The organism is Collinsella aerofaciens (assembly GCF_039752775.1).
Taxonomy (GTDB): Bacteria; Actinomycetota; Coriobacteriia; order Coriobacteriales; family Coriobacteriaceae; genus Collinsella; species Collinsella aerofaciens_R.
Genome location: NZ_JBDMGT010000008.1, coordinates 13250 through 69733 on the forward strand (window position 1 = coordinate 13250; position 56484 = coordinate 69733).

The following is a 56484-nucleotide window of genomic DNA, read 5'->3' on the forward strand; positions in this document are numbered from 1 at the left end:
ATTCCTCGGTAGCTCAATGGTAGAGCACGCGGCTGTTAACCGCGCTGTTGTAGGTTCGAGTCCTACCCGGGGAGCCAGAATTTTCCAGCCCTTTCTGTTGGGCTTTAAATTCCTCGGTAGCTCAATGGTAGAGCACGCGGCTGTTAACCGCGCTGTTGTAGGTTCGAGTCCTACCCGGGGAGCCAGGTTGTAAAACCCGTCGCAATGCGGCGGGTTTTTTCATGCCGCGACCACTTGACTCGAACGTTGCCATATCAACATTTCGTGTCGAGGATGTAATCCCGCGACCCACCACCTCAACATGGCGCGGTCGTTGTAGAATATTGCAATGATTGCTCCCACGACATGGTGCCGCGAGCACCAGATAAGGAGATTCTTGTGTCTGAGACCATTAACGGCAGCCTGAGCGTCTCGAACGACGTTATTGCCGATATTGCCGGTTATGCCGCGATGACGTGCTATGGCGTCGTCGGTATGGCTGAGCAGCTCCAAGGCGCCGAGAGCGTGCGCCTGCTTGCCGGTCAGCGCCTCCGCAAGGGCGTGCTTGTCTCCGCCGACGAGAACGGCCTTACGGTCGATCTTCACGTCGTGCTCGAGAACGGCGTCAACATGAAGTCCGTCTGCCACAATCTTTCGAGCTCCGTTGCCTTCACCCTGCAGGAGATCGCCCAGATCGATCCCGCCAGCCTTAAGATCGGCATCCATATCGACGCGCTCAAGAGCCGTCTGAACTAGCATCCGAAAACGGAGATTCAAATACCCATGATTGCAAAGACCATTCGCACCTGTTTTCCGATCGCTGCGGCTGCCGTTTCCGACAAGGCCGAGGAGATCAACAAGCTCAACGTCTTCCCCGTACCCGATGGCGATACCGGCACCAACATGTCGCTCACGCTCGCCTCGGTGACCAAGGAGCTCTCTGCCCTTCCCGCCGATGCCGATATGGAGGCCATCGCCGGTGCCATCACCCACGGCTCTCTCATGGGCGCTCGCGGTAACTCCGGCGTTATTACCTCGCAGATTCTTCGCGGCGTGGCCGAGGGTCTTGTCTCTGCCGACGAGCCTATTACGTCCGCCAACATTGCCTTCGCCTTCCGTCGCGCCGTCAAGGTTGCCTTCCAGGCTGTCCGCAAGCCCATCGAGGGCACGATCCTCACGGTCCTGCGCGATGTCTCGACCAAGGCCGATGAGTGCGAGAAGAAGAAGTTCTCGGCCGAGGATGCGCTCGATGCTATCGTCGTCGAGGCGTACCAGTCCGTTGCTCGCACGCCCGACCTGCTGCCCGTTCTGAAGGAGAACGGCGTGGTCGACTCCGGCGCCTTTGGCTTTGCCATCTTCCTGGAGAACTTTGTTGCCGCCGCGCTTGGCCGCAGCACCGTTGTCGAGGATTTCTCCGCCACGTTTGATTCCGCTGGCTCTGCCCGCGATGCGGCCCTTGGTCGCGTTGAGATCGAGGCTAACGACGACTGGGAGGGCTCGGAGTTCCGCTACTGCAACGAGTTCCTCTTTAAGGCCGACGCCCCGTTTGACGAGGACGAGTGCCTTAAGTTCCTAGGCTCCATGGGCGACTGTGAGCTGCTCGTGGGCGCCTATCCCGACTACAAGATCCATGTGCACTCCAACACCCCCAACCTGGTGCTCGAGCACATGCTGCAGCTCGGTCAGATCTATGAGGTCTTTATCCACAACATGGAGATGGAGGCCCACGACCGTACCGCCAAGATCCACGAGGATCAGGAAAAGGCCGCCGAGCCCGCCAAGGCGCTGGGCTTTGTCGCCGTTGCCGCCGGTTCCGGCGAGGCCGACATCCTCAAGTCCCTTGGCGTCGACGTGGTCGTCTCCGGTGGCCAGACCATGAACCCCTCGACCGCCGACCTGCTGGGCGCGGTGGACCAGGTCAACGCGACCTCAGTCATCATCCTGCCCAATAACGGTAACATCCGCATGGCTGCCGAGGCCGCAGCTTCTGCCTGCACCGACAAGAAGGTCGCCGTCGTTCCCACCAAGACCGTTCCGCAGGCCTTCTCCGCGCTGTTTGCGGTCCTGCCCGATTCCGAGCTCGAGGATGCCGTCGCCGCTATGGTCGACGCCATCAGCGAGGTCCGCGATGGCGAGGTCACCCGTGCCGTGCGCGATTCCAGCGCCTCCGACGGCTCGCCTATTCACTCCGGTGACGTCATGGGTATCATTGCCGGCTCCATCGACGTGGTCGGCTCCGACGTGAAGCAGGTCACGCTCGACTGCATCAACCGCATGCAGGAGGAAGAAGAGGGTGACGCGCTGACGATTCTGGCCGGCGAGGAGCTGTCCGATGAGGCCTTCCAGGAGATCGTCGACGCCATCGAGGAGGCTCAGCCCGATCTGGAGATTGACGCCCATCGTGGCGAGCAGCCGCTCTATCCCGTGATCTTCTCGATCGAGTAGGCAACTGCCCATGTCCGAGCTGTGCTCCGTGCCGCGCGTCTCGGAGCGCTTTGCCCAGAGCAATGCGCTCGACGAGGATATCGCGCGACTCAAATATGTTTCGGGTAAACGTGAGGAGGCCCTTCGCCGTCTGGGAATTCGGACGGTGGGGGACCTCCTTCTCCATATCCCTCATCGATACCTCGACTTTACCCGTTCTTGGTCTATCGAGATGGCGCCCATCGGTACCGTGTGCACGATTGTTGCCACGGTCGATCGTATCGTCCAAAAACAGCCCCGCCCGCGTATGCAGGTGACCGAGGTCTCGCTGGTGGATGAGACGGGTGTGCTGCAGGTCGCCTTTTTCCGCCAGCCCTGGATTGCCCAGCAGCTTAAGCAGGGCGACCGCCTGGCCGTGATGGGCAAGGTCGAGTTTGCCTACGGTTTTAAGCAGATGGCCTCGCCGCACTTTGAAAAGCTCGAGGAAGGGCGTGCCGCGGGCACTATCCTGCCGGTCCATTACGTGAGTGATGGCGTGAGCCAGGCGTGGATGCGCCGCATCGTAAGCGGCGCGCTCGAGGTCGTCGGCAATCCCTTTGATCCCATTCCGGCACCGCTGCGCGTTAAGCGTCGCCTGATGAGCAATGCCCGCGCGCTGCGCTCAATCCATTTTCCATCGAGTATGGCCGAGCGCGATATCGCGCGCGCACGGCTTGCCTACGAGGAGTGCCTCTACCTGCAGCTAGCGCTGCGCCTGCGCAACGACGGCGGCCTGGTCGATGTGGTGCCCTATGCCCACACCGCGGGCGAGCACCTGGCCGTGCTCAAGCAAGCCCTGCCGTTTTCGCTGAGCGACGAGCAGGAGGCCGCGTTCCAAGATATCCTGCACGATATGTGCGATGGCGGGCGCGTGATGAACCGTCTGCTGCTGGGCGATGTCGGTACCGGTAAGACCGCCGTTGCCGCCTGCGCGCTGGCTGTGGCTGCCGATAGCGGCACGCAGGCCTGCGTTATGGCGCCCACGGGCGTGCTGGCGCGCCAATATGCCGATAAGACCGGCCCTCTGCTCTCGCAGACCGGCATGTCCTGGGCGCTTCTGACGGGTGCCACTCCGGCGGCCGAGCGCGAGCGGATCCATGAGCAGCTGCAGTCCGGCGAGCTCGATGTCCTCTTTGGCACCCATGCTGTTCTTTCCGAAGACGTGAACTTTAAGCACTTGTCGCTTGTTGTCATCGACGAACAGCACCGCTTTGGCGTAGGCCAACGCAACGCACTACGCGCGAAGGGCCCCGGTGCCGATCTGCTCGTTATGACGGCAACGCCCATCCCGCGTACGCTGGCGCTTTCGGTCTACGGCGATCTGGACACGAGTATCATCCGCCATCGGCCAGTCCCTGGCGCTGGCGTGACGACACGCGTGCTCACCGAGTCGAGTCGAGACCTCGCCTATGGCGCCATTCGCGAGGCTCACGAGAAGGGGCAGCAGGCCTACGTGATTTGCCCGCTCGTGGAGCCGAGTGACTCGGCCGATGAGCTGGAGGACGTGCCCGGTATCGCCCGCGACGACGAGGGCCGCGTGACGGTCCCCGTGCCGCTGCACGATACGGCGACCGAGCTCGATCGCCTGCGTCTGGCGCTGCCGGGTCTCACTATCGAGCGCCTTCACGGCCGCATGCCGGCGGGGGAGAAGGATCGGGTCATCGATGCCTTCAAGCGTGGCGAGATTGACGTGCTCGTCTCGACTACGGTGGTCGAGGTGGGCGTCGACGTGCCCAATGCCACCGTCATGGTTATCGAGAATGGCGAGCGCTTTGGTTTGGCTGCCTTGCACCAGCTGCGCGGCCGCGTGGGCCGCGGCAGCGTGTCGGGCACCTGCCTGGTTATGACGCACTCCAAGGGCAACGGCGGCGCATCGGCGGCACAAGACCGTCTCCAGTCGCTCGAAAAGACCTCGGACGGCTTTACGCTCGCCCAGATGGACCTGCGTCTGCGCCACGAGGGTGAAATCCTGGGTTACCGCCAGCATGGCGGCGTGACCTTGCGCTTTGTTGACCTCGATGCCGACGAGGAATTGATCGAATGGGCCCATTTGGACGCGGTCGAGCTCTTGCGGTATGCTTGCAACCTTGACTCCGTGGCGACGCGTCCTCTGCGCGATGCGGTCGCCATGCGGTATCGACACATCTTTAAGGAGGTCAGCGGAGGATGAGAATCATCGGCGGCGAATGGCGCGGTCGTAAGATCGAGGAGCCCCGTGGTCGCGATGTCACCCGCCCCACGACCGATCGCGTGCGCGAGGCGTGCGCATCTATGGTCATGTCGGCATTCGACTTCGATCTGGACGAGGTCCGCGTGCTGGATGCCTTTGGCGGCTCCGGCGCCTTGGGCATCGAGATGCTCTCGCGTGGTGCCCGCTCGCTCACCACGTTCGAGATCGATCGCAACGCTGCTCGTCTGATTACCAAGAATATCGAGTCGCTCTGCCGCGACCGTGCACGCTGGCGCGTGGTGACGGGCGACGTGCTGGCAAGCGCTTCGCGCGGCCGCGTGCCGGGCGGTCCCTTTGACCTGGTTCTGCTCGACCCGCCCTATGCTTTTGGTGCTGAGCCGGTCGAGGAGCTGCTACAGAACCTAGCTCAGCAAGGCTTGCTGGCGCAGGGTGCCTACGCGCTCTTTGAGCACGCCGCGGCCGATACGGGCGCTCACCCGGCCGGCTTTGAGACCATGCGGGAGAAGCGCTATGGCATAACCTCGGTCGACCTGCTTCGTTGGGTTGGCAACGGCGAGGATGATGGCAACGATAGCGACGCACCCACGGAGGATGCCCATGAGTGACACCATTAACCGCGTAATCGTCCCGGGCACCTTCGATCCCATCACGTTTGGCCATATCGACGTCATTCGTCGCGCCCGCCGCATTTTTCCCAGCGTGATCGTGGCCGTTGCCGAGTCGCAGGGCAAAAACGGCGTCGGCACCACGTTTAGGCTCGACGAGCGCGTGGCGCTGGCCCGTGAGGCGCTCGGTGATATTGACGGCGTCGAGGTGCTGCCCTTCACCGGCCTCTTGGTCGATTTTGCCCGCGAACAGGGAGCAGGAGCCGTGGTCAAGGGCCTGCGTGCCATGACCGACTTTGAGTATGAGCTGCAGCAGGCCGACCTCAACTACCGCCTGGATAACGAGCTGGAGTCCATCTTTGTCATGAGTGCGCCGCAGTACGGCTATATTTCGAGCTCGGTGGTTCGCCAGATTGCCTCGCTCGGTAGCGACGTCTCTAATTTTGTTCCGTCCAATGTGGTCAAGGCGCTCAAACATCGCTTTTCGTGACGTTTTTTAATGCCTGGTGGCATGTGGTAAACTAACACGATGATATGTTACCTATGAAAGGAGACCGGATGCCGGGCGAGAATTTTCCTGGCGACAGGATCGTGAGTCTTGTCGACGAGCTCGAGGGGCTCATCGAAGAGGCTAAGACGCCGTTCGGCAAGAACGCCCAGATGAAGGTTATCGACGCCGACGTCTTCTTTAACATCCTCGACGAGATTCGCATGAGCTATCCCGAGGAATGGCAGAAGTCCCGCCGTATCCTCAAGGAGCGCGAGGAGCTTATGGCTTCCGCCGCCGCTCAGGCCGATTCCATCATCGCCGATGCTCAGCAGCAGGCCCTCACCATTGCCGGTGAGCAGGAGATCGTCCGCTTAGCGCAGCAGCAGGCCGACGATATCCGCGACCGCGCCCAGCAGTATGAGCGTGAGACGCGCTATGCTGCCGAGGATTACGCCGAGCAGGTCTTTACGCACCTCGAGGAGAACCTCAAGAGCCTGACCGGCACCGTCACCCGTTGTCGCCAGCAGCTTAACGAGGGTGCCGCCCAGCAGAATGGTCAGTGGTAATGGCTGAGTTCCCGAGCGTTACCGTCGATCTTTCCGAGCAGCTCGAGTTTCCTGGAGATTCGTATCCGCTGACCGGTAAGGTCGATGTCGCCACCTACACGGTGGGCGAGAAGGAGTACCAGCTTCAGGACGGCATCGACTACGACGTTGTCTTTACCAATGCCGGTACCGGTGTCTTGCTCACCGGTATGGTCCGCGCGCACGCCACTGGCGAGTGCGACCGTTGCCTGGAGCCCGCTTCGTTTGATATTGCCGGTGAGATTGAGGAGTTCTACCTCTTTGATGAGCCCGAGGATCCCGAGGCCTACGAGGACGGCTACGAGCTCCTGGGTGAGGACCGTATCGTCGATCTGGGTGAGCCCATCAATGACGCGGTCGTTATGGACACGCCGTTTGTGGTGCTCTGCAAGCCCGATTGCCGTGGTCTGTGCCCCACATGCGGTTGCAATCTCAACGTCGAGCAATGCGATTGCGCCGCCCAGGCAGAGGCAGAATGGGCCGCTGCCACGGAAAATCCATTTGCAGCATTGAAGAATCTCAAGCTTGATGAGTAAAACTGTGGTAGTATCGCTACTTGCGCGTAATCGCCACACTGGATAGTTCATAAGGAAGGTCACTATGCCCGTACCTAAACAAAAGCAGGGTCGTATCCGCACTCACACCCGTCGTTCCGCCAACATGAAGATCTCGGCTGCGGCTCAGTCCACGTGCCCCCGTTGCGGCGCTGTCAAGCTTCCGCACCACGTGTGCCCCAGCTGCGGTTTCTACAAGGACCGCGAGGTTATCGTTACCGAGTAACGGTATACTCTGGATGCGATGCCGTTCCAAATGGAACCACAATGGCCGGCTCAATGAGTCGGCCATTTTTGTATAAGGAGCATGTATATGAGTAACGTTCGCGTTTGTGTAGACGTTGTGGGCGGAGACGAGAAACCTCAGGTTGTTCTCGATGGTATCGAGGCTGCTCTTGCCGCCGATCCCGATATCGAGGTCTTGGCGACTGGCCCGGCCGAAATCGTCAATCCCTTTGCAGCTTCCCATGCACGTGTTGAGGCCCTTGAGGCACCTGACGTTATCGCCATGGATGACGATCCCATTCGCGCCGTGATGACCAAGCGTAAGTCGTCGATCGTGCTTTCTTGCCGCGCCATTAAGAAGGGCAACGCGGATGCGTTCTTCTCCGCCGGCTCGACCGGTGCCATGACCGCCGCTGCCACCGCCTACGTGACGCCGTTTAGGTATCAGGCCGAAGGCAAGAAGCAGCCGGTGCGCCCCTGTCTGACCAATGCGCTGCCCAATCGCGCCGGCGGTCTGACGGTGCTGTGCGACATGGGTGCCAACCCCGATGTCGAGGTTGACGATATGGTGCGTTTTGCCCAGATGGGCAGCGCCTATGCCCGCGTCGTCCTGGGCATCGAGCATCCCCGCGTCGGTCTGCTTGCCAACGGCGCCGAGGACGAGAAGGGTTCTAACTTTACCAAGGCCTGTTTCCCTGCTATGAAGGCCGCCGTTCCCGGCTTTGTTGGTAACTGCGAGGGCACCGACCTCACCTCAGGCAACTTCGATGTCGTCGTTGCCGATGGTATGTCGGGCAATATTGCGCTCAAGGCCACCGAGGGCGCTGCCAAGTTTTTGCTGCAGGAGCTCAAGGGTGTCTTTATGTCTTCGCTCGGCACCAAGATTGCCGCGCTGCTCATCAAAAAGCAGATGCGCGAGATTAAAGCCAAACTTTCGGGCGACGCCAAGGGCGGCGCGATTCTTTTGGGCCTGCGCGGCGTGGTCCTGATCGGCCATGGTGCCACCTCGGTCGAGGCTGTCAAAAACGGTGCGCTCGCGGCGGCCGAAGCCGTGCGCGCCGGGCTGGTCGAGAATGTCGCCAACTCTATGGACGGTATCGTTTTATAAGAGCGAGTTAGAGCGCTGTTATGTGCTTCGCGGTGCACGTCGTGGGGTAGAATCAGAACCGTGTCTTGGTACCGCCCGGGCGGTACCATTCTTTTGGTATTCATGCACTATGAGAGGAAGCGCTATGGACCGCTCCGAAATCTTCGACAAGATCGCCGAGGTCGCTGCTGACGTTCTGGGCGTCGATGTTGCCGAAATTAGCGAGGAGACCACCTTTGACGACCTCGATGCCAACTCGCTCGAGCGCCTGCAGCTGGTTACGGCTATCGAGGACGAGTTCAACCTCGAGATCGATGACGAGACCCTACTCTCGCTCAACTCTGTCGCCGACGCCGTCGACGCGATCGAAAACGCCAGGGAGGCCTAGGTCTTGGCTTTATCCGAACGACTTACGCGTGCCCAGGAAATCCTGGGGCACGAGTTCAATAATAAGGTGCTGCTGCGCGCGGCCCTTACGCATCCCTCGGCAGTCGAGGGCCAGCCGGTTTCTGCCAGCTATGAGCGCCTTGAGTTCTTGGGCGATTCCATTTTGGGTGCTGTGGTCGCACGCTCCCTGTTTGAGTCCTATCCTGAGTTTGACGAGGGCAAGCTCACGCGCCTGAAGGTGTCGCTTGTCTCGGGCGCTACGCTGTCCGAGGTTTCTCACGAGCTGGGCATCGACGACATCATCATCTTTGGTGCCTCCGAGACCGGTACCGGTGCGCGCGGCCTGCATTCGGCGCTCGAGAACGTCTACGAGTCGCTCGTGGGCGCACTGTACCTGGATGCCGGCTGGGACGTTGCGGCGGAGTTTATCCATCGTACGCTTAAGCCGCATTTGGCTTCCGAGCGCGCCGAGCATCCCGCGAACCCCAAGTCGTTTTTGCAGGAGTGCGTGCAAGCCGACGGTCACGAACCCCCGGCGTACAAGCTCGTTGGCTCCGAGGGCCCGGCGCATGCGCCCACCTTTACCGCCGTGGTGTTGATCGATGGTATTCGTCAGGGTCGCGGCTCCGGCTCCTCAAAGAAGGAAGCCGAGGGAGCCGCCGCGCTCGAAGCGCTCGACCGCATGGGTTACACCACCAACGGCGTGATTCTGAACAAGAAGCACGTGTAAGCGAGGAACCGTGTATCTCAAGTCCCTCACGCTCAAAGGGTTCAAGTCGTTTGCCGACCGCGCCCATATGACGTTTGAGCCGGGCCTGACCGTCATCGTCGGTCCCAACGGCTCGGGAAAATCGAACATCTCTGACTCGATTCTGTGGGTCCTGGGCGAGCAGAGCGCCAAGCAGCTGCGCGGCCAGGCCATGGAGGATGTCATCTTCTCGGGCTCGTCAGCGCGCAAGCCGGTGGGTGTCGCCGAGGTCACGCTTGTGCTCGATAACTCGGACCATATGCTGCCCGTCGATTTTGACGAGGTCGCCATCACCCGTCGTATGTATCGCTCGGGCGAAAGCGAGTACCTCATCAACTCGAGCCCGTGCCGCCTGATGGACATTCAGGACATCTTGCACGATTCGGGCCTGGGCAAGGATACACATTCCATCATCAGCCAGGGCAAGCTCGATGCCATCTTGCAGAGCCGCCCTGAGGAGCGCCGTGCCCTCATCGAGGAGGCCGCCGGCATCTCCAAGCACAAGCGCCGCAAGGAGCGTGCGCTCAAAAAGATTAAGTCGATGGACGAGCACCTGACGCGTGCCCGCGACATCAATAAGGAAATCGCCCGTCAGCTGCGACCGTTGGAGCGTCAGGTCGATCGCGCGCGCAAGTACAAAGAGCTGTCCTCGCGTGCGAACGAGCTTACGCAGATGCTAGCCGTCGACGAGCTGCGTTCGCTGCAGTCGCAGTGGAACGACCTGGAGAGCCGTTCCAAGGAAGGCGCCGCCGAGCTGGAGCTTGCGCAGTACCGCTTGGGCGAAAAGGAGCGCGAGCTCGAGAAGCTTCAGGTCATGCTCGAGGAAAAGGGCCTGTTTGTGGGCGACCTGGGCGAGCAGCGCCGTCATATGCAAGATGTGGTCGGCCGCATTAACTCCGACATGCGCCTGCTCGAGGAAAAGGGCCACAACATGGTGTCGCGCCTGTCTGACATGCGCGGGCAGATTTCGAGCTCCGAGCATCAGCGACGTCGCGTGTTCGAGGAGCTCGAGGACGCGCGTGCGCAGCTTGAGGAAGTGACCGGTGCGCACATGCAGGCCCAGGAGGACGTCGACGCCGCTGGTCCTGCCGCCGCTGAGCTCCACGAGCGGCGCGTGGCGCTCGACAATCAGATTTCGCAGCTTACGCGTGAGCAACGCGATGTGCAGCGCGTGGCCGATAACGCCGCGCTCGAGCTTGCCAAGGTGAAGGACTCGCTGAGCAATGCCGAGGTCGAGGACAACATGTATGCCTCGCGCCTGGAGCAGATTGACGAGCAGCTCGAGGAGGTCATGGCCTCGCTCGAGAGCCGTCGCGACCGCGCCGAGGAGCTTGAGGGCGCTCTTGAGGAAGCGCGCCAGGCTCAGGTTGATGCGCGTGAGGCCACCGAGACGGCACGCGCGGCCCTGAAGGACCTGCGTGCCCGCGAGAGTGAGGCGCGCAACAAGCTATCCGAGGTGCGCTCGGAGCTTGCCAGCCAAAAGAAACTCGATGCCCGCATGGCCGACAGCTCGCCGCTCGTGAGCCGTCTGGTGGGTGCGCTGGGCGACGATGTCTTGGGTCGTCTGGGCGACGTGCTGGAGGCCCCGCGCGAGCTTGAGGGCCTGGTTGAGCAATTGCTCGCCGGCGATATCGATGCGCTGCTGTTTGATGACGCCGCCACGCTTGAGCGTGCCGGTCGTGCGGCTCTGGACCAAAAGAAGGCCTCGGGCGAAGCACTGCTGGTGGCGCGCGGCGTGAGCGGCTCTACCGCCGCTGAGGGCGCTGCCGGTACCCGCCTGGTTGATCGTCTGTCCGTGCGCGCAGGCTACGGACCCGTCGTCGAGGCGCTGCTCGGCGGCTATTACGTCGTTGACGATCTTGCTGCCGCGCTGTCGGCGCCGGTCGTTGAAGGCGTGACTTACGTGACCCCCGATGGCGCCCGCGTCGCCTGCGGCGGCCTGGTGCGCGTGGGGCTTGATGCCGGCGAGGCTTCGGGTGCCTTGGAGCGCAAGCGCCGCATCCGTGAGCTCGAGGGCCTGGAACCCGATCTGGCTGCCATCTTTGAGCATGCTTCGGACCAAGTCGTTGAGGCCAACGCTGCCGTCGAGGAGGCCCGTGCCGCCGAGGGCGATGCCGCCGGTGAGATCGCCCGTCTTGAGGGCGAGCGCCGCTCGCTGCTTTCCGAGATCGGCCGCTTGGAGCAAAGCGCCAACAATGCCGAGGTCGAGCGCGTGCGCACCTCCAAGCGCCGCGAGCAGGCCTCCGAAGCCGTTCGCGCTGCGCGCCCGCGCGTTGACGAGCTCACCCGTTCGCGTGACGAGGCCCGCGCGCAGGCAAGCGATCTGGGCTTGCAGATTTCTGAGGCCAACGACGAACTCGACCGCGTTCGCCGTGACGATTCCGAGGCTGCCGGCAAGCTCGCCGACGCCAAGGTTCGCCTAGCCCAGACGAGCGAACGCCTGCGTTCGCTGAAGGGCCGCGTGCCCGACCTGGAGCATCGTCTTGAGGGCATCGACCGTCGTATCCGCGGAACACGCCAGGCCTCGCGCTCGCTCGAGCTGCTGCGCCTGCGCGTCGATCCCATGCACGAACGCTATTCTGCCCTGTTGGAACGCGCGTCGGATTGGGCAGCGCGCCTGCGTGACCAGGCCTCTCTGGAGGAGGCGGACTCCGCTTCGCTCAAGAAGACCATCGAGGATGCCAAGGCAGAGGTTGCCCGCGCTAAGGAGCGAGTCGATACCGCCTCTGCCACGCAAAACGAGTTCAAGGTCGCGCGTGGCAAGCTCGAGGTGCAGGTCGAGGCTGCCATCAAGGCCATTACCGCCGATGGCACGACGGTGCTCGAGGAAGCGCTCATGCTTCCGGCGCCCACGGACCGCGATGCCGCCGAGCGCGAACTCAACCAGCTTGTGCGCCAGATCAACAACCTTGGTCCCGTTAACCAAGTTGCCATGGAGGAGTACGAGCAGCTCAAACGCCGCGCCGACTACATCGAGGAGCAGCTGGCCGATTTGGAGAGCGCGCGCAAGGCGCTCACCAAGATCACGGTGGCCATTGATCGCAAGATGCGCAAGGCGTTCCTGGTGACGTTTGAGAAGGTCGACGCGAACTTCCGCGAGATCTTCGCTATGCTCTTCCCGGGCGGCCAGGCTCATCTGGAGATGACCGATCCCGAGCATCCTGCCGAGACGGGTATCGAGGTCGTGGCGCAGCCGCGCGGCAAGCGCATCACCAAGATGATGCTCATGTCGGGCGGCGAGAAGAGCCTGACGGCGCTCGCCCTGCTCTTTGCTGTGTACCGCACGCGCACGGTGCCGTTCTATGTGCTGGACGAGGTCGAGGCGGCACTCGATGACGCCAACCTGTCCAAGCTCATCGGCGCGCTCGATGTGTTGCGTTCCGATACGCAGCTCTTGGTCATTTCGCATCAGCGCCGTACTATGGAGGACGCTGACGTCCTCTATGGCGTCTCGATGCAAGCCGACGGCGTCAGTCGCGTCGTCTCGCAAAAACTCGATCGCGAAACCGGAAAGGTCGTGAATGCATAATGGGATTCTTTGACGCTCTCTCGCGCGGACTTGAGCGCAGTCGCGAGGCCCTCAACGAGGTCTTTTACTTTGGCGGCGAGGTCGACGAGGATTTTTGGGAGGACTTAGAGGACACCCTCGTCATGGGTGACATGGGTGTCGAGATCGCCATTCAGGTCTCCGATGACCTGCGCGACGCCGCGGCCAAGAAGAACCTCAAGACCGCTCCGCAGCTTCGTCGTGCCCTGGCCGAGCAGCTCGAGCAGCACTTTGTGCCCATCGAGCGCGATCCGTTTTCCGATACGCCGAGCTGCGTGCTGTTTGTGGGCATTAACGGTGCCGGCAAGACCACTACGGTCGGCAAGATCGCGAGCGCCATGGCCGCCCGCGGCAAGAACGTGGTGATCGGTTCGGCCGACACCTTCCGCGCCGCCGCTATCGAGCAGCTCGATGTGTGGGGCCAGCGCGCTGGCGTACCGGTTATCAAGCGTGACCGCGGCTCCGATCCGGCGAGCGTGTGCTATGACGTGCTCGACGAGGCCGATAAGCGCGGCAGCGACCTGGTGCTTATCGATACCGCCGGCCGTCTGCACACGAGCCCTGAGCTCATGCGCGAGCTTGCCAAGGTGGTTAACGTGACGCGTAAGCGCGCCGCCAATATGGCCGCCGGTCCCATGCCGGTTTCGGTCGTGCTTGTGATCGACGCCGCGACGGGTCAAAACGGTCTGAACCAGGCGCTCGAGTTTAACGAGGCGCTGGGCCTGGACGGTATTATCATGACTAAGCTCGACGGCACGGCTAAGGGCGGTATCGCCATGGCCGTGGCCGAGAAACTCAAGCTCCCGATCCTGCGCGTGGGCGTGGGCGAGCAGGTCGATGACCTGCAGGAGTTCAATGCCAAAGATTTCTGCCGCGCCCTGGTGGGCGAGTCCAATTAAGGAGTGACTAGTGTTTGATTCCCTGAGCGATCGCCTCAACGACACATTTGACCGCCTGCGCGGCAAGGGCAAGCTGACCGAGGCCGATATTACTTCGGCCATGCGCGATATTCGCATGGCGCTGCTCGAGGCCGACGTTAACTTTAAGGTCGTCAAGGAGTTCGTCGCCAAGACCAAGGAGCGCTGCATGACCGCCGAGGTCATGGAGTCGCTGTCGCCGGCGCAAAACGTCGTCAAGATTGTGCTCGACGAGCTCACCGAGATGCTCGGCTCCACCGAGAGCAAGCTCGTCTTTAGTAACCGTATTCCCAACGTCATCATGCTCGTGGGCCTGCAGGGCTCCGGTAAGACCACGGCGGCCGTAAAGCTGGCCTACCTGCTCAAGAAGCAGGGCCGCTCGCCGTTGCTCGCCGCGTGCGACGTCTACCGTCCCGCTGCTGCCGACCAGCTGGCCACGCTCGGTGGCGAGATCGGCGTACCGGTCTTCCGCGGCGACGGTGCGCACCCGGTCGATATCGCCAAGGGCGCCATCCAGGAGGCCGTCGATCACCTGCGCGACGTGGTCATCGTCGATACCGCCGGACGTCTTCAGATCGACGAACAGATGATGCAGGAGGCCGTGGACATCAAGAAGGCCGTCAAGCCCGATCAGGTGCTGATGGTCGTCGATGCCATGACCGGCCAGGATATCGTCAACGTCGTCTCGACCTTCGCCGAGCGCACCGACTTTGACGGCGTGATCATCTCCAAGCTCGATGGCGACGCCCGTGGCGGCGGCGCGCTTTCCGTGCGCCAGGTGACCGGCAAGCCCATCAAGTTTGTGAGCATGGGCGAGAAGCCCGATTCGCTGGAGCCGTTCTACCCCGATCGTATGGCCAAGCGCATTCTGGGTATGGGCGACGTTGTCGGCATCATCGAGAAGGCCCAGGAGGCGGCCGACGCCGAGCAGCTCGAGGCTGCCGAGCGCATGCTGCGCGAGGGCTTCACCATGAACGACATGCTCGACCAGATGAAGGCCGTCAAGAAGATGGGCGGCATGAAGGGCATTCTGGGCATGCTCCCCGGTGGCCAGCGTGCGCTTAACCAGATGGGTGGCAACCTGGACGAAGGTATCTTCGATAAGAACGAGGCCATCATCATGTCGATGACCAAGGAGGAGCGCCTTCGCCCCTCCATCATCAACGGCCAGCGCCGTGCCCGCATTGCCAAGGGCGCCGGCGTGACCCCCACCGAGGTCAATAGCCTTATGAAGCAGTGGGGCGAGATGAATAAGATGATGGGCCGCATGCGCACGATGGCCAATCAGGCGCAGGCCGGCGGTAAGAAGGGCAAGAAGGGTAAGAAGGGCAAAAAGATGCGCATGCCCAATATTCCCGGTTTGGATGCCATGGGGCTGGGCGGCATGGGCGGCCTGGGAACGGGCGGCCCCAAGTCCGATATGGACCTGCTGCGTCAAATGGAAGCGCAGATGCGTAATAAGAAATAGTGCTGTAATTCCAGCTTGATATGGCAAAGGCCACTCGGAAGCTACCGGGTGGCCTTTGTTGTTGGCTTTGATTGTTGGGTTGCGTTCTGTGTCGCGCCCCGAGTTCGCGGTGCCGTGCCGCTAGTGGCAGCCGCAGCCCTCGTGGCCCTCGTGCTCGTGATGGCCGTGACAACCACAGGACTCGCCATGCTCATGTGCGTGCTCGTGGTCATGGCCGTGGCAGCCGCACGTGGCCTCGCCGTTCTGTGCAAGCGTGCCGGCGATAAGGGCCTCGACGCAAGCGTCGCAGCTGCCCTGGGCGCCTGCGTATACCGTGATGCCGGCTTGAGCAAGCGCGTTGATAGCGCCACCGCCGATGCCGCCGCAGATGAGCGTGTCAACGCCACCGTTGGCAAGCAGGCCCGCCAAGGCGCCGTGGCCGGTGCCACCGGTGCCTACGACCTGCTCGTTGAGCACCTTGTCATCCTGGATGTCATAGATCTTGAACTGTTCGCTGCGGCCAAAGTGCATAAAGATGTTGCCGTTGTCGTACGTCGTTGCCACCCTCATGGTGTCAGCCTCCTTTGCTGGCCATGCGGCCGTTGTCGTGGTGATGGGGGAGTACGCGATGTTTCCGCCTTCGATGACGATCGCCCGTCCATTGACCAGCGCGTTTGCCACCTTGCGATGCGCGCGGCTGCAGATTGCCGCCACCGTGGCGCGGGCAATGCCCATGCACTGGGCGACTTCCTCCTGATTGAGGCCTTCCAGGTCGCATAGGCGCAAGACCTCGAGCTCGTCGACTGTCATATCGATAGCGTCTCCGCTGGCAAGGCCGTCGGGGGTAAAGCAACGATATTCGGGGATGATCCCAACACGGCGCAATTTTTCGCGTCTTCCTGCCATACACTCTCCAAATCTGACATATGTCAACAATAGAATAGCGAACGTGGGGATTTGCGCAAGGAATTTCTGTCATATGTCAGAAGATGAGGGCTTATGTTTGGGCTGTGGGGCTGTGCGCGCCTGGGCTACAATAAAAATCGCTTATAGGCGACTGACAGGAGGGTCAATGAGCAAGGCTGATCAACAGTTTGTATCCATGTGCCGCGACATTCTGGACCATGGCACCACCACCGAGGGCCAAAAGGTCCGTCCGGTGTGGGAGGACGGCACCCCTGCCTATACCATTAAAAACTTTGGCGTTACGGCGCGCTACGACCTGCGCGAGGAGTTCCCTGCGCTCACCCTGCGCCGCACGGCGCTTAAGTCTGCGATGGACGAGATTTTGTGGATCTATCAAAAGAAGTCCAATAACGTCCATGACCTCAACAGCCATATTTGGGATGAGTGGGCCGACGAGACCGGCTCCATCGGCAAGGCCTACGGGTACCAGATTGGCCAGAAGAGCCATTATGCCGAGGGCGATTTCGACCAGATGGACCGAGTGCTGTACGATCTTAAGCACACACCGTACAGTCGCCGCATCATGACCAACACGTATGTGTTTAGCGACCTGTCCGAGATGCACCTGTATCCGTGCGCGTACAGCGTGACCTATAACGTCACGCAGCGCCCGCAGGACGACAAGCCGACGCTCAACATGATTCTCAACCAGCGCAGCCAGGACATTTTGGCCGCGAACAACTGGAATGTGTGCCAGTACGCCATCTTGCTGATGATGGTTGCGCAGTCGATCGATATGATTCCCGGCGAGCTGCTGCATGTGATCGCCGACGCCCATATCTACGACCGTCATGTCGATATTGTCCGCGAACTTATCGAGCGTCCGCAGTTTGCGGCGCCTAAGGTAACGCTTAACCCCGACGTGCACGATTTCTATGCGTTTACGACCGACGACCTGATTGTGGAGGGCTACGAGCACGGTCCGCAGGTCAAGAACATTCCCATTGCGGTGTAGGTGGTGCTCATGACGTGTAAGCTATCTGCTATCGTTGCCGTGTGTGACGATTGGGGCATTGGGTGCGAGGGCGACATGGTGGTGTCCAATCGCGCCGACATGCGCCATTTTGTGGCCTGCACCAAGGGCTGCCCGGTCATCATGGGACGCAAGACGCTGCTGAGTTTTCCCGGTGGGCGTCCACTTAAGAACCGTCGCAATATCGTGCTTACCCGCGACGAGGATTTTGCTGTCGAGGGCGTCGACGTGGTGCATAGCATCGACGAGGCGCTCGCCGCGGTTGCCGATGAGCCCGTTGCCTGGGTGATCGGTGGCGGCGAGGTGTATCGGCGGTTTTTGCCGTATTGCGCCGAGGCCGAGGTCACGCACAACCATTGCACTCATGCCGTGGACACGTACTTTCCCGATTTGGACGCCGATCCCGCGTGGGAGATTGCGTGGCGTGGCGGTGTTGCCACGATTGCCTCGGGCGAGGGCGACGAGGGTGTCGATTATGAGTTCGTGACGTATCGTCGCGTTGAGGCGTAAATCGCCTGGCGTGAACGGTATTATCGGGTTGATTGAATGTATGGGGCGGCGCTTAGCGTCGCCTCGTTTGGTATAGATGTGCTGTAAAGAAGGGTGCGGGCAGGCTGCTATGACTGATGCCGTTGAGGTTCTGCGAATTGATTCGCTCGAGGACGAGCGGCTCGATGCCTACGTGCGACTGACCGAGCGTGAGCTTCGCTGCGTGCTGGAGCCGCAGAAGGGCATTTTTATCGCTGAGAGTGCCAAGGTCATCGAGCGTGCGGTTCGCGCCGGATATGAGCCGGTGAGCTTTCTTCTGGGCGAGCGCTGGCTCGACCAGATGATGCCGCTGTTTGACCAGCTTGTCGTGCGCGAGGGAGCGGGTCCGGTTCCCGTGTTCGTGGCCTCCATGGAGCTCATGGAGCAGTTGACGGGCTTTAACGTGACGCGCGGCGCGCTGGCGGCGTTCCGTCGCCCGCGTCAGATTCCGGTTGATGAGTTCTTGGGCGGCGTTGTCGAGGCGGCGGGGGGTCGTCCGGTGCGCGTGTGCGTGCTTGAGGGTATTGTCGATCACACCAATGTTGGCGCGATTTTCCGCTCGGCTGCCGCATTGAACGTTGACGGTATTTTGGTCAGCCCGACGTGCTGCGATCCACTGTATCGTCGCTCGGCCCGCGTGAGCATGGGCACCGTGTTTCAGGTGCCGTGGACGCGCATTGGCAGCGAGGCTCGTGTGTGGCCGCATGATGGTCTGAGCGCGTTGCACGATGCCGGTTTTTCGTGTGCCGCTATGGCGTTGACGGACGACTCTGTTTCGCTTGATGATCCTGTACTGCGGAAGATTGATCGCTTGGCGATTTTTATGGGCACCGAGGGTGCCGGCTTGGGCGCCAAGACCATTGCCGGCTGTGACCACGCGGTGCGCATTCCGATGGCGCACGGGGTCGATTCGCTCAACGTGGCCGCGGCGAGCGCCGTCGCCTTTTGGCAGCTGTGCCCGCACGTGAGCAATGAGTATCACTACCAGCCGGGTTTGTATCACTAGGCAGATATTTTGCACTGGGCTCTGATTCGGGGTGTTTCGGTCGACGCCGGTCGGTGCTAAGCTGGTATTTGCTTTGGTCTTAAATTGCCGTTTTGTTGTTTAACATACGTTGGCGGGGAGGGCGTGTGGCTAAGAAATCTACGGCTATCGATGTAACGCAGGGTGTCATTTGGCAACAGCTGCTGTCGCTGTGCGTTCCCATCTTTTTTAGTTCGTTTTTTCAGCAGGCCTACACGCTTATCGGTACGTATATCGTTGGCCAGTTTGGCGGCAAGCTCGCGCTGGGTGGCATTCAAGCCACGATGGTGCTCACCGAGCTCTGCATTGGCTTTTGCGTTGGCGTCGGCGCCGGCTGCGCGGTCATTACCGGTCAGTATTTTGGCCAGCACGATGATGAGCGACTGAGTCGTTCGGTCCATACAGCCATGACGCTCGCGCTGGTGGGCGGTATCGCTTTCTCGATTCTTGGCATAGTGTTCGTTGAGCCCATGCTGGTGCTTATGAACACGCCGCATGAACTATTGGCCGAGGGCGTGGCCTATGCTCGCTGTTATTTTGCCGCGATGGTTGCGGCACTGCTGCTTAATATGGGAACCGCACTGCTGCGTGCCGTGGGCGACACGCGCGGCCCCGCCGTGATCATTGCCTCTGGCTGCCTGGTTAACGTGGTGCTGGATATCATTTTTGTCGCTGTGTTGCATATGGAGGCGCTGGGCTGCGGCATCGCGGTGGCGCTGACCATTTGCTCCAATGCAACGATGATCGTGTTGCGCATGATGCGCGCTCCGGGTGCATGGCGTCTTTCGCTGTCTAAGCTCGGTATCGATCGCGGTATTTGCAAGAGTATGATCTCGTGTGGTCTGCCACTCGGTTTTCAATCGGCTGCCTATTCGATCTCGAACGTGCTGATCCAGGTATCGGTTAATTCGTTTGGCGCCGATGTCACGACTGCTTGGGGTCTATCTGGGCGCCTGGATGGCATTATCTGGATGGTGACCGAGGCGCTCGGCGTATCGATCACTACGTTCTCGGCGCAGAACTTTGGCGCGCGCAACTACGAGCGCATGCGCAAGGGCTACCATACGTCGCTCGTGCTGTCGTTTATGCTCATTGGTGGCCTGTCTGCCGTGCTGCTGGTGTTCTCGGGTCCGTTGTCGCGTCTGTTTGTCGACGATGTTTCGATTTCGGCGTACACCACGACGATTCTTCATTTCATCGCGCCGTTCTACGCGATCTTCTCGATTATCGAGAACGCCTCGGGTTCCATCCGCGGCGCCGGCGTGAGTTTGCAGCCTATGATGCTCACCATCTTTGGCACCGTTGTCTTGAGGGTGATCTGGGTGTTTGCGATCATGCCCTTCGATCCGTCGCTCGAGCATCTACTGCTGGTTTACCCCGTAACCTGGCTCATCACCGCAACCATGTTCACCATCTACCATCACAGCGGCAACTGGCTAGGTCGCGCCACCGCCTAGCTCATCCGTCAGATACCCCTGATAAGTTGCGGTGAAATAGTTCCTGAAAAGCCCTTGCGGACCGTCAAACAAGTACTATTCCACCGCAACTTCCTTATGAGCTGTAGGTGTTGGCGGAAAACGAATCAATTAGTATTCGATGCCTTGGCGGGCTAGGAGGCCTTCGTCGAAGTAGTGTTTGATGGGACGTATTTCGGTGACTAAGTCCGCGAGGTCGGCCAACGGCAGCAGCCCGCGGCCGGTGAGCACGAGTTCCGTGGTGGCGGGCTTTATCGCGATCAGCGCTTCGACATCCTCGCGTGTCACGAAGCCGCGGCGCATGGCCTCGCCGAGTTCGTCCAAAATCAGAACGTCGACCTGTGATATCTGCTCGCATGCGAGCTCCATGATCTGTGCGGCGCAAGCCTCGGGCGTGTCGCGGTCAGCTTGTACGATGCGCAGCCCCAGGCGCGGCGCGGCATCGTGTTCGGCGCAGTGCAGTTTCTTGGCAAACTGCAGCCTAAGAACGTCGAGCCCGTAGCCCGTCGCGCGCAGCGCGAGCCCCAGCGCAGCCGTCGTCTTGCCCTTGCCGTCGCCTGTATAGATTTGAACCTTGCCGACTTACAGTGATGCCATCTCTGTCCTTTCGTGCCCGGCGTCGGTTTATCGCCGTCCGGGTTGGGTATTCTAGAAAGCATTATCAACCCCAGTAGATGGAGTTCAAGCAGATGGAGATGGATGACAACAAACGTAGACGGAATATGATTCTCTACGTGCTCATCGCCTTCGTCGTCTACCTCGTGCTCTCGACCGTTCTGTTCCCCAACATCGGTCACACGCAGCAGATTACGAAGACCGATTACTCGACGTTTGTCAAAGCGCTCGATAAGAAGAGCGTCGACAAGGTCGAGTACAACACGGACGATTACTCGATTTATTACACCAAGAAGGGCGAGGACGAGAACATCGCCTACAAGACGACCGGTGTGCCGAATGACGCGGGCTTTACCGATCGCGTGCTTGAGTCTGGCGCTTCGCTGGAGTCGGTCGTTCCCGATAAAAACTCGGGTTTGATGACCTACTACCTGCTCACACTCATTCTTCCCATGGCGATTTTCTTCCTCATCGGTTGGTGGCTCAACCGCCGCATGAAGAAGGCTATGGGCGATGACGGCCCGTCGATGAACTTTGGCGGCGGCGGTTTTGGCGGCGGCGGACTGGGTAAGTCCGGCGCGCGCGTGATCGCCTCCAAGGACGTGGGCGTGACCTTTAAGGACGTCGCCGGTCAGGAAGAGGCCAAAGAGTCTCTCAAGGAGGTCGTCGACTTTCTGGAGAAGCCGCAGCGCTACGAGGAGATCGGCGCCAAGCTGCCGCGTGGTGCTCTCCTTGTTGGCCCTCCGGGTACCGGTAAGACCCTGCTTGCCAAGGCTGTTGCCGGCGAGGCCGGTGTTCCGTTCTTTAGCATTTCGGGCTCTGAGTTCGTTGAGATGTTTGTCGGTCGCGGCGCTGCTAAGGTTCGTGACCTGTTTAAGCAGGCCAAGGAAAAGGCACCGTGTATCGTCTTTATCGATGAGATCGATACCATCGGTAAGAAGCGCGATGGCGGCGGCTTTAGCGGCAACGACGAGCGCGAGCAGACGCTCAATCAGTTGCTGACCGAGATGGATGGCTTCGATAACCATAAGGGTATCGTTGTCCTTGCCGCAACCAACCGCCCCGACAGTCTCGATCCCGCTCTACTGCGCCCCGGTCGTTTTGACCGCCGCATCCCCGTCGAGCTGCCCGATCTGACCGGCCGCAAGAACATCCTCGAGCTGCATGCCAAGAGCGTGAAGACCGAGCCGCCGATCGACCTGACCGCGATTGCCCGCGCCACGCCCGGTGCCTCGGGCGCCGACCTGGCCAATATCATCAACGAGGGCGCCCTGCGCGCCGTTCGCGAGGGTCGCAAGCGTGCAACCCAGGACGACTTCGAGGAGTCGGTGGAGGTCGTCATTGCCGGCCAACAGCGTAAGTCCACGGTGCTGTCCGACCACGAGAAGCAGGTCGTTTCTTATCACGAGATCGGCCATGCCATCGTTGCCGCTCGCCAGAAGGGCTCTGCGCCGGTCACGAAGATCACCATCGTGCCGCGCACGAGCGGTGCTCTTGGTTATACCATGCAGGTCGAGGAGGACGAGCGCTTCCTGACGACGCGCCAGGAGGTCTTGGACAAGCTCGCTGTCTATTGCGGTGGCCGCGCAGCCGAGGAGCTCATCTTTGGAGAGATGACGACCGGCGCCGCCAACGACATCGAGCAGGCCACCAAGCTCGCCCGTAATATGGTGACGCGCTTTGGTATGTCCGACGAGTTTGGCATGATGGCGCTCGGTACCGTCCAGAACGCGTATCTCAATCAGGACACGTCGCTCACCTGCGCCCCCGGTACGGCCGAGCGCGTGGACGCGATTGTCGCCAAGCTGATCGAGGATGCGCACGACCGCGCTTTGCAGATTCTGAAGGAGAACAAGTTTAAGCTCCACGAGCTGGCTCGTTATCTGTATAAGAAGGAGACCATCACGGGCGAGGAGTTCATGAACCTCCTCACGCGCGAGAATCCGCTGATGCCCAAGCAGCAGTAAAGCCGCGGCCGAGCCAGTAAACGCCGACGCCCCATTTGAGCAGCTTTCTCAAATGGGGCGTTTTGCTTGAGAGGGATGGAAATGAAGATCGTGGTGAGCGCCTGCTTGATGGGCGAGAGCTGCAAGTATAACGGGCTCGACAACTACCATCGCGAGTTGGTCGAGGCCTGCGAGCGTACAGGGACCGAGGTCCTCTTGGTGTGCCCTGAGGTCTTTGGGGGCCTGCCCACGCCGCGCAAGCCGTCCGAGATTGTGAACGGAGAGGTTCGTACCTGCGAGGGCATATCGGTCGATCGCGAATTTCGCCTGGGTGCCCAACGAGCGCTCGATATGTGCGAGCAGGCGGGCGGGCCGGAAGAGATCGCCGCGTGCATCCTGCAGGACCGTAGTCCCTCGTGCGGCGCGGGTCGCATCTACGACGGAACATTCAGCGGCACCCTTACGGCGGGCAACGGCGTCTTCGTTGATTTACTGCTCCGCCACGGTTATCGCGTGATCCCGGCTAGCGAGTTCGACCCCAGCATGCTGGAGCAATAAAAAACCACCACAAAGGTGCTGCTCCCTTGTGGTGGTTTTGGCCTGGGTCTAGAGCGTGTGGCCGTAGGCGTTGGCGGCCTTGATGGCGGCGGCGAATTTTTCGTCGGTGAAGGGCTCCGGGTTGCCTTGCTTCCACTCGTTGGTGGCGTGCGCGTGCTCGCACAGGGCAGGGATATCGGTCTCGGAAAGCCCGACCTGCTCAAGCGTTACGGGCAGCCCCATCTGCTTGTTGAAGTCAGCATAGCGCTTAAGGTTCTCGGTGTCGCCCGTGTAGGCGAACAACACCAGCACGCCCAGGCTTACGACTTCGCCGTGCAGGTAGGTGCCCTCACGCGGAATGCTGCAGGTGGCGTTGTAGAACGCGTGCGCCACGCTCGAGTTGTAGTAGTAATCGTTCTGGTTGGTCAGGTTCGAGACATAGCCCGTGTTGACCACGATGTCGAGCGCGATCTGCTTGACGGCCTCGCTCGACAGATTCTGACGAACGTCCTCAAGACCCTGAACACCGTAGGTAAACAGCGGCTCGGAACAGGTGTGGGCAAGAGCCAGGCCAAGGCCGGCGGTGTGCTCCAGGTCGCCGGCGCTCGTGGCGTACTCGACTTCGGGCTGCTTGGACAGGGCGTCGCCCACGCCGGCCCAGAAGTACTCCGCCGGAGCCTCGGCGATGATCTTGGGATTGATGAAGATGTGCGCCGGTCGGTTGGGGTACGAATAGCCCTCGAGCGATCCATCGTCGTTGTAGACGACGGCAATGGCGGTCGCGGCGGAACAGTTAGAGCAAATCGTCGGCACCGTAAAGACAATCTTCTTGAGCTCGATTGCCGCTGTCTTGACGGTGTCGAGTGCCTTGCCGCCGCCACAGGCGATAAGCACGTCTGCCTGCTGGCAAGCGGGGGAGTTCACGACCTTGGCGATATTGGCGCGCGTACTGTTGGTGCCGTAGACGCGCGTCTCCAGAATCTCGACGTCGGTACCTTCAAGCGCCGCCTCGATGCCCGGCAGCGCCGCAGCTAGGGCTCGCTTGCCACCAATGATGGCGACTTTCTTCGCGCCGTACTCCGCCAGTGCGGCGGGCAGCTCAGTAAAGCAATCCTCGCCGACGGTGTAGTCGCTCATTCCGATTGTGCGCATGGCAGCCTTCTTTCGTTAGTTAAAGTGCTTTCAGGTATTTTGCTCCTAGAGAAGGCTAACGACCACGAGAAATTTCTTACGTATGAAACCAGTGTTGAGGGTTTTTCGCCGGCGCGGAACGTGCTAGCATACTCCGCATAAGCGTTGATGGGGACGAGTAGTCGGCCGTCCGCATGCCACAGAGAGCGGGGAGCGCTGAGAACCCGTGCATGCGACCGATGAAAATCACCCCGGAGCTGCGGTCCCAACGGACGTGCCGCGCAGGCACGTCTTAGTAGATATCGCCGAGATGGTCGTCGATACAGGCCAGCCGAGTAACGGATGCGAGCGCGCGAATACGCGGGCGAGGGCATCTAAGCTGGGTGGTTAAACGAAGAGCTTTTGCGGGCATACAGCCCGTTTTTGTGGCGCTTCGTCCCAGCTTGTAGGGACGGGCGCTTTTTTGGTGCCCAACGGGCGTGCGCGCCCACGACATGAAAGGGGTACCGTGGCAAACGAGTACAAGCAGACGATGAATCTGCCCAAAACCGGTTTTCCCATGCGTGCCGGTCTTTCCAAGTCCGAGCCCAAGCGACTCAAGGACTGGCAGGACAACAAGGTCTACGAGCAGGTTCTGAAGAAGAACGAGGGTCACAAGAAGTTCGTGCTGCACGACGGCCCTCCGTACGCCAACGGCCCGATCCACATCGGCCACGCCATGAACAAGATCTCCAAGGACATGATCAACCGCTACTGGATGATGCAGGGCTATGAGGTTCCCTATGTTCCCGGTTGGGACTGCCATGGCCAGCCGATCGAGCATAAGGTCGAGGAGAAGCTCGGCACCGAGAAGTTCAACCAGACCTCCACGGCTAAGATCCGTGAGCTTTGCAATAAGTTCGCTGTCGAGAACATCGAGCTGCAGAAGGCCGGCTTCCGTCGCCTGGGCGTGCTCGGCGATTGGGACAACCCCTATCTGACGCTCTTTCACCAGCATGACGCCGCCGACATCGAGGTTTTCAAGGCCATGTTCGACAAGGGCATGATCTATCGCGGTCACAAGCCCGTCCACTGGTGCAAGCACTGCCATACCGCACTTGCTGAGGCCGAGATTGAGTACTCCGACGAGACGAGCCCGTCCATCTTCGTGCGCTTTGAGATGACCTCCAAGCCCGTCGGCCTCGAGAACTTCGACGGCCCGGTTGACTTTATCATCTGGACGACCACGCCGTGGACCATCCCCTCCGACCAGGCAGTTTCTCTCAAGCCCGGTGCCGCCTACGTCGCCGTTGAGCACGACGACCGCGCCGAGGTCATGCTCGAGGACCTGGCTCCCAAGTGCTGCGAGGAGTTTGGCTGGGAGTACACCCCGGTTGTGGTCGACGGCAAGCCCTATGTGGTTCCCGCCGAGACCTTCCATCACATTCACTATAAGCAGCCGATCTTTGACGGTGTTGAGGGCGTGGCACTGTTGGCCGATTACGTCGGTGTCGATGACGGTACCGGTATCGTCCACAACTCGCCCGGTCACGGCGTCGACGACTACTTCGCCTGCCTCAAGGAGGGCATCACCGACATTTGCATGCCGGTCGATGACGACGGCAAGTTCTACACCGGCGAGGAGTTTGGCACCGGCGGCCCCTTCAGCGGCATGGATACCGACGAGGCCAACCCGCACATCATCGAGTTCCTGCGCGAGCGCGGCACCCTGGTCCTCGAGAAGAAGATCACGCACAGCTATCCGCACTGCTGGCGCTGCAAGCACTCGGTGCTCTTCCGTGCTACCGACCAGTGGTTTGTCTCGATGGACAAGACCGGCTTGCGCGAGCAGGCTGGCAAAGAGGTCCGCGAGAACGTCAAGTGGTATCCGGCCCACGCGGCAAACCGCATCGGCGCCATGGTCGAGCAGCGTCCCGACTGGTGCATCAGCCGTCAGCGCAACTGGGGCGTGCCTATCCCCAGCTACACCTGCGCCGACTGCGGCGAGAAGGTCATGAACGACGCCACGCTCGACGCCGTTATCAAGCTCTTCCACGAGAAGGGCTCCGACGCCTGGTTCACCGACGCTCCCGAGAGCTACCTGGGCGAGGCTTGCGTCTGCCCCAAGTGCGGCGGCCATCACCTCAAGGCCGATAAGGACATTCTCGACGTGTGGTGGGACTCCGGCGTGTCTTGGAAGGCCGTCTGTGAGTATCGCCCCGAGCTTGAGTACCCGGCTGACGTGTATCTCGAGGGCTCCGACCAGCACCGCGGTTGGTTCCAGAGCTCGCTGCTGACCTCGGTGGGTGCCAACGGCCACGCTCCGTACAAGGCGGTCGTCTCGCAGGGCTTCACGCTCGACGGCCAGGGCCGCAAGATGTCCAAGTCGCTCGGCAACGTCATCGACCCCAACAAGGTCTGCGACGAGATGGGCGCCGACATCATCCGCCTGTGGGTTGCCTCCGTCGACACCAGCTCCGACGTCTCCATCGACCACGAGATTCTCGCCCGTACGTCCGATGCCTACCGTCGTTTCCGCAACACGCTGCGCTTCCTGCTTTCCGAGCTCGAGGGCCAGTTTGAGCCCGAGACCGACGGCGTCGCCTTTGCCGACCTGCTGCCGCTCGATAAGCTCATGGTTGCCCGCCTGACCCAGGTCCAGGCCGAGGTCGACGATGCTTACGCCAGCTACGAGTTCCCGCGCGCTTACCGTGCGCTTTACGACTTCGTGGTTACCGAGCTCTCCAACGTGTACCTCGACGCCCTGAAGGACCGTCTGTACTGCGAGAAGCCCGGCTCGCTCGAGCGCCGCAGCGCTCAGACCGTGCTCGCCGAGCTCTTCTCGATGCTCATGCGCGATCTGCAGCCGATCCTGTCCTACACGGTCGACGAGGCCATGGCCTATGCGCCCGCCGGCTGCGTCGATCATCAGAAGTACGCCGCGCTGCTCGATTGGTACAAGTCGCCCATCACGGTCGACGAGGCCAATGAGTTCGAGGGCGTGCTCGAGGCTTCGCTCGAGCTCCGTAGCGCCGTGACCAAGGCCCTTGAGGATGCCCGCTCTGCCGGCACCTTCACCAAGAGCCAACAGGTCCGCGTCAAGGCGGTCGTTCCCGCCGAGATGTATGCGCTGCTGACCGGCGACAAGGCCGTCGACCTGGCCGAGTTCTACATCGTCTCCGATGTTGAGCTGACCCAGGGCGAGGAGCTCTCCGTTGCCATTGAGGCTGCCGAGGGCGAGTGCTGCGACCGTTGCTGGAACTATCGCACCACCGTCGGCGAGTACAACGGCCACGCTCATATTTGCAAGCGCTGCGCCGATGCTTTGTAGGTTGCGGCGTTCGTAGAACGCCGCAACCTACCGACGCTGCAAACGCCCCTAAGCGGCAATCTGACGTTCAATCGTCGGTCGCGTACCAAAGTACGCTTCCCTCCTCTTTCACGTCACCTTGCTCGCTTAGGGACGTTTTCGCTGTTGGTGACGATAACGCGGCGTTTCCATTGCTGGAGCTAGAGGCTTTCTTTCGACTTGCGTTTTTAGTCGAAAGCTATTAAGCGACATTCCGTTATTCGGAATGTCGCTTTCGTTTTTAGCTGGTTATTTCGCTTGCGTTGGTGGATATGTCGTGCGTTCTGCGTATGGCAATATAAGATAGTTCTTTGTATTAAACGTAATTCGATGATCTTGAGGGTAGGGGATTTCTTTGGGTCGTGCTGGGGATATGACGCCGCCTTTGCGTTGGCGGTTAGGTGTTGCTGGTGGGGTAGCGCTTGTTGTGCTGCTTGTTGACCAGCTGACCAAGCTTGCGGTTCGTGCCGTGGGCGATGCCCTGCATATGACCGTTATCCCCGGTGTGATTGACTTTCTGTTTGTTTGCAATATCGGAGCCGCCTTTAGTATGGGCGAGGGCCATGGCGTTGCGTTCGCCGTGCTGGCGCTTGCGGTCATTGTCGCCATTGCCGTGTACTTGCTGCGTGCGCCTCAGCTTGCTCGTCTTGAGGTTGTGGGCATGGCCATGGTCGCGGGCGGTGCTGTCGGCAACGCGATTGATCGCCTGGCCATGGGCTTTGTGACTGATTTTATTGCCGCTACCTTCATTGATTTCCCCGTCTTTAACGTGGCCGATATTGGCATTACGGTCGGTGTCGTGCTGGCTCTTATCGGTTACATGTTCTTGAGTCCCGCCGCTCGCGAGGTCGATGCGACCGCCGAGCTCAACGCCCGTGACGAGGCCCGCGCCAAACGCAAAGCCAAGCAGCGTGGGGAGCGTGCCCGCAAGATTCGCGAAAGGAATGAGCGTTAATGGCCGACATCCATATTCTTGTTGCCGACGATTCCACTGGTCAGCGTCTTGACGCCTATCTGGGCGCCAACGATGGCTGCCCCACGCGCTCTGCCTGCGCGCACTTGATCGAGGGCGGCGCCGTTGCCGTCAACGGCGAGACCTGCCTATCAAAAAAGTATGCCGTGCGCTCCGGTGACCGCATCTCGGTCGACCTGCCCGAGCCGCACGATCCCACTGATGTGATTCCCGAGGCCATTCCCCTTGATATCCGTTACGAGGACGACTACCTCATCGTGCTCTCCAAGCAGCGCGGCCTGGTGTGCCATCCCGCCCATGGCCACGAGAGCGGCACCCTTGCGAACGCTTTGGTCTACCATTGCGGTATCGATCATCTTGGTACCGTGCAGGGTGAGGACCGCCCCGGGATCGTGCATCGTTTGGATCGCGATACCTCGGGTCTCATGCTTGCGGCAAAGGACGACGACACCCAGCGCGCGCTCCAAAATCTCATCCGCACGCGTACGCTCGACCGTCGCTATATCACACTTGTTCACGGGCACATCGCCATGGACGAGGGCACCATCAACACCGGCATTGCCCGATCGACGCGCGACCGCGTCAAGATGGCGGTTTCCGATGACCCCTTTGCGCGTCAGGCCATCACGACCTTCAAGGTGCTCGAGCGCTTTGATTCCACGCGTTTCGACGACGGCTACACGCTCGTCGAGTGCCACCTGTTTACTGGTCGCACGCATCAGATTCGTGTGCACATGCGCCATATCAACCATGCCTGCGTGGGCGACCCGCTCTACGGCAAGTGTGATACGCGTGCCGATCATGGTCTGACCAGGCAGTTCCTCCATTCCTGGCGCGTGGCGTTCGACCATCCCGTGACGGGCGAGCGCATCGAGTGCCGCGACGAGCTGCCGTGGGATCTTGCGGCGGTTTTGGATGACCTGGCCCCGCGTTCGCTCGGTCGCACTGCCGCCGGCGACGAAATCGTCCCGCAGCTCGGTCTGCTCGAAGCCTAGCCAGTATTAGGTGGTTTCTTGAACTCGGTAAGCCTGCGGTAAGATATACGATTGTTTACGTAACGCGTTGCTGGGAGCCTGCATGCTCGCCTTTTTACAAACCAACACACCCATCGTGATCTTCAACCAGATTGTCGTCACGCTGCTCACGGTCTGCTTTCTATACCAGGTGGTCTTCTTTGTCATTGGCGCTCTTCGTGGCGAGGTCGCGCCTCCCAAGGCCAAAAAACTCCACCGCTATGCCTTCTTTATTGCTGCGCATAACGAGGAGGCCGTGATCGCCAACCTCGTTCGCTCCATCAAGGATCAGGACTATCCGTCCGAGCTCATCGAGGTCTTTGTCGTTGCCGACGCCTGCACCGACAACACCGCGCAGCTCGCGCGCGAGGCGGGCGCCATCGTTTATGAGCGCAACGACCTGGCCCGCAAGGGTAAGAGCTGGGTCATGGACTTTGGCTTCGACCGCATCCTTAACGAGTATCCCGACACGTTTGAGGGCTACTTTATCTTCGATGCCGACAACGTTATCTCCCGTGATTACGTATCCAAGATGAACGATGCTTTTGACCAGGGCTTTCATGTGGTCACGAGCTATCGTAACTCCAAGAACTTCGGCAGCTCGTGGATCTCGGCGGCTAATGCTACGTGGTATCTGCGCGAGGCGCGCTTCCTTAACAACGCGCGCAACATCTGCAAGACGTCTTGCGCCGTCTCAGGTTCGGGCTACCTCATCTCCGCCAGTGTTATCGAGGGCATGCACGGTTGGCAGTTCCACACGCTGACTGAGGACATTCAGTTCACCACGTTCTGCGCCATCCACGGCATTCGCATTGGCTATGCACCGGCGGAGTTCTTTGACGAACAGCCCGTGACGTTTAAGGCGTCCTGGAAACAGCGTATGCGCTGGACTAAGGGCTTCTACCAGGTATTCTTTACCTACGGTAAGCACTTGGTCAAATCGACCTTTCGCTACCATCGCTTTGCCGCCTATGACATGTTCATGACGATTGCGCCCGGCATGCTGCTATCGTTGATCTCGATGCTCGCCAATGCGACGTTCCTCATCGTGGGCGGTCTTTCGCATGGCTTTTTGGCTACCGAGGTTGAGATGCAGGCGTGCGCCGCTTCGCTCATTTTGACCTTCGCCATGATGTATCAGACGTTCTTTATCCTGGCACTGCTCACGACCATCTTTGAGTACAAGCATATTCACTGCGCGCAAAAGTGGCGTCTGGTGACTAACCTGTTTACCTTCCCGATCTTTATGTTCAGTTATATCCCCATTACGGTGGCTGCTCTGTTCTTGAAGGTTGACTGGGTGCCGACGCAGCACGCCGTGAGTGTTACCCTCGACGAGGTCATGCAAGGCGCCAAATAACCATGATCAAAACCATCACAAAGGGGACAGGCACCTTTGTGGTGGTTTTTGCGTTTGAGCTGCTGCCCAAGGAGGTGTTCGATGTTCTATATCCCGTTTTGGATTTGCATCTTTGCCGGCGCGGCGATTGATGCCCGTGAGCGACGGTTTCCCAATCAGCTTGCCGGCGCGTGCGCCGTGGCTGCGCTTGCAGGCGTTTGGCTCGACAGGGGCGTTAACACAGCCCTTGACCACGCTGGTCTTGCGGTTATCGTCTACCTTGCCCTTGTGCTTACTGAGTCGCTCTGGCGTCGTGTTCGCCACGCCCCTGGCATTGGCATGGGGGACGCCAAGGCGCTCTTTGCCCTTTGCACCCTCGATCCCCTGGGTGGTGTCGTCGCGTTTGCGGTTGCGCTCCTGACCCTTGCCGCCGCTTGTCTCATTGCAAAATCGCGCTCCCTGCCTTTGCTGCCGTTTTTGGTGCCTATATTTGCCATAATCGAGGTCGTGGGTAGTACGCTGTAATCGTTTGCGCGCCCTTTTTAAGGAGCATGCCATGGCAATCAATCAACAGACAGCCGCCATCAAGGCGCGTATGGATCGCATTCCCGCGGCGTTGTCGCCCGAGCTGGTCGAGCGTATCGCTGCCGATCGCGCCTCGGGCGTCGTTAATCCCTATCGATGTGGTGACGACCAGGTTATCCGACGTGTCGATCGTGCCGCAGACGAGGGCACGCTCATGCGTCCATCCTTTATGCGCGATATCGAAAAGATTCTGCATCTGCCCGCATACTCCCGTTATGCAGGTAAAACGCAGGTCTTCAGTTTTCGCAGCAACGATGACCTGTCGCGCCGCGGCCTGCACGTGCAGCTTGTCTCGCGCATCGCTCGCGATATCGGACGCGCTCTGGGGCTCAACTGCGATCTGATCGAGGCAATTGGCTTAGGCCACGACTTGGGCCACACGCCCTTTGGCCATGCCGGTGAGCGTTTCCTCAACGATATCTATCACGAGCGCACGGGTCGCTATTTTTTCCATAACGTGCAATCCGCCCGCGTGCTCGACGCACTGTACGGTCGTAACGTGTCGCTCCAGACGCTCGACGGCGTACTGTGCCACAACGGCGAGTACGAGCAGCGTGTTTTTGAGCTTTCGGACATGGGTTCCTTTGACCAGTTCGACCGAACCGTCGAGGAATGCATTGCCACAGGTTATAGCGCAATTGAGCACCTGCGTCCCATGACGCTCGAGGGCTGTGTGGTTCGCATCTCGGATATCCTCGCCTACGTTGGGCGCGATCGCCAAGACGCCATTGCGGCGGGCCTGCTGTCGCCCGACGCCTTTGACGATGGCCTGGGCGGTGCATACAACAGCTGGATCCTCACGCACGCCTCCATCGATATTGTTGAGCACAGCTATGGCAAGCCGCGCATCGAGATGAGCGAGGGCTTGTTTGAGGAAATCCGCCGCGCTAAGCGCGAGAACTACGAGAAGATCTATAGCAAGGGCGGCATCGAAGGCGACTCCGAAGCGGAGCTGCGCGAGGCCTTTGAAAAGCTCTACGACCGTTGCCTGCAGGATATAAACGAAGGCGACGAGTCCTCTTACATCTTTAAGCACCACATCTCTCGCATTGAGCAGCAGCTTTCCTACTACGATCGCACCTATGCCTGGCAGGGCGATAAAGACCAGGCGGTCGTGGATTACATTGCTAGCATGACGGACGGTTATTTCTGCGAACTTACGAGCAAGCTTTTCCCGGGATTGAAGTTTCCGCACCGTACTTATATTAACGAACGGTAGTTCGTATTTATTCGGTATACTGTTAGTGGAAAACGTATTTGATTGACGCACGGGATGGCTATGGACGACCTTTTTTCTGCTTCGACGCGTGAGCGCTCCTTTCGGAATGCGCCGCTTGCGGTGCGCATGCGCCCCAATTCGCTCGACGAGTATGTGGGCCAGCAAAAGGTCGTCGGTAAGGGCTCGTGGTTGCGTGCCGCAATTGAGCACGACGTGCTGTCGAGTGTGATTCTGTACGGGCCGGCTGGTACGGGCAAGACGACGCTGGCACATATTATCGCCAACCATACCAAGAGTGAGTTTGTCGAGGTCAGCGCCGTGACGGGCACCGTGAAGGACTTGCGCCGTGTGATTGACGAGGCCAAGACACGTCTGAATACGTACGACCGTCGCACCATTCTTTTCATCGACGAGATTCACCGCTTTTCCAAGTCGCAGCAGGATGCCCTGCTGCATGCAGTCGAGAACCGTACCGTCATTATGATTGGCGCCACGACGGAGAATCCGTACTTTGAGGTCAACTCGGCGTTGCTCTCGCGCGGTCGCGTGGTGGAGCTTGAGCACTTAAAGGACGAGGATATCGCCACACTTATCGAGCGTGCGCTCGAGGCGCCGCAGGGCCTGAACGGCAAGTTCTCTGCCGATGAGGATACGGTTAAGACCATCTGCACGCTGGCTGCAGGTGACGCTCGATCGGCGCTTACGACACTCGAGCTTGCGAGCGAGATTGCCGTCACGCGTCCCGATACCGAGGGAACGCCAGCGCCGGCGGCGGGGGAGCGCTATCCCATCACCGTGGATGAAGTGAAGATTGCCAACCCGCGCCGTGGTTTTTCGTATGACAAAAACGGTGACATGCACTACGACATCATCAGCGCGTTTATTAAGTCCATGCGTGGTAGCGACCCCGATGCCACGATCTATTGGCTTGCGCGCATGATCGATGCGGGTGAGGACCCCAAGTTCATCGCTCGTCGCATTATGATCCAGGCTTCCGAGGACGTTGGCAACGCCGACCCGCAGGCGCTTTTGGTGGCGCATGCCGCGTTTAAGTCTGCCGAGGTCATTGGGTATCCCGAGTGCCGCATTAATCTGGCTCAGGCTGCGCTCTATGTGTGCCTGGCGCCTAAATCCAACGCGTGCGAGTCTTCCATTGATGCGGCGTTGGCCGATATTCATTCAAGTGGGCTTCGCGAGGTGCCGAGTTATCTGCGCGATCGTCATCGCCCGGGCAGCGACGAGTACGGCGTGTATAAGTATCCGCATGATTATCCCGAAGGCTGGGTCGATCAGCGTTATTTGCCCGAGGGGCTTGAGCACGGCGCGTTTTGGCAGCCTGCCGGCCGCGGCTGGGAAGAGTGGCGTGTAGAGCAAAGCGAGCGCGACCGTAGCGGCAATGCGCCCAAGTAGGTCGTTGCCATCTCGCGCATTCCCTTTGGGTATCTTTCCCCTTCTTTGGGGTACCATGAACAGCGTCTGTATTTCAATTCCTTCGGGAGGCTTGCATGAGTCCCATTCAAATCGCCCTGCTTCTGCTCGCCGTTGCCGGCGTGTGGGCTGTTATCGAGCTCGCGCTCACGCTGCGCAAGACCCGCAACGTCGTTGATTCGCTCGACAAGACCGTAAGCGATCTCAATAACACCATCGCCGAGGCTCAGCCCGTGGTGGCAAAGCTCGATGGCGCCGTCGATGAGCTCACCCCCGCGCTGGCGCAGGTTGAGCCGCTCCTCAAGTCGAGCAAGACCGCCGTCGACGCACTTACCTCCAATCTCGTAGAGGTCGAAGCCGTGGTTCGCGACATTTCCGAGGTTACGGGCAGCATGGCCGAGGCTAGCAATGCTGTGTCGAGCGTGACCGATTCTGCGGCCGGTGCCGTTCAGAAACTCTTTAACAAGGTAAAGGTTCCCGCGGCCGACGCCGAGCACAAGCTTTCCGCTGCCGCCGAAGCCGAGCAGCCGACCGAGCGCGTCCTGATTGGCGAAGCCGGGGGCGATGTCGCTGCTGGTGACGATGATGCACAGAAGCCTGCTGCTAAAGCAGCCCAGTATTACACCTACACGTCCGCCGAGACCTCCGAGGAGTCCTGCGATGAGTAGCGAAGCAACTTGCCCCATCACGCTGATTGTTGCCGGGGATCCGCGTCTGGCTCGCCTTGTGCGTATGACGGCGGCTAATGTCGGTGCACTGTGCTCCATGTCCGTCGATCGCATCGAGGACATCCGTATGGCTGCCGAGGAGGCCTTCATCTTTGGCTGCACGGCCGTTGATTCCGACGACATCTCGATCAAATTCGATGTCGACGAGTCTCACGTTGGCATGACCTTTACCTTTGGCGATCAGGCGACTGTGGACGAGGACGACCAGGCTGCTGTGTATGCCGAGCTCATTTTGGCGAGCGTGTGCGATTCCTACGAAAAGACTGCGGCGCCCCTGACGCTTTCCCTCGACCTCAAGGCGGATATCTAATATGACCGAACGTTCCCGGAGCGGTAAGACCGCTTGGGACAAGGAGAAAACCCGCGAGCTGTTTCGTCGCTACAAAGAGACCGGTGATCCGGACGCACGTGAGCAACTCGTCATGTCCCATATGAACCTGGTAAGGTTTCTTGCCAACAAATTTAAGAACCGCGGTGAGCCGCTCGACGACCTGATGCAGGTTGGCTATTTGGGCCTGCTCAAGGCAATCGACCGCTTTGATCCCGAGCGCGGACTCGAGTTCACCACGTTTGCCACGCCCACCATCTTGGGTGAGATCAAGCGTCACTTCCGCGACAAGGGCTGGAGTGTGCGCGTTCCGCGTCGCTTGCAGGAGCTCTCGGCAAAGGTCAACCAAGCTACCGACAAGCTCACCAATGAGTTGCAGCGCTCGCCTAAGGTCGAAGAAATCGCTGAGTACCTGGACGTGACTGTCGACGAGGTGCTGGAGGCCATGGAGTCGTCTTCGGCCTATACCTCGGTGCCCATCGAGGCTCCTGGCGCGTCCGACTCCGACGATGCCCCTTCGATTCTCGACCGCTATGCCGATGACGACAACGAGCTCGACTTTACCGATGACCGCCTGGTAATCGAGGAGGCCATCCGCGATTTCTCGCCGCGCGAACGCGAGGTGATCGAGCTGCGCTTTGTGAAGGGCATGACCCAGATCGAGATCGCCAAGAAGCTGGGTATCTCGCAGGTGCAAGTCTCGCGCCTGCTGCGCCGTACCCTTAAGAAGATTCAGGACAAGATCGACCCCGACGGAGTGATGGTTCGTTCATGAGTGAGCACCCCCAACAGACCGACCGCACGCTGCGCGATACCCGTATTCTGACGCTTCGCATTTGGGCTGTTGTCGGCTGCATTGTTATTGCTGCTCTCATCTTTAACCTTATGGGTATCCTGGCGCCGGTTATCGAGTTTCTAGCTGTCGGTTCCATTATCGCTTTTGTGATGTCGCCGATCACCAATTGGCTCGAGCATCACGGCGTCGGTCGTGGCATCGGTTCGCTCATCGCGCTCATTGTTGTCGTTGCCGTGCTCGTTGGTGTTGTCTGCATCTTGTCGCCTATTTTGCTCGGTCAGATTATGGAAGTCTTGAGCCGCCTGCCTGAGCAGCTTCGCGTTGCGGGCGGCGATCTCAACGAGTTGATCTCGCATGCCAAGACGCTCAACAACACGCCGCTCAAGGATTATCTGGACGACAATCTTTCTTCGCTCGTTACCGTGGCATCGAAGTATGTGTCTCAGATTGCCGCTGAGCTCGGTCGCGGTGTATTCCCGCTCATTACCAATACGGCCTCGCAGCTGTTCGTCATCTTCCTTGGCTTGGTGCTTGCCTATTGGTTGGCCTGCGACTACCCCCGTATGCACCACGAGGTCTGCACCATCATTGGTCAGGAAAAGGAGACCTCGTACCGCTTTATGGTCGCCATCCTTTCTCGCTCTGTCGGCGGCTACATGCGCGGTATGGTCGTGACGTCCATCTGCGGTGGTTTCCTCGCCTTTATCGGTTTTATGATCATCGGCCATCCGTATGCGGCGCTCATGGCTATCTTTACCGGCATCATGCATTTGGTTCCAGTCGTCGGTCCTTGGGTGAGCGCAGCAATCGCCACAGTGCTCGGTTTCATGTTCAGCCCCATGTTGGCGTTATGGACGCTCGTCGTGACGATGGTCGCGCAAAACGTCACCGATAACGTGATTTCGCCTAAGGTTATGCAGAGCTCGGTGCAGGTGCATCCCATCATGAGCCTCACGGCGCTCGTTATTGGCTCGGCACTCATGGGCCCCATCGGCATGATTATTGCCATCCCGCTTTGTGCGGCCCTCAAAGGTATCTTCGTGTTCTACTTCGAGAATGAGACCGGCCGCCAGCTTGTGGCCTATGACGGCGCCGTGTTTAAGGGCACACCGTACCGCGATGCCGATGGCAACCCGGTCGCCGCCTACGACGCGCTCGGCGACGACACCTTCATTTACGAGTCCGAGCTCATCGGCAACGAGACTGCGCCCGAGGCCCAAGCGATGCCTAAGCCCGAGTTCGATAATCCTTGGATCAAGCTCTCGGGCTTGCAACCCGATGCCACGGGCTTCTTCAAGAATCCCTTCGCCAAGGACGATGACTCCAACTCGGACGACGATACCAAAACCGGCATCGACGGCTCCATGGACGATTCGGATTCTAAATAGGCCCTATTAACGTTTCTTGAAGTTGTAAATGACAATAAACGCGAGCAAAGCGATTGATAAGGGGCCGGCTACATAGAAAAAGAGAACGTCAATTGCGCGTAGAGTGTAATAAGCCTTATCGCCGGACATTACTGCATACAATACGTAGCCAAATGCTGGTTGGTTTGCGTACCAGCAGGAGAAGGCCAAGAGCGCTAAAAGTGCTAGTACCAGAAGTGCATTCAGGACAAATCGTTTACTTTTCATCGATTGCTCCTTCCGGGTGATTCTTATATGTAATTCTACAGCAGTCCTTTTTCAAAGGATCGCACAGTACTGAATAACGTGCACTTTCGCTGGAGGGTCGCTGTTTGGCGGACCTCTTTTTTGCACTTGCGCGGCGGGATGGTAATATCGTTACGTTTGAACTGTTTCGATGTGAAACCGAGGAGATTCCCTCTATGAGTGCTGACTACCCGTCAATGACTACGGCCGAGATCCGCTCCAAGTTCCTCAACTTCTTTGAGGAGCGCGGTCTTAAGCTCTATCCTTCTTCGTCCCTCGTTCCCGACGATCCTTCGCTGCTGCTTGCCAACGCCGGCATGAATCAGTTTAAGGAGTACTACCAGGGCAAGAAGACCATGAAGGAGATCGGCGCGATTTCCTGCCAGAAGTGCGTCCGCACCAACGACATCGATTGCATCGGCGAGGACGGCCGTCACCTGTCCTTCTTCGAGATGCTCGGCGACTTCTCTTTTGGCGGCGTCTCCAAGGAGCAGGCTTGCGCCTGGGCCTTTGAGCTCATCACCAAGGAGTTCAAGCTGCCGCTCGACCGCCTGTACTTTACCGTTTTTACCGAGGACGACGAGACCCACGACGTGTGGCGTTCTCTGGGCGTTGCCGAGGACCACATCTCCCGCCTGGGCGAGGACGACAACTTCTGGGCCGCTGGCCCCACCGGCCCCTGCGGTCCGTGCTCCGAGATCTACTTTGACATGGGCGAGGAGGTCGGCTGCGGCAGCCCCGACTGCAAGCCTGGCTGCGACTGCGACCGCTTCCTTGAGTTCTGGAACCTCGTCTTTACCCAGTACGACCGTCAGGAGGACGGCTCCATGCCGGAGCTGCCGCACCGCAACCTCGATACGGGCATGGGCCTGGAGCGCATGGCCGCTATCATGCAGCACAAGACTGCTAACTACGACGGTGATCTGATGCAGCACCTCATCAAGCTGGGCGAGGAGATCAGCGGCAAGACCTATGACGCCGACGATTACTCCGGCGCCAGCCGTTCTCTTCGCATCATCGCCGACCACTCCCGTGCCGTCGACTTCATGATCTCTGACGGCATCCTGCCCGGTAACGAGGGTCGCGAGTACGTCCTTCGCCGCCTGCTCCGCCGCGCCGTGTTCCACGGTCGCCTGCTGGGCATCGAGGGCGCCTTCCTGACTAAGTTCATCGACGAGGTCAACGCTCAGATGGGCGAGGCCTATCCTGAGCTGCTCAAGAACGTCGCGCTCGTCAAGGGTATCGTCGCCTCCGAGGAGGAGCGCTTCTCCACGACGCTCGACTACGGTCGCGTCTACCTGGATGAGGCCCTGGCAGCGCTTGCCGAGGGTGCTGCGCTTCCGGGCGATGTTGCCTTTAAGCTGCACGACACCTTTGGTTTCCCCATCGACCTGACCGTCGAGATCGCCGGCACCGCTGGTCACGACGTCGACATGGACGGCTTCACTGCCTGCATGGAGGACCAGAAGGCCCGCGCCCGCGCCAATGCCAAGGGCGACGCCTGGGGCAGCTTCAACGACGTGTGGGTCGAGCTTTCCGACAAGGTCGCAGCGACCGAGTTCGACGGCTATGACAACGATGTGATCGAGGGCGCCAAGGTTGTCGCCATCGTGCGCAACGGCGAGTCCGTCGAGTCCGCTGCCGCCGGCGAGGACGTCGAGGTCGTGCTTGACCGCACCCCGTTCTATGCCGAGATGGGTGGCCAGCAGGGCGATGCCGGCGAGCTTTCCGCTGAGGGCGTTTCGCTGACCGTTTCCGATACCAAGAACCACAACGGCCTGTATGCTCACGTCGCCCACGTTGCCGAGGGCACGCTGACTGTCGGTGCCGCTGTTACCGCCGCGCTCGACGCCGAGCGCCGTGGCTTCTTGCGCCGCAACCACACCGCCACGCACCTGCTCGACGCCGCCCTTAAGCAGGTCCTGGGCGAGCACGTCTCCCAGGCCGGCTCGCTGGTGACGCCCGAGCACCTGCGCTTTGACTTCACGCACTTCGAGGCTCTGTCCTCTGAGCAGCTCAAGGCTGTCGAGGACCTGGTCAACCAGCAGATCTTCGCTTCCAAGCCGGTCGTGACCCGTGTCATGGGCATCGACGAGGCTAAGGCCGCCGGCGCTGTCGCTCTGTTTGGCGAGAAGTACGGCGATGTCGTCCGCGTCGTCTCCGTGGGCGCCGAGGACCAGCCGTTCTCCCGCGAGCTCTGCGGTGGCACGCACGCTGCCAACACTGCTGAGATTGGCCTGTTCAAGATCATTTCCGAGTCCTCTACGGGCTCCAATGTCCGCCGTATCGAGGCCGTGACCTCTAAGGGTGCCCTCGACTACATGGCCGACCGCCTGGCGCTCGTTGACGCCGCCGCCGCTGCGCTCAAGTGCCGCGTAGACGAGGTTCCCGCTCGCGTGGAGAACCTGCAGGCCGAGCTGCGCGAGACGTCCAATAAGCTCAAGAAGGCTCTGACCGGTGGCTCCTCCGACGCCATCTCCAGCGCCATCGAGGGCGCCGTCGAGCTCGACGGCTATAAGCTCGTTGTCGCTGAGCTCCAGGGCCTTGAGGCTGCCGACCTGCGCAACGTATGGGATACCGTGCATCAGAAGGTCGCCGGCCCTGTCGCTTGTGTCGTCGCCAGCGTGACTGAGAAGGGCACTCCGGCCCTGCTCGCTGCCGGCTCCGATGACGCCGTCAAGGCCGGTTTCCACGCCGGTAACGTGATCAAGCAGATCGCGGGTCTGGTCGACGGTCGCGGTGGCGGTCGTCCCAACATGGCCCAGGCCGGTGGCAAGAATGCTGCCGGCATCGCCGATGCCCTCGCGGCCGCTAAGACCGCGCTCGGCGCCTAAGAATCTAAGAAGTCGCTGTGGTTGCGCTCGCGCTGGACATAGGGGAGACCAGGATCGGCATCGCCATCTCGAGCCGTGATGGCAAGATGGCGATGCCCGTCAAGGTGCTTCCGGCTGCCGAGGTCACCGGTATGGCCAAGACGTTCCGCTACCTGGTTGAGGACTATGAGCCCGACATCCTGGTAAGCGGACGTCCCCTGACCATGGCCGGTGAGCCCGGCCCTCAGGCCGAGCGCGTTGCCGCTGTGGCGCAAAAGATTGCCGACGAGCTCGATCTTCCGTTGGAGTTTGAGGACGAGCGTCTGTCCTCGCAAGAGGCCAAGCGTATCCTGCGCGAGCAGGGACTCAACGAAAAGCAGATGAGGGGCAAGATCGACATGATTGCCGCCAGCCTGTTTTTGCAGACGTGGCTCGATCGTAAAAACGAGGAGGTTTCGCATGCCTAGTGCTTCCGATCCGCGCCAGCCGAATCGTACACAGCAGCCGGCGTCGCGCCCTGCCCAGCCTGGCCAGCGTCCGGCACAGCCGACGCAGCGCGCAGCTCAGCCTGCCGCGCGCCCGGCGCAGTCCTTCTCTCGTTCGGCTCAACCTGTTCAACGGACGGGTCAGCAGCCTTCTGCTCGTTCGGTTCAGCATTCGGCTTCTCACGCGGCTCAGCAGCCCACTGCTCGTACGGCCCAGCCTGCAGGCGGCACCCGCTTTAAGCAGCAGGCACCTACCCAGCGAACGCAGGCCCCCCAATCGCATTCGCATCACGCTCGTGGTTCGCATGGCGTTGCTCCGGCGACCCGCTCGAGCTACAACACGCATGCTCGTCGCGGTGCTCAAAAGAAAAGCTCCCCGGTGCCTATGATTATCGGTGGCGTTGTTGCCGTGCTTGCGCTTGTCGCGATCGTTTTCTTTGTCGTGCCAGCCGTCAAGGGCTTCTTTGGCGGTGAGGGTGCGAAAGTCGTTGCAGGCCAGCAGGTTACTATCACGATTCCCGATGGTGCCTCGGGTGACAGCATCGCTTCGATTCTCTCCGAGAACCATATCGTAGAAAATCCCAAGGATTACTATGCGGCGGTGAAAAAGCTCAACGCCGATATGTCGCTCAAGCCTGGTGATTATTCGTTCACCACACTCATGGATGCGACCAAGGTTGTTCAGCAGCTCATGGAAGGCCCCAACGCGGGCTCCAATGCGCTGACTATCCCTGAGGGCCTAACGGTCGATCAAGTCGCCGACCGTGTGGCCCAGGCCTACGACAGTATCTCTAAGGAAGACTTCCTCAACCAGGCCAAGGCCTCCAACTACGTTGACGACTATAGCTTCCTTAAGGGCGCCGCCAACGATTCGCTCGAGGGTTTCTTGTTCTCCAAGACCTATTCGCTGGGCGATTCGCCGACGGCCGATGACGTGATTCGCGCCATGCTCGATCAGTTTAAGACCGAGTACAAGTCGCTTGACTTTGCGAGCTGCGAAGCCAAGATCAAGGAACGCTACGGTGTGGAGATGTCCGACTACGACATCGTCAACTTGGCCTCTATCGTTGAGCGCGAGGGCCTCAACGCCGATCAACGTGCGCACGTGGCCTCGGTCTTCTACAACCGCCTTGCCGGCAAGCTCGACGGTCTGCGCTATCTCAACAGCGATGCGACCATGATGTATGTCACCGGTGGCGAGGTTACCGCCGACGACCTGCAGAGCGATAGTCCGTATAACACCTATAAGCACGAGGGCCTACCGCCCACGCCCATCTGCTCTCCGTCGCTCGAGGCACTCAAGGCCACGCTTGAGCCGACCGACTCCGATGACCTGTATTTCTACATTACGCAGGACGAGGAGTACTTCTCGCAAACCTACGAAGAGCATCAACAGTCTTGGAATTAGCATGAGGATTTTTAGCCCCAAACGATACGTTGCCTCGGTCGATCGCATCGACCTCGATACCCTGTGGGCCGACGGCAAACGCGCCATTCTGCTCGATCGCGATAACACCCTGGTGCCGCGCGACACCGAGCAGGTCCCCGCCGCGATTTCCGCTTGGCTCGACGCCGCCCGCGCCAAAGGCTTTAAGCTGTGCATGGTGTCCAATAACTGGCATCGCGACCAGGTCATGGCATCGGCACGCGAGCTGGGACTCGAGGCCATCAGCCACGCCATGAAGCCGGCACCGTTTGCCCTCAAGGCGGGTCTTAAGCGCCTCGGCGCCACGGCTGACGAGGCGGTGCTGATCGGTGATCAGCTCTACACGGACGTGTGGAGTGGCAACTTCGCCGGCGTCGATACCATCTTGGTTAAGCCGCAGGCGACGCAAGACCTGTGGTATACGCAGATCTTCCGTATCTTTGAGCGCCGGGCCCTGCGCGACCTTCCCTGCGAGGAATAGGTCTCGTCATGTCCCAGCACACCAAACACGGCTGCGACCATATCTTCTTTATCGGCTTTTTGGGCGCGGGCAAATCGACGCTCGCGCGCAACGTCGGCACTATGTTCAAGCGGCGTTTTATCGATACCGACCGCCTGGTCGTGCGCCGTTGCGGCAAGTCGGTAACCGAGATTTTTGAGACCGAGGGCGAGGATCGTTTTCGCGAGCTCGAGACCTCGGCGCTCCGTTCGCTCCAAAGTGAGCGCAGCCTGTTGGTTTCGTGCGGGGGCGGTATCGTCGAGACACCGGTGAATATTGAGCTGATGCACGAAATGGGTACGTGCGTGTACCTCGAGGGCGACTTCGAGGATTCGATTCGCCAGATTCGTCGGTCCGACACGCGCCCCGATTTCCGCTCGCCTGAGCATGCCGCGCGCCTGTTTGAGCATCGCCGTCCGCTGTATCGCCAGGCTGCCGACCTTACCCTTGATATTCGCAACAAGTCCTTCGAGGACGTTTCCTACCTTTGTGCCGAGATGCTTTTGGAGCGTGGGCTGCTATGATTCGCCGTCAACTGATCAATTTCCAAAACCGCAGCGTCGATGTCCGTGTCGGATTGGGTGCGTTCGATGAGCTGTCGCGTATGTTTGCCTCGGCCGTGGGCAAGCCTAAGCGCGCGATGGTCGTTTGGAACACCGCCACATCCGAGCGTTTTGGTGAAGTCGTCGAGCATGCGCTGGTCGACGCCGGTTTTGCCGTGTCGCCGCTAGTCCTCGAGGTTTCGCCTGCTGGTGCCACGCTGGCCGATGCTGATGCTATCTTTGGCGCCCTGTCTGCCAACGGCGTTACCTGCGACGATCTGGTTGTCGCCGTTGGCGATGCCGCAACCTGCTCGGTTGTTAGCTGGTGCGCCAACCAGTGGTGTGGCCGAGCCGAGTGCGCGCTGCTGCCGACGACCTTCGACGCCATGCTCACGGTCGCGACGACCATGAAGCCGCTTGTCGCCTCGTCGGCCAATGCGCTTCCCGCTATCGCGTTCCGTCCCGAACCGGGTTTGGTCGTGTGTGACCTCGATCTTGTTCGCGAGGCGGACCCCGAGGACCTCAAGCTCGGCTATGCGGTACTTGTTGGCACCATGCTTTCGAGCAGCAAGTCCCGCTGGAATCAGTTTATTGAGACCGTCCCCGAGATTCTCGCGGGCGAGGAGGTCGCGCTCGTCAATGCCGTTCAATGGTCTCAGACTGCTCGCAAGGACGTACTGATGGCCACGAACCCGAGCGCCCGCCATGCGCTCGATTTTGGCAAGACGGGGGAGCGTACCTTGCGCGCTTGCTTGGGCGATGCCGCTTCGCAGGTCCCTGCCTACCAGCTGTTGTCCGAGGGCATGCGCTTTGAGGCGCGCCTTGCCCACGACGCCTGCGACTTCGATATCGATTACGTCTTTGAGGTCGATGACTGTCTGGAGGACTTGGGTATCGAGGAACTTGCCTTCGATCTGGAGCCTGCCGCATATATCGAGGAGTTCCGCAGACAGCAGTTCGCGCGCTCAAACCGCAGCATGCTGCCGCTGCCCGCGGCACTCGGCGCAATTCGCCTAACGAACGTTGAGGACGAGGTTCTTGAGCGCCATGCTCACGCCTACTTGGCTTCTCGTAAAGAACTTCTCTAAGATTTATTGACTTCCATCGTCTTTCGTATCATGTTGAGGGGCGGGTTTTCAATCGGTTGCGGATCGCATGCGATTCCGTCGTTCGGTTGAGACCCGTCCCGTCTATCTTGAGACAACAAGAAAGGAATCTGCATGTCTGAGTTTGCTGCCGGTCCTGCCGGTCGTATCGAGCGTGTCCGTGCCCTGATGGCCGAGCGTGGCTACGATGCCATCGTGGTGCGCGACGAGGCCAACCTTCGTTGGCTTACGGGCGTGAAGGGCGTCTTCGACTACACCTTCGAGTTCCCGCACGCTGCGTTTATTACGGTCGACCAGTGCCTGTTCCACACCGACTCGCGCTACCTCAACAGCTTTGAGGAGAACACGCCCGCCGGCAGCCCCTGGGTCTACGACATGGACGAGGGTACCATCCCCGGCTGGGTCGCCGGCAAGATTGCGGCTAACAAGTGCCGTGTCTGTGCTGTCGAGGACGATATGCAGATTAACTTCTACCAGGGTATTCAGCGCGGCCTGGAGGACCGTTCCGTCGCCTGCATGCTGCCGCTGATGCACGACGACATCCGCAAGATGCGCGCCATCAAGGATGCCGAGGAGATCGAGCTCATGCGCCATGCACAGTCGATCACTGACGCCGCCTTCCAGCACATGCTCGGCTTTATTAAGCCCGGTATGACCGAGAAGCAGGTTCGCAACGAGCTCGAGAACTTTATGTTCGCCAACGGCGCCGACAGCCTGGCCTTCGGCTCCATTGTGGCGAGCGGCCCCAACACCGCCAACCCGCATGCCGTGCCGAGTGACCGTGTCATCGAGAAGGGCGACTTCGTCCTCATGGATTACGGCGCGGGCTACTGCGATTACCGCTCCGATATGACGCGCACTGTCGTGATGGGCGAGCCCACCCAGGAGCAGCTCGACCTGTACGCACTCGTGCGCCGCACGCACGAGGAGTGCGTCGCCGCCATCCATCCGGGCGTTGAGGGTAACGACATCTTCAAGCTTTCCAAGAAGATCATCGGCGATGCCGGCTATGGTGATTACTACAACCATGGTCTGGGCCACGGCGTGGGCATCGACATCCACGAGCTGCCCAACTTCAACCGCAGCAAGAACACCATCGAGATCGGCTCGGTTGTCACCATGGAGCCCGGCGTCTACCTGCCCGGCGTGGGCGGCGTGCGCCTTGAGGACTACGGCGTGGTCACCGAGAACGGCTACGAGCCCTTCACCAAGACCCCGCACGACCTGCACGTTATCGACTGCTAGTCTACTTCGGTAGATAGTTTGGGGCGGGGCGTTCGGATCGATTCGGACGCCCCGCGTTCTCTTTTTATGCGCTCGCTGCAGGCGCCGTCTGCAAGTGTATAATTTCTGTCGTATGTAATTTGGACGCTTGTGCGTTCTGCCCATAACAAGAAAGGTCGCTATGCCTACCATTTCTACCGCCGACTTCAAGAACGGCCTCGGTCTCCGCATCAAGGACAAGGTCTACACCATCGTCGAGTTCCAGCATGTCAAGCCGGGCAAGGGCGGCGCGTTTGTACGCTACAAGACCCGCGACATCAAGAGCGGCCGCGTCGTCGAGAACACCTGCAACGCCGGCACCAAGTTCGAGAGCGTCATGCTCACCACCCGTGAGTTCCAGTACCTCTACAACGATGGCACCGACTACATCTTCATGGACAACGAGTCCTATGAGCAGGTTCCCGTTCCCGAGGACATGGTGGGCGAGAACTCCAAGTGGCTGCGCGAGAACGACGTCTGCCAGCTGCTCTTCGCCGACGATGAGCTCATGGGCGTGACCCCGCCGATGTTCATCGAGACCACCATCGTCCAGACCGACCCGGGCTTTAAGGGCGACACCGTCCAGGGTTCCACCAAGCCGGCCACGATCGATACCGGCGCTGTCATCCAGGTTCCCATGTACCTCAACGAGGGCGAGGTCATCAAGGTTGACACCCGCGACGGCAAGTTCGTCTCCCGCGTCTAGCAACCAAATCTTCTAGGAGGACTCATGCCCCAGGAAATCAAGATTGACGGCATCGGCATTTCGCCCGATGTTCTGACCGCCATCGTCTCGCGCGCCGTGTCCGATGTCGAGGGCATCGCCTCCGTTGGCGTCAAGGACCTTGCCACCAACCTTGTCTCCATGATGCTCTCGTCCAAGGCCCCGGCTTCCGAGCCGGCGGTCGAGGCCGAGGTCGTCGGCGACAAGCTCGCACTCACCGTGCGTGTCGTGGTGTTCTTTGGCTATCCGTTCAAGAAACTCGCCGAGGCCGTTCGCGCCGCCGTGGTCGCCGCCATCGATGCCCAGGTTGGCGTCGAGGTCGAGCGCGTTGACGTTTGCATCGACGGCCTCGTTTTCCCCAAGGAGTAACCTTTGAGCCTTAAGGTTTATCGCGGGCGTACGCTTGCCCGCAGTCAGGCGCTGCAGCTGCTGTTTCAGGCCGAGGCCACGGACAGCCCGCTCGAGCGCGTCCTCGAGGGCGATTTCCTGATCTCGAAGGGCCCCCTCGACCCCTATGCGCTGGAGCTTTGCCGTGGTGCCTACGAGCATATCGATCGCATCGACTGTGCCCTGCGCGCCGTCGCCAAGAACTGGGATCTTATGCGCATGCCCGGCGCCGACCGCAACCTGCTGCGTATCGCCGTCTACGAGATGCGCTTCCTCACCGACGAGGAGGTCTCGGACGCCATCGTGATCAACGAGGCCGTCGAGCTTGCCAAGGCCTATGGCACCGATCAGTCCGCGTCGTTTGTCAATGGCGTGCTGGGCAAGATCGCTCGCAGCGAGGAGCTGCCGGGCGAGGACCTGTACCAAGAGCTGCTGGCCGAGGACCGCGCTCGCGAGGAGGCGCAGGCTGCAGAGGCTGCCGCAAAGGTCGCCGCCGCTCAGGCTGCCGCCGGTGTACTTGCCGAGGATGCGGACGCTGCCGAGGCTGTCGTCGACTCCGTCGAGGAGTAGCCATGCCAGAGGGTTCTGTCCGCAACTTTGACGAGATTTCGGACCGTCTGGACCAGATCATCGCTACCGTTCGCTCCAAGGATACCTCCTTGGAGCGTTCACTCGATCTGTTTGACGAGGCGATTGAGCTGGGCTCCCGCGCGGTCGATATGGTCGACAAGTTTGAGCTTACGCCGCGAGAAGCCGACAAGCTCGAGCAGGAATACGATGAGGATGCGGCAAACGAATCCCAGGATAGCTAGGCCGCATCTCCGGATACGAATGGTTGATGGCATTCATGAAACGTGTGCGTCTTGATGACGAACTGATTTCACAGGGCATCTGCGCCGATCGCGCGGATGCCCTTCGCACTCTTATGGCCGGCTTGGTCTCGAGTGGCGGCGAGCGCTTGACTTCGCCGGGCCTTAAGGTGATCCCGGGGCTGCCGCTGCACGTGAAGGGGCGCATTCCCTATGTTGGCCGCGGCGGTCTTAAGCTCGAAGGCGCGCTTGATGCGTTTGGCATCAATCCGACGGGCCTTGCCTGTCTGGATGTGGGCTGCTCTACCGGCGGCTTTACCGATTGTCTGCTCAAGCGCGGAGCTGCGGCCGTTGTCTCGGTGGACGTGGGTCGCGCCCAATTCGATTGGTCGTTGCGTCAGGACGATCGCGTAACGCTGCATGAGCGCACAAACGTGACGCAGCTGCCTGAGCTTGGCTATGCCGGCGCTCTCGACCTGGCTGTGTGCGATGTCTCGTTTACCAGCATCGCGAACATTATCGATGCGGTGCTGGCGTGCCTGGCGCCTACGGGTGCATTCTGCACGCTCGTAAAGCCGCAGTTTGAGGCTCCGGCGGCGCTGGTGGGCGAGGGCGGTATTGTGACCGATCCCGCCGTGCGCCGCGATACACTTGTTGCGGCAGTTGAACTCTTTGCTGCCAAGGGGCTGTTCCCGGTCGATGTGTGCGTGTCGCCCATTCATGGTGCCAAGGGCAACGTTGAGTTTTTCCTGTACGGCACGAGGTTTGTCCCCGGCGAACGCACCGACGATGAGCTGCAATCCCAGGTATCGGTTTTGAGCGAGAAATCTGCAACGCTATGAAGGTCTTTCTGGTTCCCAATTACTACAAACAAGAGGCGGTCGAGAGCGGCCTGATGCTTGAGCTTTGGCTGACGCGCCAGGGCTATGAGGTCGCATGGGCTGCCGACCAGCGATCGAAGATTCAGAGCACGCCTGATATTGACGGCTCCGATCTGGTCATTACGCTCGGCGGCGACGGTACGTTGCTGCGCGCTGCCCGCATCCTCAACCATCGCGAGATTCCTATCCTCGGTCTTTCCTATGGTCACCTGGGCTTTTTAACTGCTGCGAGCCCCGAGGAGCGCGACATTCTGCAGGTCGTGAGCGACGCCCTGTCCGGTGAGCTGCACGTGAGCCGTCGCGCCACCATCGCCGCGGATATCGTATCCGTGCGCGAAGACGGTACGAAGGATGTCGTGCGCACCTTCGCTCTCAACGACATGGCGCTTACCCGCGGTCCGCTGTCCGATATGGTCGAGTTCGACATCACGGTGTCGGGCCACCATATCGACCGACTGCGTGGCGACGGCGTGGTCGTGTCCACGGCGACTGGTTCTACGGGGTACGCGCTCAGTGCCGGTGGCCCCATCGTGAGCCCCGACTATACGGGTATGGTCTGCGTACCTATTGCGCCGCACACCATTCAGGCCCGTGCCTTCTTGACTTCGCCGAGTGATGTCGTCGAAATCTTTATGTCTGATGACCGTCCGAGCGTTCCGGCGATCGCTATCGATGGACAATTTATTACTTGCGATGGCACCGTTGAGAGCGTGGCGGTGCGTCGCGGGCCCGGTGATGTGCTGCTGCTGGATTACGGCCCCGAGAGCTTCTATAACTCGGTGAGCCGCGTATTCTACGGAGTCCGTCATGATCGATGAGCTGCAGGTTTCTAACATTGCGCTCATTCGCGAGGCGACGCTGCTGCCGAGTGCCGGCCTGACTGTCCTGACCGGCGAGACCGGTGCCGGCAAGACCGCGCTGCTCTCGGCCCTCAAGCTTATTTTGGGTGAGCGCGCGGATTCGTCTATGGTGCGCGAGGGCGAGGCGCTGGCGAGCGTCGAGGCGCGCCTGTTTGACGGCCCGCACGACACGGAGGGCTTCATCGTGCAGCGCAGTCTTTCTGCCGAGGGCCGCAGCCGCGTGAAGATTGACGGACGCATCGCCAGTGTGCGCGAGCTTTCGGAGCGCGTTGGCGTAATGATGGATCTGTGCGGCCAACACGAGCACCAGCGCTTGCTCGATCCGGCGCATCATGTTGCGATGGTCGATGTCTGGGCAGGGCGCCCTGCACTCGAGGCGCTCGAGCACTACCGCGCCTGCTTTAAGGCTTCGCGCGCTGCCGCTAAGGAGGTTCGACGTGTCGAAGAGACCTCGCGTGCGCAGGGGAGCCGCGTCGAGGAAGCGCGCTTTGCGCTCGAGCGCATCGGCGAGGTCGACCCCAAACCGGGCGAGTATGAGGAACTCGAGGAACTGCTGCCGCGCTCCGAACATGCCGAGGTGCTGGTTGCCACAGCTAATGATGCCCATGCATCGCTTGCCTCTGAAGGGGGAGCACTCGATGCCGTGAACAGCGCCGTGGCAGAACTTTCCCGTATGGCTTCCGTCGATCGCAAACTTGGCGACATTGCCGATTTGCTTTCGGATGCCTGTATCTCACTTGAGGATTGCGCGAACGAGCTTCGTGCCTATCGCGATGGCGTCGCCTTCGACCCGCGCGAGCTCGCTCGCATGCGTGAGCGGTATTCCGACCTCAAGGGCCTGTTGCGTCAGTGGGGCCCCACCATGGACGATGTTTTTGCCATGCGCGATCGCTCGCAAGAGCTGCTGTCCCTGGTCGATGATGGCGATGAACAGATCAAAAAGGCGCGTGAGGCACTCGGGAGCGCTGAGCGCGAGTTGTTTGCCGCTGCCAAGGCACTTAAGCGCGCCCGCAATACGGCGGCCCCGCGCTTCTGTCACGAGGTTGGCCGCCAGATGGCTCGCCTGGAGATGGGCGGCGCCGAGCTCGTCTGGGAGTCGCGCGATCTTCCCCGTGCTGAGTGGACGCCCGTTGGTCCTTCGAGCTACGAGCTGCTATACCGCAGCGGTGCCGGTTTGACTCCACGTCCCCTGCGCCGCATTGCGTCGGGCGGCGAGCTCAGCCGCGTCATGTTGGCAAGTAAGGTTGTCCTCGGAAACACGGACGGTGTCGATACGCTGGTGTTTGACGAGGTCGATGCTGGCGTCGGTGGCTCCACGGCGCGTGCGCTCGCGGGCGTGCTGGCAGATCTCGCCGCTACGCATCAGGTGATGGTCGTAACCCACTTGGCGCAGGTCGCCGTCATGGCTGACAAGCATTATGTCGTCAGCAAGGAACCGGGCGATGTTCCCCAGACGCATTTGGACGAGGTAACCGGCGAAGCGCGTACCGCCGAGATCGCCCGCATGTTGAGCGGCGATCAATCGGAGGCGAGCTTGGCGCATGCCAAGCAGATGCTTGAAGAAGCTCGAGGTTAGGTCGTATCAGCGGTGTTGGTGGGACAAAATAGACTGAATTTTTTGTCCCACTTCGTGTTTTACTCCACGACCTTATCCGGTTGGATGAGTTCCTCATAGTAGCTGATGTGCTCTCGGGCGTCCTCGATTTCGGGCAGCAGGAAGTTGTAGATGACCTCGATGATCATCGTGGCGCTCATCTTGGAGAACGCGAAGTCGCCCGTTGTCAGCAGTGCTTCGTGGTTGACGGTATTAAAAGTGTAGTCTGCCAGGCGCGCGAGTGGAGACTTGCTGTCGCTGCTGATGACGACTACGGTTGCGCCGCAGTCGCGAGCCGCTTTTGCCATGCGATTCAGTCGGCGCGATTTGCCGGAGTTTGAGATTAGCACGATGACGTCACCCGGGCGCAACGTGAGCGCAAAGCCGATCGATGTCTCGCTAATGGTACTCGTCATGCAGCGCAGGCCCAGCTGCGAAAACTTAAATGTTGCGTCGAGCGCGACCGCGTTTGTATTGCCCACGGCGGCGAACTCAATAACGCCGGCATTCTTAAGCGCGTGTACAACTGCGGCCAACGTGTCGTGATCAATGCCGTCGATGGTCGCATTAAGCTCACTCACCTTGGCGGCGAGGATATTTTTAAGGCTCTGCTCCATGTTGTCGAGCGAGACCTCGTCGGTCAGGCCCTCGTTTCGCTGGCTTTCCAAATCCCTCGCCAACGAAAACTGAAAGCTGCGGAAGCTGCCAAACCCAAGCTTGCGGCAGAAGCGCGAAACGGTCGCCTCGGACGTGGCAGCGGCGCGTGAGAGCTGAGCCGCCGTGAGGCGTGGAGCCTCGGACTGGTGCTCCAATATATAGTCGACAATGCGCTGCTCGGATTCGCTGTATCCCTGATGGGTGCTAATGAGGGAAAGTGCGCTCTTGCTACTATCGGTCATGGATGGCTCCTGGTTGGCATGAAAATCTAATTTGATTCGCAATGCCATAGTATACGGGCATTTTCAATTACAAGATACACCTTGCCGTTTCAAGTGTTGATGGTAAACTTTCACTTACCGTTTACGGTTATGAAAGAACCTTTCACCGGAGAATTTCGCCTTGTCTCTTCTCACGCGGACGGCAGGTTGGTATCTTTCAAGTGTGGAAAAACGCGCATTGAAGCGCGTGTAGGGGAGCGCCTGCGGGCGCAAAACTTAAAAAGGAGGGACACATGGCTAAGTTTGACATCATCGCCGCGACCGGTTGCCCGACCGGCATTGCGCACACCTTCATGGCGAAGGAGGCGCTGGAGAAGGCAGCTGCCGAGCGAGGTCTGACCATTAAGGTCGAGACTCATGGCCAGGTCGGTGTCGAGAACGAGCTCACCAAGAGCGAGATCGCCGGTGCCAAGGCCGTCGTCGTCGCAGCCGATAAGGATGTCCAGGCTGAGCGTTTCGCCGGTAAGCCCATGGTTTCCGTCGGTGTTTCCAAGGCCCTGTCCGTCGAGGCCGCCGGAAAGCTGATCGACCGCGCGCTCGCCGCCAAGGGCGACGACACGGTTGCCACTGCCGCCGATGTCGAGGACGAGGTCGAGGAGAAGGAGTCCATCGGTCACGTCATCTACAAGCACCTCATGAACGGCGTCAGCCACATGCTGGTCTTCGTCGTTGCCGGTGGTGTTCTGACCGCCATTTCGTTCCTGTGGGGCATCACGTCCTTTGATTCGACGGCTGCCGACTACAACAGCTTTGCCGCGATGCTCAAGATTATCGGCGGTATCGCCATGAACCTCATGGTTCCGGTGCTCTCCGCCTACATCGCCGAGTCTATCGGCAAGCGCCCGGCGCTCGTCCCCGGCTTTGTTGCCGGTATGATTGCCATCCAGGGTCTGCCCGTTAACGCCGATACCGGCATGATCGACGCTGGAGGCTCGGGTGTGGGCTTTGGCTTCCTGGGCGGCATCGTCGGCGGCTTCCTCGCCGGCTATGTCATTTTGCTGCTCGAGAAGGTTTTCTCTAAAATTCCCGCGAGCCTTAATGGCCTGAAGGCGATCTTCCTGTATCCGCTGTGCTCTACCGCCATCGTCGGCCTGGTCATGCTCGGTATTTCCGGCCCCATGGCTGCCATTAACCAGGGCATGATGGATTTCCTGCAGAGCCTCGGTAACTCCGGTCCGGTGATCCTTGGCCTGGCCATCGGCTGCATGTGCGCCTTTGATATGGGCGGCCCGGTCAACAAGGCTGCTTACGCTACTGGCACCTTCCTGCTCGGTACCGCTCTCGAAGCTGGCGTCGGCACCGAGACCTACAACTTCGGCACCAACTTCATGGCTGCCGTCTCCGCCGCTTGCATCGTTCCGCCGCTGATCACCACCTTCGCCGTCGTTGTCGGCAAGAAGTACTTCAGCCAGGAGGATCATGACGCCGGTATCGTCAACCTCATCCTTGGTTGCACCCACATCACCGAGGGCGCCATTCCGTTCATGACCAAGAACATCTGGCCCGTCATGCCCATCATGATGCTCGGTTCTTCCATCGCTTCCATCTTGACCATCTTCTTCAACGTTCACGATCCGGCGCCTCACGGCGGCTTCCTGGTCCTGCCCGTTGTCGAGAACGGTCCGCTGTGGGTCCTCGCGATCCTCATCGGCGCTGTGGTCGGTGGCATCCTGTTCGTGGCCTTCAAGAAGTACGACTTCGAGAAGAATCAGAAGGCCGCTCCTGTAGCCAGGTCCGTTGAGGCCCCCAAGGCCGCTGCCGTCGAGGCCCCCAAGGCCGAGGCTGCCGACTTCGTGAAGGTCGAGAATGTCTTTGTCGCCGAGGACTTCGCTTCTCGTGACGAGGCTCTGAGCTTCGTTTCCAACCAGGCTGTCAAGGCCGGTATCGCCTGCGACGCCGACGCCGTGATGAACGCCTTCCTGGCCCGCGAGGCCGAGGGCACCACGGGCATGATGGAGGGTTTCGCCATCCCGCATGCCAAGTCCGACGCCATTACCGAGGCTGCCGTCATCGTCGTCAAGGACGAGTCCGGTGTGACCGGTTGGGACACCATGGACGGCGCTCCCGTCAACGTGGCCATCGCGCTGCTCATCCCGGGTGCCCAGGCCGGCACCACGCACCTTAAGATCCTGTCCAAGGTCGCCGAGGCGCTCATGGACGAGGACTTCCGTGCCACCGTCAAGGGTTCCACCGACGCCGCCAAGATCGCCAAGACGATCAACGCCCGCCTGGTCTAATCCCGCAACACGCGAATACCATCGCCCCCTGTATATAAGGCGGAGTCCCTCTCCAGGGCCTCCGCCTTTTTCTACCCCTCCTATAAGTTGCGGTGAAATAGGGACTGTTTAAACGATTCAACTCCAAATTCAGTCCCTATTTCACCGCAACTTACAAAAGGGCATAGAGGGGGCTACCTATCGAGTCTTTGTCGCGAACAGATCATCAGCCAGATTTCCGTTTGCACGATATTGCTCTGGACCGACCGAGTTTCCGCAGCTCGCCCGCCGGGCGGGGCGATTAAGTTTGTCTCGAGTTCCGCACGCAAAGGAAAGCACTTAATGTGCTTTCCGTCTTGCGCAGGACTGTAGAGCAGCAAACTTAATCGCCCCGCCCGGCGAGCAAGCGGACGACAAACACATCTGTCCAATAATTCGTCTGAAACATAATGAAAAACCGTTTGATGTGAGTTAATATAAACAACGTCGTGAATCTGACTCCTGCCACATGCATGACAGGGGTTAAACACAAAAAGGAGTCAATTATGGTTTCTGAGAAGGCTACCCTCGTTAATCCTCAGGGTCTGCACATGCGTCCGGCTGGTCTGTTCGCCTCCACCATGGGCAAGTACGCCTGTGACGTGACGGTCGTCACCCCCGAGAAGGAGGTCAACGGCAAGTCCCCGATGGCCCTCATGGCTGCTGGTATCCCTTGCGGTACCGAGGTCGAGGTCAAGTGCGACGGCGCCGACGAGGCCGAGGCTCTGGCTGCTGCCATCGAGCTCATCAAGAGCGGTCTTGGCGAGTAGAACTCAAACGGGTCGCATGTTGAACAATTAAGTTCATACTTGGGGGCGCAGTGACCTGTTCAAGGTAGCTGCGCTCTTTTGTCATGGATATGGCAAAACGCTTTATCACATGACACGGAGAGAGGAATGGGAATGTATCAGGGAGTCAACGCATCCGAGGGCATCGGTATCGGCACCGTCATGGTCGCCGTCGATCCCGACTTGACGTTTGAACCGCACGAGGTCGCTGATTCGGCAGCAGAGAAAGAGCGCTATCAGGCTGCTCTTTCGGTCTTCTGCGAGAAGACTCAGGCTCAGGCCGACCACATGAAGGAGACGGTGGGCGAGGCCGAGGCCGAGATCATGAGCGGACACATTGTCCTGGCTCAGGATCCGGGCATGACCGACGCCATTAACGCCGCTATTGACGGCGGCACCTGCGCCGAGCAGGCGCTCATGGACACCTCGACCATGTTCGAGAACATGTTTCTGTCCATGGACGACGAGATGTTCCGTCTGCGCGCGGCCGACATCGCCGACATCCGCACCGGTATTCTGGCCGAGCTGCTGGGCAAGGAGGTCGTCGACCTTTCCGTCCTGCCCGAGAACACCGTCGTTGTCGTGCACGACCTTACGCCGTCCATGACCGCCACGATCGATAAGGCCCACGTTGCCGGTATCGTCACCGAGACCGGTGGCCGCACGTCGCACTCCGCGATCATCGCGCGTGCCCTCGAGATCCCGGCCGTCCTTTCGGTCTCTAACAGCTGCACCGCGCTTCGCAACGGTATGACCGTTGTCGTCGACGGTGGCAAGGGTGTTGTCGAGGCCGATCCCGACGAGGAGACGCTCGCCGCCTATACCGCCAAGGCTGAGGCCTTTGCTGCCGAGAAGGCAGCCCTCGAGGCCTTCCGTGGCAAGCCGTCCGTGACTGCCGATGGCATCAAGAAGATCATCGCCTGCAACATCGGTAACCCCGATGACGTGCCCAACGCGCTCGATCACGACGCCGAGGCCATCGGTCTGTTCCGCTCCGAGTTCCTGTTCATGGACTCTGCCGAGCTTCCTTCCGAGGAGGAGCAGTTCAACGCCTACCGCAAGGTCGCCAGCGCGCTCAAGGGCGCTCCGGTCATCATCCGCACGCTCGATGTGGGTGGCGACAAGGAGATTCCGTATCTGCATATGGTCAAGGAAGACAACCCCTTCATGGGCTTCCGCGCCGTGCGTTACTGCCTGGCCAATCCCGACCAGTACAAGGTCCAGCTCCGCGCTCTGCTGCGCGCTAGCGCCTTCGGTGACGTCAAGATCATGATCCCGCTCGTCACCTGCGTCGAGGAGGTCTTGG

Annotated in this window: 53 protein-coding genes and 2 tRNA genes (1 of these 55 running past the window's edge); 50 read left to right on the forward strand and 5 right to left on the reverse strand. The window is 60.2% G+C overall.

Features of this window, described 5'->3' with window-relative positions; translation table 11 throughout:
* Window positions 1-2: 2 nt before the first annotated feature.
* The 16 genes from ABHR63_RS03365 to ffh all read left to right on the forward strand — a co-directional run bounded on the left by ABHR63_RS03365 (window position 3) and on the right by ffh (window position 15245).
* Window positions 3-77: transfer RNA gene (locus ABHR63_RS03365), tRNA-Asn, on the forward strand.
* Between the two features lie 33 nt (window positions 78-110).
* Window positions 111-185: transfer RNA gene (locus ABHR63_RS03370), tRNA-Asn, on the forward strand.
* 160 nt (window positions 186-345) lie between these two features.
* Window positions 346-735: an Asp23/Gls24 family envelope stress response protein gene (locus ABHR63_RS03375; protein WP_187361832.1), complete on the forward strand. Its 390-nt coding sequence runs from the start codon at window positions 346-348 to the stop codon at window positions 733-735.
* Between the two features lie 27 nt (window positions 736-762).
* Window positions 763-2424, forward strand: coding sequence for a DAK2 domain-containing protein (locus ABHR63_RS03380; RefSeq protein WP_055309525.1), 1662 nt, complete (start codon window positions 763-765; stop codon window positions 2422-2424).
* A gap of 10 nt (window positions 2425-2434) precedes the next feature.
* Complete coding sequence (gene recG / locus ABHR63_RS03385; protein WP_346964680.1) at window positions 2435-4612, forward strand: ATP-dependent DNA helicase RecG; 2178 nt, start codon at window positions 2435-2437, stop codon at window positions 4610-4612.
* Entirely contained in the window at window positions 4609-5238 is a 630-nt protein-coding gene (gene rsmD / locus ABHR63_RS03390) for a 16S rRNA (guanine(966)-N(2))-methyltransferase RsmD (RefSeq protein WP_195363926.1), read from the forward strand. Before recG ends, rsmD begins: the two co-directional genes overlap by 4 nt.
* Complete coding sequence (coaD, locus tag ABHR63_RS03395; RefSeq protein ID WP_195363927.1) at window positions 5231-5728, forward strand: pantetheine-phosphate adenylyltransferase; 498 nt, start codon at window positions 5231-5233, stop codon at window positions 5726-5728. Before rsmD ends, coaD begins: the two co-directional genes overlap by 8 nt.
* 68 nt (window positions 5729-5796) lie before the next feature.
* A complete protein-coding gene (locus ABHR63_RS03400) occupies window positions 5797-6294 on the forward strand; it encodes an ATP synthase subunit B family protein (protein WP_022094019.1) in 498 nt (165 codons plus the stop codon).
* Window positions 6294-6848: a YceD family protein gene (locus ABHR63_RS03405; RefSeq protein WP_225093509.1), complete on the forward strand. Its 555-nt coding sequence runs from the start codon at window positions 6294-6296 to the stop codon at window positions 6846-6848. The genes ABHR63_RS03400 and ABHR63_RS03405 overlap by 1 nt, the downstream gene beginning before the upstream one ends.
* 64 nt (window positions 6849-6912) lie before the next feature.
* Window positions 6913-7092 (forward strand): 50S ribosomal protein L32, encoded by a 180-nt coding sequence (rpmF, locus tag ABHR63_RS03410; protein WP_022094017.1) that lies wholly within the window; start codon window positions 6913-6915, stop codon window positions 7090-7092.
* An 87-nt stretch (window positions 7093-7179) separates the two neighbouring features.
* The gene (plsX, locus tag ABHR63_RS03415; RefSeq protein WP_225093511.1) at window positions 7180-8199 is read left to right on the forward strand and encodes a phosphate acyltransferase PlsX; all 1020 of its coding nucleotides are present in this window, start codon (window positions 7180-7182) and stop codon (window positions 8197-8199) included.
* A 124-nt stretch (window positions 8200-8323) separates the two neighbouring features.
* Window positions 8324-8566 carry an acyl carrier protein gene (locus ABHR63_RS03420; protein ID WP_117847660.1) on the forward strand — a complete coding sequence of 81 codons (243 nt, stop codon included), beginning with the start codon at window positions 8324-8326 and terminating at the stop codon, window positions 8564-8566.
* Window positions 8567-8569: 3 nt separating this feature from the next.
* A complete protein-coding gene (gene rnc / locus ABHR63_RS03425) occupies window positions 8570-9295 on the forward strand; it encodes a ribonuclease III (RefSeq protein ID WP_055286400.1) in 726 nt (241 codons plus the stop codon).
* 10 nt (window positions 9296-9305) lie between these two features.
* Complete coding sequence (gene smc / locus ABHR63_RS03430) at window positions 9306-12842, forward strand: chromosome segregation protein SMC (protein WP_225093512.1); 3537 nt, start codon at window positions 9306-9308, stop codon at window positions 12840-12842.
* Window positions 12842-13759, forward strand: a complete 918-nt coding sequence (ftsY, locus tag ABHR63_RS03435) for a signal recognition particle-docking protein FtsY (RefSeq protein WP_346964678.1) — start codon at window positions 12842-12844, stop codon at window positions 13757-13759. Before smc ends, ftsY begins: the two co-directional genes overlap by 1 nt.
* Window positions 13760-13769: 10 nt before the next feature.
* Window positions 13770-15245 (forward strand): signal recognition particle protein, encoded by a 1476-nt coding sequence (gene ffh, locus ABHR63_RS03440; protein ID WP_035138144.1) that lies wholly within the window; start codon window positions 13770-13772, stop codon window positions 15243-15245.
* Window positions 15246-15365: 120 nt separating this feature from the next.
* On the opposite strand, the gene ABHR63_RS03445 is transcribed toward ffh, so the two are convergent.
* A complete protein-coding gene (locus ABHR63_RS03445; RefSeq protein WP_138112391.1) occupies window positions 15366-16130 on the reverse strand; it encodes a DUF134 domain-containing protein in 765 nt (254 codons plus the stop codon).
* 166 nt (window positions 16131-16296) lie between these two features.
* Here ABHR63_RS03445 and thyA point away from each other — a divergent pair, with 166 nt between their 5' ends.
* The 4 genes from thyA (at window position 16297) to ABHR63_RS03465 (ending at window position 20172) form a co-directional block, all read left to right on the forward strand.
* Window positions 16297-17145, forward strand: a complete 849-nt coding sequence (thyA, locus tag ABHR63_RS03450) for a thymidylate synthase (RefSeq protein WP_138112393.1) — start codon at window positions 16297-16299, stop codon at window positions 17143-17145.
* A gap of 9 nt (window positions 17146-17154) precedes the next feature.
* The gene (locus tag ABHR63_RS03455; RefSeq protein WP_138112395.1) at window positions 17155-17673 is read left to right on the forward strand and encodes a dihydrofolate reductase; all 519 of its coding nucleotides are present in this window, start codon (window positions 17155-17157) and stop codon (window positions 17671-17673) included.
* Window positions 17674-17782: 109 nt separating this feature from the next.
* The gene (locus ABHR63_RS03460; protein ID WP_138112397.1) at window positions 17783-18697 is read left to right on the forward strand and encodes a TrmH family RNA methyltransferase; all 915 of its coding nucleotides are present in this window, start codon (window positions 17783-17785) and stop codon (window positions 18695-18697) included.
* 125 nt (window positions 18698-18822) lie between these two features.
* Entirely contained in the window at window positions 18823-20172 is a 1350-nt protein-coding gene (locus ABHR63_RS03465) for an MATE family efflux transporter (RefSeq protein WP_346964677.1), read from the forward strand.
* 129 nt (window positions 20173-20301) lie between these two features.
* Here the strand turns inward: ABHR63_RS03465 and ABHR63_RS03470 are convergent, their stop codons facing one another.
* Window positions 20302-20757, reverse strand: a complete 456-nt coding sequence (locus ABHR63_RS03470) for a cob(I)yrinic acid a,c-diamide adenosyltransferase (protein WP_138112399.1) — start codon at window positions 20755-20757, stop codon at window positions 20302-20304.
* A gap of 122 nt (window positions 20758-20879) precedes the next feature.
* On the opposite strand from ABHR63_RS03470, the gene ftsH reads away from it, so the two are divergent.
* Both ftsH and ABHR63_RS03480 read left to right on the forward strand, forming a co-directional pair.
* The gene (gene ftsH / locus ABHR63_RS03475; protein ID WP_171021520.1) at window positions 20880-22772 is read left to right on the forward strand and encodes an ATP-dependent zinc metalloprotease FtsH; all 1893 of its coding nucleotides are present in this window, start codon (window positions 20880-20882) and stop codon (window positions 22770-22772) included.
* Between the two features lie 81 nt (window positions 22773-22853).
* The gene (locus ABHR63_RS03480) at window positions 22854-23309 is read left to right on the forward strand and encodes a 2-thiouracil desulfurase family protein (RefSeq protein ID WP_138112401.1); all 456 of its coding nucleotides are present in this window, start codon (window positions 22854-22856) and stop codon (window positions 23307-23309) included.
* Window positions 23310-23357: 48 nt separating this feature from the next.
* Here ABHR63_RS03480 and ABHR63_RS03485 read toward each other — a convergent pair whose 3' ends face one another.
* Complete coding sequence (locus tag ABHR63_RS03485; RefSeq protein WP_138112403.1) at window positions 23358-24440, reverse strand: iron-containing alcohol dehydrogenase family protein; 1083 nt, start codon at window positions 24438-24440, stop codon at window positions 23358-23360.
* Between the two features lie 511 nt (window positions 24441-24951).
* On the opposite strand from ABHR63_RS03485, the gene ileS reads away from it, so the two are divergent.
* From ileS to ABHR63_RS03540, 11 genes are all read left to right on the forward strand, one after another.
* The gene (gene ileS, locus ABHR63_RS03490) at window positions 24952-27729 is read left to right on the forward strand and encodes an isoleucine--tRNA ligase (RefSeq protein ID WP_430392744.1); all 2778 of its coding nucleotides are present in this window, start codon (window positions 24952-24954) and stop codon (window positions 27727-27729) included.
* 373 nt (window positions 27730-28102) lie between these two features.
* Complete coding sequence (gene lspA, locus ABHR63_RS03495) at window positions 28103-28702, forward strand: signal peptidase II (protein ID WP_346965870.1); 600 nt, start codon at window positions 28103-28105, stop codon at window positions 28700-28702.
* Complete coding sequence (locus ABHR63_RS03500; protein WP_346964674.1) at window positions 28702-29715, forward strand: RluA family pseudouridine synthase; 1014 nt, start codon at window positions 28702-28704, stop codon at window positions 29713-29715. Before lspA ends, ABHR63_RS03500 begins: the two co-directional genes overlap by 1 nt.
* An 82-nt stretch (window positions 29716-29797) precedes the next feature.
* Window positions 29798-31093: a glycosyltransferase family 2 protein gene (locus ABHR63_RS03505; RefSeq protein WP_329737977.1), complete on the forward strand. Its 1296-nt coding sequence runs from the start codon at window positions 29798-29800 to the stop codon at window positions 31091-31093.
* 81 nt (window positions 31094-31174) lie between these two features.
* Entirely contained in the window at window positions 31175-31597 is a 423-nt protein-coding gene (locus ABHR63_RS03510) for a prepilin peptidase (protein ID WP_329737978.1), read from the forward strand.
* Between the two features lie 31 nt (window positions 31598-31628).
* Window positions 31629-32876 carry a deoxyguanosinetriphosphate triphosphohydrolase family protein gene (locus tag ABHR63_RS03515; RefSeq protein WP_346964673.1) on the forward strand — a complete coding sequence of 416 codons (1248 nt, stop codon included), beginning with the start codon at window positions 31629-31631 and terminating at the stop codon, window positions 32874-32876.
* Between the two features lie 60 nt (window positions 32877-32936).
* A complete protein-coding gene (locus tag ABHR63_RS03520) occupies window positions 32937-34286 on the forward strand; it encodes a replication-associated recombination protein A (protein WP_346964672.1) in 1350 nt (449 codons plus the stop codon).
* A gap of 95 nt (window positions 34287-34381) precedes the next feature.
* Complete coding sequence (locus tag ABHR63_RS03525) at window positions 34382-34972, forward strand: hypothetical protein (protein WP_346964671.1); 591 nt, start codon at window positions 34382-34384, stop codon at window positions 34970-34972.
* A complete protein-coding gene (locus ABHR63_RS03530; RefSeq protein ID WP_346964670.1) occupies window positions 34965-35342 on the forward strand; it encodes an ATP-binding protein in 378 nt (125 codons plus the stop codon). The genes ABHR63_RS03525 and ABHR63_RS03530 overlap by 8 nt, the downstream gene beginning before the upstream one ends.
* Window position 35343: 1 nt before the next feature.
* The gene (locus ABHR63_RS03535; protein ID WP_117564127.1) at window positions 35344-36135 is read left to right on the forward strand and encodes an RNA polymerase sigma factor SigF; all 792 of its coding nucleotides are present in this window, start codon (window positions 35344-35346) and stop codon (window positions 36133-36135) included.
* A complete protein-coding gene (locus ABHR63_RS03540) occupies window positions 36132-37544 on the forward strand; it encodes an AI-2E family transporter (RefSeq protein WP_346964669.1) in 1413 nt (470 codons plus the stop codon). The genes ABHR63_RS03535 and ABHR63_RS03540 overlap by 4 nt, the downstream gene beginning before the upstream one ends.
* A gap of 6 nt (window positions 37545-37550) precedes the next feature.
* Here the strand turns inward: ABHR63_RS03540 and ABHR63_RS03545 are convergent, their stop codons facing one another.
* The gene (locus ABHR63_RS03545; protein ID WP_055250466.1) at window positions 37551-37790 is read right to left on the reverse strand and encodes a hypothetical protein; all 240 of its coding nucleotides are present in this window, start codon (window positions 37788-37790) and stop codon (window positions 37551-37553) included.
* A 194-nt stretch (window positions 37791-37984) separates the two neighbouring features.
* Here ABHR63_RS03545 and alaS point away from each other — a divergent pair, with 194 nt between their 5' ends.
* The 14 genes from alaS to ABHR63_RS03615 all read left to right on the forward strand — a co-directional run bounded on the left by alaS (window position 37985) and on the right by ABHR63_RS03615 (window position 51179).
* Window positions 37985-40642 (forward strand): alanine--tRNA ligase, encoded by a 2658-nt coding sequence (gene alaS, locus ABHR63_RS03550; protein WP_346964668.1) that lies wholly within the window; start codon window positions 37985-37987, stop codon window positions 40640-40642.
* 17 nt (window positions 40643-40659) lie between these two features.
* Window positions 40660-41088 (forward strand): Holliday junction resolvase RuvX, encoded by a 429-nt coding sequence (gene ruvX / locus ABHR63_RS03555; RefSeq protein ID WP_138112420.1) that lies wholly within the window; start codon window positions 40660-40662, stop codon window positions 41086-41088.
* On the forward strand, window positions 41081-42514 hold the full coding sequence (gene mltG, locus ABHR63_RS03560; RefSeq protein WP_346964667.1) for an endolytic transglycosylase MltG: 1434 nt from the start codon (window positions 41081-41083) through the stop codon (window positions 42512-42514). The genes ruvX and mltG overlap by 8 nt, the downstream gene beginning before the upstream one ends.
* Window position 42515: 1 nt before the next feature.
* Window positions 42516-43013 (forward strand): YqeG family HAD IIIA-type phosphatase, encoded by a 498-nt coding sequence (locus ABHR63_RS03565; protein WP_035138189.1) that lies wholly within the window; start codon window positions 42516-42518, stop codon window positions 43011-43013.
* Window positions 43014-43021: 8 nt separating this feature from the next.
* Window positions 43022-43555: a shikimate kinase gene (locus tag ABHR63_RS03570; RefSeq protein WP_006233986.1), complete on the forward strand. Its 534-nt coding sequence runs from the start codon at window positions 43022-43024 to the stop codon at window positions 43553-43555.
* Window positions 43552-44661 (forward strand): hypothetical protein, encoded by a 1110-nt coding sequence (locus ABHR63_RS03575; protein ID WP_346964666.1) that lies wholly within the window; start codon window positions 43552-43554, stop codon window positions 44659-44661. The genes ABHR63_RS03570 and ABHR63_RS03575 overlap by 4 nt, the downstream gene beginning before the upstream one ends.
* Window positions 44662-44793: 132 nt before the next feature.
* Complete coding sequence (locus tag ABHR63_RS03580) at window positions 44794-45924, forward strand: M24 family metallopeptidase (protein ID WP_138112424.1); 1131 nt, start codon at window positions 44794-44796, stop codon at window positions 45922-45924.
* A 160-nt stretch (window positions 45925-46084) separates the two neighbouring features.
* Window positions 46085-46648 (forward strand): elongation factor P, encoded by a 564-nt coding sequence (gene efp / locus ABHR63_RS03585; protein WP_117799248.1) that lies wholly within the window; start codon window positions 46085-46087, stop codon window positions 46646-46648.
* Between the two features lie 24 nt (window positions 46649-46672).
* Window positions 46673-47035 carry an Asp23/Gls24 family envelope stress response protein gene (locus ABHR63_RS03590; protein ID WP_006233982.1) on the forward strand — a complete coding sequence of 121 codons (363 nt, stop codon included), beginning with the start codon at window positions 46673-46675 and terminating at the stop codon, window positions 47033-47035.
* A 3-nt stretch (window positions 47036-47038) separates the two neighbouring features.
* Window positions 47039-47623 carry a transcription antitermination factor NusB gene (gene nusB, locus ABHR63_RS03595; RefSeq protein WP_215692873.1) on the forward strand — a complete coding sequence of 195 codons (585 nt, stop codon included), beginning with the start codon at window positions 47039-47041 and terminating at the stop codon, window positions 47621-47623.
* A gap of 2 nt (window positions 47624-47625) precedes the next feature.
* Window positions 47626-47865: an exodeoxyribonuclease VII small subunit gene (locus tag ABHR63_RS03600; protein ID WP_006233978.1), complete on the forward strand. Its 240-nt coding sequence runs from the start codon at window positions 47626-47628 to the stop codon at window positions 47863-47865.
* Window positions 47866-47900: 35 nt separating this feature from the next.
* Window positions 47901-48704: a TlyA family RNA methyltransferase gene (locus ABHR63_RS03605; protein ID WP_195621376.1), complete on the forward strand. Its 804-nt coding sequence runs from the start codon at window positions 47901-47903 to the stop codon at window positions 48702-48704.
* Window positions 48701-49561, forward strand: a complete 861-nt coding sequence (locus ABHR63_RS03610) for an NAD(+)/NADH kinase (protein WP_035138200.1) — start codon at window positions 48701-48703, stop codon at window positions 49559-49561. The genes ABHR63_RS03605 and ABHR63_RS03610 overlap by 4 nt, the downstream gene beginning before the upstream one ends.
* Complete coding sequence (locus ABHR63_RS03615; RefSeq protein WP_346964665.1) at window positions 49551-51179, forward strand: DNA repair protein RecN; 1629 nt, start codon at window positions 49551-49553, stop codon at window positions 51177-51179. The genes ABHR63_RS03610 and ABHR63_RS03615 overlap by 11 nt, the downstream gene beginning before the upstream one ends.
* 59 nt (window positions 51180-51238) lie before the next feature.
* Here the strand turns inward: ABHR63_RS03615 and ABHR63_RS03620 are convergent, their stop codons facing one another.
* Window positions 51239-52096, reverse strand: coding sequence for a MurR/RpiR family transcriptional regulator (locus ABHR63_RS03620; protein ID WP_346964664.1), 858 nt, complete (start codon window positions 52094-52096; stop codon window positions 51239-51241).
* Between the two features lie 272 nt (window positions 52097-52368).
* Here ABHR63_RS03620 and ABHR63_RS03625 point away from each other — a divergent pair, with 272 nt between their 5' ends.
* The 3 genes from ABHR63_RS03625 to ptsP form a co-directional block, all read left to right on the forward strand.
* Window positions 52369-54372, forward strand: coding sequence for a fructose-specific PTS transporter subunit EIIC (locus ABHR63_RS03625; protein ID WP_346964663.1), 2004 nt, complete (start codon window positions 52369-52371; stop codon window positions 54370-54372).
* A 524-nt stretch (window positions 54373-54896) separates the two neighbouring features.
* Window positions 54897-55160 (forward strand): HPr family phosphocarrier protein, encoded by a 264-nt coding sequence (locus ABHR63_RS03630; protein WP_022094575.1) that lies wholly within the window; start codon window positions 54897-54899, stop codon window positions 55158-55160.
* A 132-nt stretch (window positions 55161-55292) separates the two neighbouring features.
* On the forward strand, window positions 55293-56484 hold the 5' portion of the coding sequence (gene ptsP, locus ABHR63_RS03635; protein WP_346964662.1) for a phosphoenolpyruvate--protein phosphotransferase. The gene runs 512 nt beyond the window's last position; the window shows 1192 of its 1704 coding nt (coding positions 1-1192); it begins with the start codon at window positions 55293-55295; its stop codon lies off the right edge, out of view.

What these genes read in the sequence shown, in the direction of transcription:
- ABHR63_RS03375 (WP_187361832.1), top strand. Translation starts at nt 346, where the DNA reads ATGGTGCCGCGAGCACCAGATAAGGAGATTCTTGTGTCTGAGACCATT.
- ABHR63_RS03380 (WP_055309525.1), top strand. Translation starts at nt 763, where the DNA reads ATGATTGCAAAGACCATTCGCACCTGTTTTCCGATCGCTGCGGCTGCC.
- recG (WP_346964680.1), top strand. Translation starts at nt 2,435, where the DNA reads ATGTCCGAGCTGTGCTCCGTGCCGCGCGTCTCGGAGCGCTTTGCCCAG.
- rsmD (WP_195363926.1), top strand. Translation starts at nt 4,609, where the DNA reads ATGAGAATCATCGGCGGCGAATGGCGCGGTCGTAAGATCGAGGAGCCC.
- coaD (WP_195363927.1), top strand. Translation starts at nt 5,231, where the DNA reads ATGAGTGACACCATTAACCGCGTAATCGTCCCGGGCACCTTCGATCCC.
- ABHR63_RS03400 (WP_022094019.1), top strand. Translation starts at nt 5,797, where the DNA reads ATGCCGGGCGAGAATTTTCCTGGCGACAGGATCGTGAGTCTTGTCGAC.
- ABHR63_RS03405 (WP_225093509.1), top strand. Translation starts at nt 6,294, where the DNA reads ATGGCTGAGTTCCCGAGCGTTACCGTCGATCTTTCCGAGCAGCTCGAG.
- rpmF (WP_022094017.1), top strand. Translation starts at nt 6,913, where the DNA reads ATGCCCGTACCTAAACAAAAGCAGGGTCGTATCCGCACTCACACCCGT.
- plsX (WP_225093511.1), top strand. Translation starts at nt 7,180, where the DNA reads ATGAGTAACGTTCGCGTTTGTGTAGACGTTGTGGGCGGAGACGAGAAA.
- ABHR63_RS03420 (WP_117847660.1), top strand. Translation starts at nt 8,324, where the DNA reads ATGGACCGCTCCGAAATCTTCGACAAGATCGCCGAGGTCGCTGCTGAC.
- ftsY (WP_346964678.1), top strand. Translation starts at nt 12,842, where the DNA reads ATGGGATTCTTTGACGCTCTCTCGCGCGGACTTGAGCGCAGTCGCGAG.
- ABHR63_RS03445 (WP_138112391.1), bottom strand. Translation starts at nt 16,130, where the DNA reads ATGGCAGGAAGACGCGAAAAATTGCGCCGTGTTGGGATCATCCCCGAA.
- thyA (WP_138112393.1), top strand. Translation starts at nt 16,297, where the DNA reads ATGAGCAAGGCTGATCAACAGTTTGTATCCATGTGCCGCGACATTCTG.
- ABHR63_RS03455 (WP_138112395.1), top strand. Translation starts at nt 17,155, where the DNA reads ATGACGTGTAAGCTATCTGCTATCGTTGCCGTGTGTGACGATTGGGGC.
- ABHR63_RS03460 (WP_138112397.1), top strand. Translation starts at nt 17,783, where the DNA reads ATGACTGATGCCGTTGAGGTTCTGCGAATTGATTCGCTCGAGGACGAG.
- ftsH (WP_171021520.1), top strand. Translation starts at nt 20,880, where the DNA reads ATGGAGATGGATGACAACAAACGTAGACGGAATATGATTCTCTACGTG.
- ABHR63_RS03480 (WP_138112401.1), top strand. Translation starts at nt 22,854, where the DNA reads ATGAAGATCGTGGTGAGCGCCTGCTTGATGGGCGAGAGCTGCAAGTAT.
- ABHR63_RS03485 (WP_138112403.1), bottom strand. Translation starts at nt 24,440, where the DNA reads ATGCGCACAATCGGAATGAGCGACTACACCGTCGGCGAGGATTGCTTT.
- ileS (WP_430392744.1), top strand. Translation starts at nt 24,952, where the DNA reads ATGAATCTGCCCAAAACCGGTTTTCCCATGCGTGCCGGTCTTTCCAAG.
- ABHR63_RS03500 (WP_346964674.1), top strand. Translation starts at nt 28,702, where the DNA reads ATGGCCGACATCCATATTCTTGTTGCCGACGATTCCACTGGTCAGCGT.
- ABHR63_RS03505 (WP_329737977.1), top strand. Translation starts at nt 29,798, where the DNA reads ATGCTCGCCTTTTTACAAACCAACACACCCATCGTGATCTTCAACCAG.
- ABHR63_RS03510 (WP_329737978.1), top strand. Translation starts at nt 31,175, where the DNA reads ATGTTCTATATCCCGTTTTGGATTTGCATCTTTGCCGGCGCGGCGATT.
- ABHR63_RS03515 (WP_346964673.1), top strand. Translation starts at nt 31,629, where the DNA reads ATGGCAATCAATCAACAGACAGCCGCCATCAAGGCGCGTATGGATCGC.
- ABHR63_RS03520 (WP_346964672.1), top strand. Translation starts at nt 32,937, where the DNA reads ATGGACGACCTTTTTTCTGCTTCGACGCGTGAGCGCTCCTTTCGGAAT.
- ABHR63_RS03525 (WP_346964671.1), top strand. Translation starts at nt 34,382, where the DNA reads ATGAGTCCCATTCAAATCGCCCTGCTTCTGCTCGCCGTTGCCGGCGTG.
- ABHR63_RS03530 (WP_346964670.1), top strand. Translation starts at nt 34,965, where the DNA reads ATGAGTAGCGAAGCAACTTGCCCCATCACGCTGATTGTTGCCGGGGAT.
- ABHR63_RS03535 (WP_117564127.1), top strand. Translation starts at nt 35,344, where the DNA reads ATGACCGAACGTTCCCGGAGCGGTAAGACCGCTTGGGACAAGGAGAAA.
- ABHR63_RS03540 (WP_346964669.1), top strand. Translation starts at nt 36,132, where the DNA reads ATGAGTGAGCACCCCCAACAGACCGACCGCACGCTGCGCGATACCCGT.
- ABHR63_RS03545 (WP_055250466.1), bottom strand. Translation starts at nt 37,790, where the DNA reads ATGAAAAGTAAACGATTTGTCCTGAATGCACTTCTGGTACTAGCACTT.
- alaS (WP_346964668.1), top strand. Translation starts at nt 37,985, where the DNA reads ATGAGTGCTGACTACCCGTCAATGACTACGGCCGAGATCCGCTCCAAG.
- mltG (WP_346964667.1), top strand. Translation starts at nt 41,081, where the DNA reads ATGCCTAGTGCTTCCGATCCGCGCCAGCCGAATCGTACACAGCAGCCG.
- ABHR63_RS03565 (WP_035138189.1), top strand. Translation starts at nt 42,516, where the DNA reads ATGAGGATTTTTAGCCCCAAACGATACGTTGCCTCGGTCGATCGCATC.
- ABHR63_RS03570 (WP_006233986.1), top strand. Translation starts at nt 43,022, where the DNA reads ATGTCCCAGCACACCAAACACGGCTGCGACCATATCTTCTTTATCGGC.
- ABHR63_RS03575 (WP_346964666.1), top strand. Translation starts at nt 43,552, where the DNA reads ATGATTCGCCGTCAACTGATCAATTTCCAAAACCGCAGCGTCGATGTC.
- ABHR63_RS03580 (WP_138112424.1), top strand. Translation starts at nt 44,794, where the DNA reads ATGTCTGAGTTTGCTGCCGGTCCTGCCGGTCGTATCGAGCGTGTCCGT.
- efp (WP_117799248.1), top strand. Translation starts at nt 46,085, where the DNA reads ATGCCTACCATTTCTACCGCCGACTTCAAGAACGGCCTCGGTCTCCGC.
- ABHR63_RS03590 (WP_006233982.1), top strand. Translation starts at nt 46,673, where the DNA reads ATGCCCCAGGAAATCAAGATTGACGGCATCGGCATTTCGCCCGATGTT.
- ABHR63_RS03600 (WP_006233978.1), top strand. Translation starts at nt 47,626, where the DNA reads ATGCCAGAGGGTTCTGTCCGCAACTTTGACGAGATTTCGGACCGTCTG.
- ABHR63_RS03605 (WP_195621376.1), top strand. Translation starts at nt 47,901, where the DNA reads ATGAAACGTGTGCGTCTTGATGACGAACTGATTTCACAGGGCATCTGC.
- ABHR63_RS03610 (WP_035138200.1), top strand. Translation starts at nt 48,701, where the DNA reads ATGAAGGTCTTTCTGGTTCCCAATTACTACAAACAAGAGGCGGTCGAG.
- ABHR63_RS03615 (WP_346964665.1), top strand. Translation starts at nt 49,551, where the DNA reads ATGATCGATGAGCTGCAGGTTTCTAACATTGCGCTCATTCGCGAGGCG.
- ABHR63_RS03620 (WP_346964664.1), bottom strand. Translation starts at nt 52,096, where the DNA reads ATGACCGATAGTAGCAAGAGCGCACTTTCCCTCATTAGCACCCATCAG.
- ABHR63_RS03625 (WP_346964663.1), top strand. Translation starts at nt 52,369, where the DNA reads ATGGCTAAGTTTGACATCATCGCCGCGACCGGTTGCCCGACCGGCATT.
- ABHR63_RS03630 (WP_022094575.1), top strand. Translation starts at nt 54,897, where the DNA reads ATGGTTTCTGAGAAGGCTACCCTCGTTAATCCTCAGGGTCTGCACATG.